Raw genomic sequence first — 57,671 nt, 5'->3', positions numbered from 1 at the left:
CCTTCAATCGCTTCAGCCAGTGCCATTTTGTCAAACCAGTTTTCCTGTGACTCATCCGCGATCTGATCCATAAGTGTAATAGGATCGCCATCGTTTTCAAAGACGGTCTCATGAATAGAGGTAGGCGGCTTGTTAGCCTCCTGAGCGAAGATGACATCCTCAGGGGTAATGCCTAACCGCTCAGCTACCTCTGAAATCGTTGGGAGTCTGCCCATTGTTTTTGATAGCTCGTCCTTCATCTTACGAACCTTATTAGCCGTCTCCTTTAAGGAACGACTTACTTTAATCGTACCGTCGTCGCGAAGGAAGCGTTGGATTTCACCGATAATCATTGGGACAGCATACGTAGAAAACTTCACGTCATAGCTTAAGTCAAATTTATCGACAGATTTAAGTAGCCCAATACAGCCTATTTGAAATAAATCTTCCGGCTCATAGCCTCGATTCATAAAGCGTTGCACAACTGACCATACGAGCCTGATGTTGGAATTGACCAAACGATCTCGCGCGCTCATATCACCTGCCTGCGACAATGCAATTAATCGCTTTACTTCGACATCATCCAAAAACGGCTGGGCTGATTGCTTGATATCTACATTCATGAGGTTCAACCCCTATGCTCTAATTATAGAGCGCTTTTTTTGATGCAATGCGCTTCATCATCGTTAGCTTTGTTCCACCACCAAGTGTACTGCTCATTTCGAAATGATCCATAAAGTTTTCCATAATGGTAAAGCCCATACCTGAGCGCTCTTCATCCGGCTTCGTTGTAAACAATGGCATGCGAGCAAGCTCTGTATCCTCTATGCCAGCACCTTCATCAATTATTTCAATGGTTAGCTTGCCGTTTTCTGCAATGCCGTTCAATTGTATCTCTTTTGTCGGATTATTGTCGTAGGCATGTATGATACAATTCGTTACCGCTTCGGATACCACTGTTTTTAGATCCTCCAGCTCCTCTAGTGTCGGGTCTAGATAAGAGACAAAGCTGGCAACAACCATCCTGGCAAATGCTTCGTTACAGGATTGGGCACTAAACGTTAAACTAAATTTATTCGGGACGCTCATGATACCACCTCCAGGCTTGAAAGCGCACTGTTTTCGTCGGCATGCAACTCAATGATTTTGAATAGACCGGACAATTCAAGCAGTCTGTTAACCGAACGGTTCGCATTACAAATCATCAGCTTACCGCCCTTTGCCTTAATCTGCTTGTAGCGACCAAGAATTACACCGATGCCGGAGCTATCCATAAAGGACAGCTGCGCTAGGTCCATGACCACATGCTTAATATTGTCCTTCATGATTGCTTCTTCGATCAGGCTGCGCACTCGATCAGCACTGTGGTGATCTAGCTCGCCATGCAGGCGGACAATAACTGCATTCTGATTGTGTTCAATATTCGCTACCACACTCACGTCTCGTTCAGCTCCTCATTGTTTGATTGATGTCAACACAATAGCTGTATTGTGATAGAGTAGGTTTCAACAGATGCACTTCCTTTTCCTGCCTGCTGACAAAACTAGAAGAAAAGCGTCAATAATCTACTAACAACTGTCTGAGAACTCAGAGAACAGCAAATTTTGCCGAATTTCCGTTCCACGCTAGGCTCGATTGTGAAGATGTACCAGCGTACGTCAAACAAACGGAACGAAGCAGAGGATGAAAAGGTGGTGAAAGATGCCACCTAACGAGTTTTCAGACATGCCTAATGAAACAAGCTTCGTGTCGAGCGTTTAAGAAGCTTCCACCAGCTGCTTCGCTCAATGGAGTAAGGTGCTAATAGCTCATACTCCTTAACGATTCGATCTTCTTGGTAGACGATAAGCTTTCCAATTGGCTGATCTTTAATAATTGGAGCTTTCATAGATTCGTCCATATCCAGCACATAGTGAATTTGATCGGTGTTGCTGCCACGACGAACTAGGATTGAGAAGTTCTGCGGTGCAACGAGATCTACTTTATTCTCCATCCCTTTTTCAATCTCAAGTGTGCCAATCGTATCACCTTTTTTAATAATTGGATAATTCATATATTGAGCAAAGGAATAATCCAGCATTTGAGATACCTCTGCATTACGGACCTTTGTTGAAGGAGATCCCATGACCACAGCAATGACTCGCATACCATCTCTGAGCGCTGATGCCGCTAAACAAAACTTAGCTTCACTTGTATAGCCCGTCTTGATTCCATCCGCGCCATCATAGAAACGAACAAGCTTGTTCGTATTAACGAGCCAGAACGGCTTATCTGAATCTTTTCTCAAATAATCCTGGTATTTTCCGGTAAACGACCTGATTAAATCATATTTCATCAGCTCTTTTGATAATATAGCGATATCGTAAGCACTTGAATAATGATTGTCTACAGGAAGACCGTTTGAGTTCATAAAATGCGTATTTTTCAATCCTAGCTGCTGTGCTCGCTCGTTCATCATTGCGACAAATTGCTCTTCGGTGCCTGCTAGTTTTTCAGCAAGTGCTACAGAAGCATCGTTGCCCGAAGCCATCGCAACACCTTTCAGCATTTCCTCAACCGTCATCTGCTCTCCGACCTCAAGGAATATTTGCGAGCCGCCCATTGATGCTGCTCTTTCGCTTGTTGAAACCATATCCGTAAGCTTTAGCTTACCTTGGTCAATCGCTTCCATGACGAGCAACATCGTCATAATTTTTGTAATACTTGCTGGTGGCAGCTTCTGATGACTATTTTTTTCAAAGATAACTGTTCCACTTTCCGCATCTATTACAATGGCTGATACAGCATTTTCAGCAAGCGCAGGCGCTGCAGCTGAATTGCTTTCGATTGAATCCTCCTGAAGATCGATCTTTGCTTCATTTGCATGTACTTGTGCAACAGTTAGATTCACGAGCAACATACTGATGACTAACATTGCTACAGTAATTTTCTTCAACGAATGTCCCTCCTAATGGTTGTGTCGAGATGCGTCAAATAATGAACCTCTCACTTACTTATTCATTATTAACGTATTGACTCTGTTTTATTCCATAGTTTGGACGCATTAGTCTAAATTAGGAAGCTTTTCTGCACTTCAGCTTGACACTCCGTTATTCCTTATTCACTTTAACCGTAGTAAGCCGATGGATGAAAATTTCTAAAGCTATAAGCAGGAAATATATAGAAAATAACGAATTATGATGACATCAAACATTAGTGGAGGAATGCTATGAATCCAATCTTGAATAAAATTGGTGGTGTCTTTATCCCAGTAAGCAGTATCGAAAAGGCACGCGTTTGGTATTGTGACATTTTAGGATTACCAACGGAAGGTGAAATATATTTTGGTCATATTTTTGTCATTCCGATGGAAGGACCTGATCTTGTATTAGATAGTCAAATCTATTCCCCAGATAAAGTTTACAAGGTTCCAGCATTTCAGCTACGAACTGCAGATATACATCAAGCGTATGAATTTATGCATGCAAAAAATGTAGAATTAGTAACGGGTATTGAGAACGGACATTGGTTTAACTTTAAAGATCCCGATGGTAACCTACTCATGGTGTGTAAATAAACAAAAAGCAAGTATCGGGAGAGCTTACTCACTCGATACTTGCTTAGCTTATCGTTGCTTTGCTTATTAGGCTTGCTATATCTTTATGATAATAAATGCTGTACTCCATGCTTCGTGACAATCGCCTGCAGTAATGGTCTAGCTTCAGACCGCTGCTCGGTAATGTGAAATGCAGCTTTAATGATGCGAACAGCTTCATGCTCCTCATTCGTTTCACTGTTGACATGCAGCGTAGCTAACACGTCACCTTTTTCCGCATATTCACCTACCTTTTTTCCGAGCACAATGCCAACCGCATGATCAATACGATCATCTTTGGTTTGACGTCCCGCTCCTAGCTTCATCGCTGCAAGGCCAAGCGCTTCAGCTTCAATCGCTGCAACGTAGCCTTGCTGCTCACTGACCACATGATAGGTCGAGCGAGCTTGTGGTAATCGATCCGGGTAATCAACAACAGTAGCATCGCCACCTTGTGCAGCAATTAGCTGCTTAAGCTTTTCTAACGCTTGTCCATTGTGAAGCACTGCTTCAACCAATTCACGCGCTTCCTTCTCATCCTGAGCCTTCTTACCTAAAAGAACAAGATGTGCAGCTAGCGTTAAGCTTAGCTCGGTTAAATCCGCAGGCCCCTTCCCTTTGAGGGTGTCAATTACCTCGGCAACCTCTAGTGCATTGCCAATCGCATAGCCTAACGGCTGATCCATATCGCTAATAATAGCTGCCGTGTCGCGACCGACCTCACTACCAATGGTAACCATTGCCTCAGCCAGCTTAATGCTGTCCTCAAGTGTCTTCATAAAGGCACCATTTCCCGTCTTCACATCAAGCACGATTGCATCTGCGCCAGCTGCAATCTTCTTGCTCATGATTGAGCTTGAAATGAGAGGAATCGATTCTACTGTAGCTGTCACATCACGTAATGCATACAGCTGCTTGTCCGCAGGAGCTAAATCCCCGCTTTGACCTATTAGGGAGACACCAATTGAATTCACTTGCTCGACAAATTGCTTCTGAGTCAGCTCAGTATGAAATCCTTGGATCGATTCAAGCTTATCAATCGTCCCTCCTGTATGTCCGAGTCCACGTCCCGACATCTTAGCTACAGGTACTCCAACCGCTGCTACGATTGGAGCGATAATAAGACTTGTTTTATCACCAACGCCACCAGTCGAGTGCTTATCTACTTTAATTCCTTCAATCGCAGATAAATCGACTTGATCTCCTGACTCTGCCATAGCCATCGTTAATGCTGCAACTTCAATGGCAGACATGCCATTAAAGTATACGGCCATTAGCCATGATGACATTTGATAATCAGGAATTTCACCTTTGCAATATTGTTCAATCCACTCTCGAATATGTTGAGCAGAATGTTCTTTCCCATCGCGCTTATGTTGAATGAAATCTACGGCTCTCATCGTTTCCTCCAGTTTGTGCTTAACAGTGATTAGGTGAAGGCATACAGCTTACAGCGCATACTCGAACAATTGAACCTTCTTCTTCATATACTGTGCCTTTAGCACATGCTCGTCCAGTAGCTGACTAATTGCAATGACGTCCTTGTGCAAAAGACTGCCTTTCTGCGCTGCTGTCATCTCCATCTGCTTACGTAACATCTCAATCTTCTTATTCAGTTGACTATCCATTTCCTTCCATAACCATCCTCACCTATCAAATTACAAACACACTAGATTGAGGACATTATACGACGAATTCGCATACGAAGGTTGTCACATTAAGGCACTTTAATTGTGAACATTCTGTGACAGATATCTTATATTTTGGCGATTAATGACGTTACAAGCTCTAAAAATTGAGATTTAACTCGATCTGTTGTCTCCATGACCTCTTCATGGGATAATGGCTGGTCCAATATACCTGCTGCCATATTGCTAATACATGATATTCCGACAACCTCCAGACCACTATGGCGAGCTGCAATAACCTCAGCTACTGTAGACATTCCTACGGCATCTGCTCCCAAAATACGCAGCATCCGAATTTCGGCTGGCGTTTCATAGGATGGTCCAAGCAAGCCAGCATATACACCTTCGACAAGCTCAATCTCCTTCTCGGATGCTACTTCCTTAGCGATCGATCTTAAACGTTTGCTGTAGGCTTCAGACATATCTGGAAAACGTACACCGAGCTCATTGTCGTTAGCACCAATTAAAGGGTTTTTACCCGTCATATTGAGATGATCGGAGATAAGCATTAAATTCCCCGCTGCAAACTGCTTATTTATTCCCCCTGCTGCGTTCGTAACAACGAGCGAATGGACACCAATCGCTTTCATGACGCGTACCGGAAAGGCTGTCAGCTCCGGTCCATACCCTTCATACATATGGAAGCGCCCACGCATTAATGCAACGATTCGACCAGACAGCTTGCCAATCATTAGCTCTCCAGCATGTCCTTCTACTGTCGATACTGGGAAATGAGGGATATGCTCGTATGGGATAACGACAGCTTCCTCGATGTGATCACCTAATACTCCTAAGCCTGATCCTAGAATTAGACCTATTTCTGGTTTGACGCTTAATTTTTGCTCGATAAATTGTGCTGCCTCTTTTATTTGCTTAGCTGTTGACATAGATCCGTAATCCTCCTTCTACATTAACCATAAGACTATGTACTATTGAATTAATTTACTTAAAAAGCTTGTTCCTGATGGAGGTGCAGCAACCCCAAAGTTATCTGCTATGGTTGCTCCTAAATCTGCAAATGCAGCTCGAGTATCCAGCCTTGATGGGGATGGGAAGCTGGGGCTATACGCTAGAATCGGTACGTATTCACGCGTATGATCCGTGCCGGTATGCGTTGGATCGTTGCCATGATCTGCTGTAATAATTAATAGATCCTTCTCCCCAATTGTTTCTAGCAATGCAGGGATCGCAGCATCAAATTCCTCTAAAGCTTTACCGTATCCGATTGGATCTCGCCTGTGACCGTATAGTGAATCAAAATCGACAAGATTAACGAAGAGCATCCCTTTGAAATTCGTTTTAAGTAGCTCCACCGTTGTATGTATACCGTCTGCATTGCTTTTTGTAGGATGCGATTGATTAATTCCCTCTCCATCAAATATATCATGAATTTTGCCGACAGCTATCGTGTCATAGCCCTTATCCTGCAAAGCATTCAGTACCGTTGGCTCTGGCGGCTTTACTGCATAATCATGACGATTCGGTGTTCGAGTAAAGCTTCCAGGTTGTCCAATATAAGGACGAGCGATGACTCTTCCAACAAAAAAACGCTCCTCCATCGTCAGCTCTCTAGCAATCTCACAAGCGTTGTACAGCTCCTCTAGAGGGATGACCTCCTCGTGTGCGGCAAGCTGGAATACACTATCCGCACTCGTGTATACAATCCAAGCGCCCGTCTTCATCTGTTCCTCGCCAAGCTCATCTAATATTACGGTACCGCTCGCTGGCTTGTTGCCGATAACCTTCCGTCCTGTGCGTGCTTCAAATTGTTGAATGAGCTCCTCAGGGAAACCTTCGGGAAAGGTTTGAAACGGCTTATCAATACGAAGGCCCATTAACTCCCAATGTCCTGTCATCGTGTCCTTACCTGCGGAAACCTCAGCCATCTTCCCGTAATATGCTTTAGGCTGACGATTTTCATCGGGATTCCAGTTATGAATTTGTTCAATTCGATCTAAGCCAAGCTCACGCAAATTCGGTAGCTTCATCTCATATTCTCTTGCAATATGTCCAAGCGTATGGCTGCCAGCGTCACCAAAGCTAGCTGCATCAGGCAGCTCCCCAATGCCGACACTGTCAAGCACGATGACTGCAATTCGATCAAATTTCATAATCAATTCTCCTCACATTAATATAGAACGTTACGCCCGCGGGTGAGCATGGCGATACACATCCTTGACTCCGTTTTTCGTTAGCGTTGTATATTTCATCGTCGATACGATATCAACATGGCCAAGCAGCTCCTGCACTGTATACACATCTGCTCCGTTCTGAAGTAGATGAGCAGCAACGGAATGACGAAGCGTATGAGGTGTAAGCTCCTCTTCGATGCCTGCTAGCTGTCCGTATTTCTTTAACAGCTTCCAAAAGCCTTGTCTAGTGATACGCGATCCAAGATGATTAAGGAACAGCATGTCATCGCTGGTCCGCTCTGTAGTAAGCTGCTCTCTCCCTGTATTCAGATAGCTCTCAAGGGCATCTCTTGCATAGCTGCCGAACGGCACGAAGCGTTCCTTGCCGCTCGGACTAATACACTGGATAAAACCTAGCGACAAATGAATATGCTCTACATTGAGCGCTACAAGCTCCGATACGCGTATGCCCGTTGCATATAGGAGCTCAAGCATCGCCTTATCACGCAGTCCGCTGGCAGTTGTGACATCTGGCGAATTAAGCAACGCCTTCGCAGTCTCCTGAGTAATCGTTTTAGGCTGCTGCTTCGATTGCTTCGGCGCCTCAATGTATATCGAAGGATCGAACGTAATATGATCCTCCAGCAGCAGGAAGTGAAATAACGCGCGTATCGATACAATGTGACGTGCAATCGTTGCTGACTTCAGCTCTGCATCCTTCAACATATTAATATATTTCATAACATGATGCTTATGGACGCGATTCCATTCCGTAACGCCTTGTTCCTCTAAATATCCAATAAATTTTTTAAGATCACGCTCATAGGATTGGTAGGAGTTAGGAGAAAGCTTGCGTTCATACTTAAGTACTTTTAGATATTGATGAAACTGCTCGTACATCCAATCCCTCCTTCCTACTTAGTGTATCATTTCCTAATTCCTATTCGCCATACCGGAAAAACAATAATAGACGATCAGGTATGGTATAGCTATCTAGATCCGTGTTCATCTGAAATACCTTTACCGCATCTGCTCCTGGATGCTCGTATGGCGATCCGATTAATAAGCTCTGCACCCAGTCATATGCCGCTGTGATGACAATTACGAGTAACACAAACAATAGAAAGAACATAAACCGGTGAAACATCTCTTTCATCATCATAATGGCGCCTCCTATATATGTATATTCACTAGACCATATGTAGGACGAACTTAAATTATGATGTACATGCTTTTATATTAAGAAAAAAGGCCTGCCATCCCTTAACGGATATTGCAGGACCTTTATATTGTTTGTTCGCTCATTGCACGACAGCTTTTACATATACCGTGAAAATCCAATCTGTGATCAACCGTTTCGAATTTATATTGCTCCTGTAGTCTTTCCTCAAGCGGCAGCAACCAATCATCCTTTATTTCGCTTACGTCTCCACACTGTACACAAATTAAGTGATGATGATGGTGACGATTACTATCTCCTCGTAAGTCATACCTAGCTACACCGTCACCAAAATTGAGCTTTTCTACAACATGAAGCTCAGTAAGTAATTCTAGTGTACGATAGACGGTTGCTAATCCGATCTCTGGTGCAATTTCTTTTACAAGCAGAAAAACATCCTCTGCACTTAAATGATCTTCCTCATTCTCAAGCAAGATACGTAGTGTCGCTTCACGCTGCGGAGTTAATTTGTAGCCCTGTGCTTGAAGCTGCTGTTTAATTTTATCTATCTGGGCCTGCATTACAGTCCTCCTGCCTACATCTCCTACTAAAATATGTTTTCATTATATTAGCTTTTTTATAAAGAAGTCAAACACATTCCATCATTGAGATTTATAGCAGCTCCGTATTGGATGAATACCACTCAAGCAGCTTCGGTGTCACAAAAACCTCAATGAGTGAGGCAGCAGCCAGTAGGAGAAGCATTGCCGTCGCAATAGTCGAAAAGCTTAACAGTTGACTAGATAATACACCTTGATGCTTTCTAATGCGATTGTTGAACAGAAAAGCAGCAAAAGAAATTGCTGAGGAGCTTAGAACAATAAGTGCTGGAATGACAACGATATTGTGCGGAGCTATCGTAAGTAAGCTCAGCCATATGCCTTCCGTTCCAAAGGCTTGAGTAAGCATGAAGATCGAGCTCCCAAGCAAAAAGCCCTTTAAAAAATTTAGAATAACGACAATAGGTACACCAATCATCGATATCCCCAGTAATATAAATGCCACTGCCCATTTCATATGCTTAAAAAAAGTATTCCAGAATAGGTCCGCGCGATCTAAGAAGGCAGCCTGCTGCAGCCATCCGACATAATGCACCATGCCTCGATTCAGCTCCTCCTGCTGAACAGCCGGCAGCGCCTGCAGCAATATGCTGCCACATATTGCACCTGCAAACATGACAACTCCGAGGTAAATCCACTTGTTCCATTGACCCTGCATCGTAATCGCTCCTTGTATTCTAGCTTCTATTCTATTCCTATGCTAGATTGATAGAGCTTATGACTGCTTGGCCAGGATAAGTAGCTACCTATTCTCTATTCGGCTGCTATAGCTTTCCAGTTGCGACTAACAGCTTCCATGCGTATACGGCGAGCAGCGTTTTAGCATCACTTATATCTCCGCTTGCAATATACGAATCTGCCTCTTCAAGCGTAATTTGCATAACGATGACATCCTCATCATCATCTAAATTTTGCTTGCCAGCTTCCAGTTGATCTGTGTAGTAGACGTATAGCTTCTCATCTGCAAAGCCTGGCGAAGTATAGAAGGCATGAAGGAGCTTAACCTCTTGAGCTATAAAACCTGTTTCCTCCTCCAGTTCTCGAATAGCAGCGATATGAGGTTCTTCATTAGGATCAAGCTTTCCTGCTGGAATTTCGATTTGTGTTTTCCCTAGTGCCTTACGATATTGCTCAACCACGATCATCTTTCCTTGATGAATGGCAACTACAGCTGCTGCTCCAGGATGGCGAACGATCTCTCTCGTTGCTGTACGACCGTCTGGAAGCTCAACGGTATCGACCTGAAGATCAATGACTTTACCTTTAAAGACTTGCTCTGTTGAGATGGTTGGCTCTGTCCAAATTTTTTTATCCATTACAATATTCCTCCTAAAGGAAGTAAAGCTGATGTCATATTGTCACTTCGATGCTCATAGGCTTGTACAAAATAGGTTGAGGAGTGAACCCTATGACAAAGCAAAGCATTACACCTAACTATATTCTGTTCTCTGGAAAAGCACGTGACATAAAAAACGAGTTAAATAAGCTGCTTATAAGCACAAACAGCAGAGAGACGGTATCTAAATTCACACATCGCTCTGCTGAAGTTAAACGCTAACTCTTTGATATGACTACGAAGCTTTACAAGTGGCTAAGCTTGATATTGTGCCGATTGCTTTAGCAGCTCAACGACAAGCTGTGAGGTTTTAACGAGATTATCGACTTTAATTTGTTCATCGGTCGTGTGAATATGCTCATAGCCTACAGCTAGATTAACCGTTGGTACACCTAAACCGTTAAATATATTAGCATCGCTGCCCCCACCAGAGTGGAAGGTGCGCGGCTTCAAGCCAAGTGCTTCAATTGCCTTGCTCGCAAGTTGCACTACCGCACTATCATCTGTATGACAGTACGCGGGATATACAATATTGCTATGGAATGCGGAGCGAGCCTGATAGGTAGCAGCAGTATGCTCAACGGCTTGCTTCATGCTCTCTACCTGAGCCTCTAGCTTTACACCTTGAATGCTGCGCGCCTCTGCAACAAGCTTCACATAATCACACACAATATTGGTTGGACCGCCACCTTCAAAGCTTCCGATATTTGCTGTCGTTTCATGATCAATGCGACCTAGCTTCATTGCACTAATCGCTTTCGCAGCTACTTGAATAGCACTAATTCCTTTTTCTGGACTAACGCCAGCATGAGCAGATTTACCAAATATCTCGATGACGATATGAGCTTGCGTTGGTGCAGCAACGGCGATATCACCAATATCACCATTGGAATCTAGCGCGTAGCCGTATGTAGCCTTTAACATCCCTGGGTCGATAGCACGTGCTCCTAGCAAGCCTGATTCCTCACCAACCGTTATAACCACTTGAACTTCTGCATGTGATAACCCTTGTTCCTTCACCACTTGAATCGCTTCGAATAAAGCAGCAATACCTGCTTTATCGTCACTACCCAGAATGGTTGTTCCATCTGAACGTATATAACCGTCCTCGTCGATACGCGGCTTGATCCCTTTACCTGGTGTTACTGTGTCCATATGACAAGTGAATAATATAACTGGCTGATCCTTCGCATCCTCCGTTGCTTCAAGCATGGCAAATAAATTGTTAGCCCCATGCCCAGTTACCTCTGCTGCGTTATCCTCTGATACGGATAAGCCAAGCTCCTGAAGCCGATGCTTCAGCACCTTGCTAATTTCTGCCTCGTTTCCAGATTCGCTATCTACTGTCACAAGATCGAAAAATTGTTGAACAAGACGTTTTTGTTCTATCATTTTGTTTCCTCCAGCCTACTTTTTCGTATACAATAGAGTTAATGCTGTAATTCATCGTTGCTTTTGAAAGGAGATATCTTCGATATGCGTCAACAAAAAATTATTAAAATTGTTGCTATTGTTGTAGCAGCTGCACTATTATTCACAACATTGTTCGCAGGTATCGGCTCCTTCTTCCTTTAGAATGGAGCCTTATACAAAGCCAAAATGCCGTTTAAATATTGGAGCAATCTGCGCCGCAGCTTCTTCAACTGTCATCTGATCTCCTGTGATATCATTAAATGAGGTCACTCCAAACTCCTGAATACCGCAAGGAACAATACCACTAAAGCCGTCTGATGCAATGCCTGACTTAATGTTTAGGGCAAAGCCATGACTCGTAATAAAGCCTCTTCGCTGACGTGATCGATTGAATTTCACACCGATTGCCGTGATCTTCTCGTCTCCAACCCATACTCCAGTATACTGTTGCTTTCTTGTTCCTTTTATACCATATTGCGAAAGCCATTCAATAATGACTTCCTCTACGTTACGTAAATATCCATGTAGATCAAGACCAGCCGCATCAAGATAGATAAGGGGGTAGCCTACAAGCTGTCCTGGACCATGATATGTAATATCACCGCCACGATCGATTTCATACAAGGCAATGCCTTGCTCTTGCAGCGCGGCGTCATTCAATAGCAAATGCTCTGGATGACGATCGGTACCAAGTGTATAGGTCGGTGGATGCTGAAGAAGGAGAAGCGTCTCACTGCGCTCCTCCTTGTCAATTTCCTTCACATATTGTTTTTGTAGATCCCACGCCTCTTTATAATCAAGCGTACCGATATAATGTGCATCCAGCTGTTTCTGACTGAGCTGTTGTTCAGGTTTCTGCATAGCTGACACTCCTTTAACAAGTGTTCAAAGGTTGCTCTCTATCCTACTTGAACACTGACACTAATTCAGTATTACGACGATTATATCAGTAGATTGAGCTTTCAAGATTGTAAGCCTCAAGATTCTCTTTCACACGCTGTAAGAACCTTCCACAGATGACGCCATCCAGTATGCGATGGTCAAGTGATAAGCATATATTCGCCATCGAACGAACAGCAATCATATCATCTATAACGACAGGTTTTTTTACAATTGATTCGAACGTAAGAATCGCTGCCTGTGGATAGTTAATAATTGGATAAGACAGAATTGAACCAAAGGAGCCTGTGTTATTAACCGTAAACGTTCCGCCCTGCATATCTGAAAGTGTAAGCTTTCCTTCACGTGTTTTATGTGCTAATTCCTCAATTTCCTTCGCGATGCCTGCGACATTTTTATGGTCAGCATTTTTAATGACCGGTGTCATGACGGAGTCCTCCGTACCAACGGCTAGCGATATGTTTATATCCCGCTTCACAATAATTTTGTCAACAGCCCATACGGAGTTCATAATCGGGAAATCTCGTATCGCGTTAACGACTGCTTTAATGAGAAAAGCAAGATAGGTCAAGTTCACGCCCTCGCGCTTCTTAAACTCATCTTTAAATTTATTGCGAATCATAACTAGATTTGTAACGTCTACCTCGATCATTGTCCACGCATGCGGAATTTCACTCACACTTTGTCTCATATTACGAGCAATCGTGTTGCGAATAGGTGTAACGTCAATATAGGTCTCGCCGCGACCTCCTGCATATGGATCATCGAGTTCTATTTTAGGTAGACGCGGAGACTCAGAAAGATGGATGCCTGTTGTGCGAACCTGTTGACTCGATTGCTCAATTGGCTTTTCTGGTTGTCGAACCTCACGTGCCCCGGAAGCAACATAGGCAAGCACGTCCTTGCGTGTAATTCTACCGCCTAAGCCCGTTCCCTGAACATGCTCCAATGATATACCGTGCTGACTTGCCAAGGTTTGAACAGCGGGTGAATAACGTCCACGCATGGAAGTATCGCTTCCTGTGGCTGTGGCATTGGTATGCACAGTGGTGGCGATGACAGCCTCATTGACTGGCGATGGCTCAGCAGCTTGCTCAGAGCCCTCACTTTCAATAATGCAAATTGCTGTACCCACTGGAACATCTTCACCAGTTCCTACTAATATCTTTGTCAGCTTACCTGCAACTGTGGACGGAATTTCTGCATTGACTTTATCCGTATTAATCTCACAGATTGGTTCGTATTCGTCCACCCAATCGCCTGGCTGCTTTAGCCAACGATCGATCGTAGCTGACACTTGTGATTCTGCAAGCTGTGGCAATGTAATTTCAGTTATAACACTCATTTATCGATCAACTCCTAACGTTTCAGACTAGCTAAAAATCAGCTAACTGCTTCATTGCGGCCTTCACCTTTTCCGTATTCAGTAAGAAGAACTTTTCACCTGGAGGGTTAATCGGCATGGCAGGTACGTCAGGGCCACATAAACGCATAATTGGTGCATCAAGCTCGAACAGAAGTTCCTCTGCAATAATTGCAGCTACTTCAGCTCCAACGCCGCCTGTTTTATTATCCTCATGCACAATTAGCACTTTACCAGTACGTCTTACCGCTTCCAGAATCGCTTCCTTGTCGAGCGGCTGAATGGTGCGAAGATCTAATATATGGGTGCTAATCCCTTCCTCAGCAAGCTCTTCTGCTGCCTGCTCAACAAACCGAAGCGGCAAGCTATAGCCAATAACGGTAATATCATCGCCCTCACGAAGTACATTCGCCTTACCAATCTCTACGACGTAATCTTCCTCTGGCACTTCACCACTAATGAGGCGGTAGCTCTTTTTATTCTCAAAGTATAATACTGGATCTTCATCACGAATGGCTGCTTTTAGCAAACCCTTTGCATCATATGGTCGATAAGGTGCAACAATTTTCAAGCCAGGCGTACCAAAGAATACAGACTCTGGACACTGGGAATGGTATAGTCCACCGAATACGCCGCCGCCAATCGGCGCACGTATTACGACAGGACAATTCCAGTCATTGTTTGACCGATATCGGATTTTAGCTGCTTCACTAATAATTTGGTTCGTAGCAGGAAACATAAAGTCGGAGTATTGCATTTCTGCAATCGGACGCATGCCGTACATCGCAGCTCCAATGGCTACTCCAGCAATCGCAGATTCCGACAACGGTGTATCGAGTGCTCTCATTTCACCAAATTGCTCATACAGCCCTTTCGTCGTAGTAAACACGCCACCCTTGACGCCTACGTCTTCACCTAACACGAACACGTTATCATCGCGTTCCATTTCTTCCGCCATCGCCGTGCGAATCGCATCTATATAACTCATTGTTGGCATTAGTGTTTCTCCTCCTTGCGCGTATCAGCATACACATGATCGAGTACCGATTCTGGCGTAGGGAAAGGAGCTTTATCGGCATAGCTGCTAGCTTCATCCAGCTGCTTTTTAATCTCCTCGCGAAGTGTGCGCTCTAGCTCGTCATTCCATAGGCCCAGCTCTTCAATGTACATTCTGAAGCGAGGTAATCCGTCAAGTGCACGATGGTGTTCGACTTCTTCCTTCGTTCGATAGGCAAGGTCATTATCTGACGTTGAATGTGGAGAAATACGATACATCATCGCTTCAATTAGCGTTGGACCTTCACCTTTAACGGCACGCTCTCTTGCTTCCTTCACAACACGGTAAACCTCAAGCGCATCATTTCCATCGACACGCTCTCCATGCATCCCATAGCCAAGCGCACGGTCAGAGATCTTCCCTGCTACTTGCTTGTGCACAGGTACAGAGATCGCATATTGGTTGTTTTCACACATTAATATAACGGGCAACTTATGGACGGCTGCAAAGTTGCTGCCTTCATGAAAGTCACCTTGATTGCTTGAGCCTTCCCCGAAGGTAACAAAGCTTACGAAGCTTTTATTTTTCATTTTTGCAGCCAGCGCTAAGCCTACTGCATGCGGCACCTGTGTCGTTACCGGACTAGAGCCTGTTACGATACGTAGACGCTTAGAGCCAAAATGCCCAGGCATTTGTCTACCACCACTATTCGGATCCTCTGCTTTAGCAAAAGCAGACAGGAATAAATCTCGAAGTGTCATACCAACTGAAAGCACGAAGCCATAATCACGGTAATAAGGAAGAAAATAATCATTGTCCCGGTCCAATGCATATGCAGCTGCAACCTGCGCGACCTCTTGGCCGATGCCAGATACGTGAAAATTGATTTTTCCTGCGCGCTGCATAAGCATCATTCGCTCATCAAACATTCTTGCTGTGAGCATATGCGTATACATCGCCACTAGCGTTTCATTACTCAATCCTAGTTGCTGATGCTTCGCTTGTTGACTTGTCGAAGACAATAGTGACATATTATCTTCCTCCTCTTTTAGTTAAATTAAAACCTGGTACTAATACCATGTCATAGTACTATTATACTCTTATCGTTCACAAAATAATATGTGACATTTATAATGAAATTGAACGTCCATCTACACCTAGCATCGCTTCTGCAATCGCTTCTGATAATGTTGGATGCGGATGAACCATCATACCAACCTCCCATGGCGCTGCATTAAGCCATCCAGAAAGCGCCGCCTCACTGATTAATTCTGTAGCATACTGACCAATGATATGCACCCCTAATATATCATCTGTCACCTTATCAGCAATGACCTTCACAAAGCCTTCAGAGTGACCAGATATAATGGCCTTGCCGATTGCAGCAAATGGCACCTTTGCTTTTTTCAGCTCAAAGCCAGCTGCTACAGCCGCAGCTTCAGTGTAGCCATATGATGCAACCTCAGGGTAGGAATAGATGCATCGAGGAATAAGATGGGAAGCAACAGGATGCACCGGCTGACCACAGATATGGTCTGCTGCAACAATTCCTTCATGAGAAGCTGCATGTGCTAGCTGAACACCGCCAATGGCATCTCCGATCGCATAAATATGAGGCTCTGACGTTTGACCTACCTCATTAACAGCTATAAAGCCATTCTTCACCTTAACATCGGTATTCTCCAGCCCAATATCTTCAACATTCGCAGCACGTCCAACAGAAACAAGCATCTGATTGCTTTCCAGCACGACATCCCCATCTGCTGTTTGCGCCCGAATAGTGAACCCTTCATTCTGCACAGTAAAGCTTTCTGTATCAAGCTGTACACCAGTCAACACACGAATGCCACGCTTTGTCAGCTGACGAGTCATCTCTAGTGAAATTTCTGTATCTTCACCTGGCAGTAATCTTGCGCCAACCTCTACGACGGTAACTTGTACACCAAAATCATGCAACAGCGTTGCCCATTCTACACCAATCACTCCACCGCCTACGACAAGCATGCTTACTGGCAGCTTGTCCAGCTCCAAAGCATGATCACTACTAAGTATGACCTTACCGTCCGGCTCAAGTCCTGGGAGACTGCGAGGCTTCGATCCAGTCGCGATAATAACATGTTGGCCAACCACTGACTCCATCTCACCATCTGCAAGTTCGACCGCTATTGCCCCACTGCGCGGAGAAAAAATTGATGGTCCGGTAACACGGCCTTTACCATGGATCATCTGAATACGATGGCGCTTCATAAGACCTTGCAGCCCTTTGAATAGCTGATCTACCTTGTCCAGCTTTGTTTGCTGCACATCATTAAAATCATATGTAACATGCTCACTATTTATCGCTATACCGTATTTAGAGGATTGTAATATCGTACGATATACTTCAGCGCTTCGTAGTAGTGACTTTGAAGGTATACACCCACGATGCAGGCAGGTCCCTCCGACTTTATCCATCTCAATAATTGCGACTGATTTGCCTTGCTGGGCAGCTCGTATGGCTGCCGTATAACCACCAGGACCTCCCCCTAAAATTGCAACATCCACTTGAATTGCCATGTATAAAACCTCCATTTATATAAGTTCAATTGTGAGTAAATTCATAAGCTATTTCCTTATTGTAACTCTTTTTAACACATCTCGCACCGTTCTTTCGAGCGGTATACCTTTATTTGGAGTTTTATGGTACGATATTCGATATGACTAACCGTCTACTGACTTTGATCATAGAAGGAGTTTACTGATGAGATTAACAATTCAGCGACTAATTGCAATCATTCTGCTAGTAGTGCCAGGAATTATTGCTTGCTTTGGTTTTTTGAAAATGAAGGATTCTCTCTTTGACTATTGGAGTGCATTCGGGAATGAAACCTTGCAGCCTAGCTTTGAGTGGGGTAAATTTATTCTTGGCTTCATTATGTTTGCCGCGGGTGCCGGCTTTATTGCTGGTTGGACGTTCTACCGTGATCGTAAACGAAACTATGTAGCCCCTCGTTTCAAGGAAAAACGAAACAAGCCGCCTAAGCCGACAAAAACTAATTTATAATTTACAAGCTGTTAATTTTCATTTAATGATCCATTAACAATTCACCTCTATACTGATCTCAGGAAGGTGGTGAAAGCTATGATCGTCTTCGACGTCATTGTTGATGGAGAAAAAATAGATACGTTAAGACCGATGACTTCGCGTTTGCGTGAATTACAAATGTTCATTGATCATCAGTTCCAACAGCTTGTTGAAAAATACGGTGCGAACGTATACCTTTCTAGACGCTTCGAATACTAATATCGAAGCGTCTATTTTATTTTAAATGATTTTTGCAACAATTCTCTGAGTACGCAAACTATTTGACGGAATCCAGAAGACTATTGATTGATTCATTTAGTTCATCTATGTTAGGATTCTCTACTTTACTATCATTAATTTTATATTTCCTTTTTAGTTGAATTATTTTTTCTACACTTTCATTTAGTCTTTGTTCTGAAATCTCCCCATCTTGAACAGCGACTTTTATAGAGGAGATAACCTTTACAACATTATTATAGTCATGCCCTACCAAAATAATATCGCTTCCGGCCTTTACAGATTCTACAGCTGCTTTGCCAATATCGAAATGTTCTGTGATAGCTCCCATGGTCATATCGTCTGTTATAATTACTCCTGTGAAGTTTAGTTGTTTTCTAAGAAGATCCGTCATGACAGCTTTTGACATGGACGACGGATTTTTTTTATCCAATTCAGGCAATAAGATATGGGCAACCATCACAACATCTGCGCCCTGTTCAATCGCACGTTCAAACGGAATTAATTCTAGTTTTTTTAGTTCCTTAAGGCTTTTATTTACAATTGGGAGTTCAAGATGAGAATCAACCGATGTATCGCCGTGACCAGGAAAATGCTTAATTGTTGGGATGACGTCTTGGGATTGAATCCCTTTCATTGTTTGGATTCCAAGTTCACTTACTATTTCCAAACTGTCGCCAAATGCTCGATCCCCGATAACAGGGTTCATTGGATTGCTGTTAATATCAAGAACAGGTGCAAAATTGAGATTTAGACCAAATTGTTTTAATTCATGACCTAACAGTGTTCCAACTTTATAAGAAAAATCAGGATCATTTACCTGTCCAATCTCTTTATTGGTAGGAAAGTTTATAAGACCACCCGGTAATCTCGTTACTTTTCCTCCTTCTTGGTCAACGCCTAAAAAAAGCGGTAGATTCAATCGATTTTCTGCATTCAACTGATTCACAAGTTGGACGGTTTGTTCAGGGTTTTCAAAATTTCTTTTGTAAAAAATAATTCCTCCAACATGTAATTCGCCTATTATTTTTTTATCGTTTTCATCCATTGTAGTCCCGGAAAGTCCAGCAAGAATCATCTGCCCGATTTTATCTTCTACACTCATGTTAGCTATAATGTCTGAAATGGTTTGATTTTCTTGTTGAACTGGAGCTTTGTCAATCTGTGTATAGAGTGAGATATGGTGCACTCTAGGATTTGGCTCCTGCTTAGTTGGTTTAGGCAAAACCCATAATAAATCCGTAGAGGACGTTGCATGATAGACAAGAATCATTTGGTCATAAGTCGAATCTTTATAGTATCGAATGGCATCGGGTTCTCCACCAGTTTCCTTAATTTCATCTAAAGATATTTTTTGTAGTTCAGGATCAAAGGATCGTATGTCATTTACAGTCTGATCGACATATCCGATTGTAGAATGATGACGTTCGTATTCCTCATACCTACCTTTAGCAGTGTCCGACATATCGTCCGATTTTCCCCACTCATTATTAACTTCTTTCCACTCTGTTTTACCTGAAACAAAGGATATGTTCGGAACTTTACCTTCCTTGGATAAGTAAAACGTTTCTTCTACTAAATTCTCAAGATTTGAATTCTGATCATTCTTCGAACCCACTATACTTTTATCAGAAGGTTTATTTATCATTGGACTTTCTTGAACTGGCGTCTGCTCGCTGCCATTTTCTTTGATTGCATAATAACCGCCAACCATTAAGGCTAAAATTACAAGTAGAATTGTAAAAATACGCAGCTTAGTTCGTTTATATCTTTTTCTTCTCATGTTCCATCACCCTCTCTGCTTTTTTAAAGCTAATTTAAGAGTTAATATTTACCGTTAATCTATTGTAACTGCAATTGGTTTTTAATATAAATGGTAAAAAGCGGCAAACCAAACCCGCAATGGGACTTCTCATTATAAACCCTTCTTCTTTCTCCCAAGTACTGACTGTTTCGTGAAAATAACTGTTATATGATAAGCATCATTGATTTGTAGTATAATTGAAGTAGATAACATGAAAGAGCTTGTGATATTATCATTCACTACATAATTAATGCTGAGGAGAGGGATGAAGATGATGACGAAATTATGTTATAGCGGCTTAAAATATAAAAATGATATGGAAATAAAAATATTGGTAGATATTCAGAATGATTGGGTTGAGATCACACATACCAAGGAAGTATCACAGGTTATGAATAAAACATCAGGTGAATATATTCAAGTAAAACGAAACACCTTGAAATGCGAGATAGTTTCATAGAACTGCAAACAATTTTATGCAACTAATAATATCGGTTGCATTTTTTATTTTAGCAATTTTAATGCTGGATAATGCAGACAGTCCAACTAGAGAGCAATTACCAATATTTGTTTAGACAATCTATTCCATTACGTTTAATATTAATTCATATAAGAATACTAGGAATTATGGAGGAGATAGGAAATGGCTTGGAAATCTAAATCAAAAACAATCGCTGCACTTACAGTTGCAGCATCCGTTGCATTACTGCCTCTTGCACAGCCAATTTTAGCTGCTGCACCTACTGCAAAGGAATATGGTACTTTTTTGAGTGCGAAATATGATATTACTGTTAATGAGCATGCGACAAAGGGGCAATTTATTCAATACGTTGCAGATCTTTTACCAGGTGAAGCAACAAAAACTGATTATCGCTTTAACGATGTAGAAAGCAGTAATGAACACTACGCAGCAGTAGCAGAGCTTTATGAAAAAGGACATCTAACAGGAACTACGATTCAGGCAGATCAACAGCTTCAGCCATGGATCGCTGCCATTATTGCTGTACGAGCAGCTGGCTTAAAGGAGCTTGCATCTACCTACACAACAGAGAAAATAGATGCTGCGCTTGCTAACATTAACTCAACATCATCTGATTGGTACAAGCATGTTGCACAGGAGCTAGCTGTTGCCATTGATAACGGCATCATTCCTGAGCAATATTATGATGAATTCGATTCTAATAAACCTGCAAGTGCAGAATTTGTTCAATACATACTCGGCGAAATTACTAGCTACAACGGTAACTATAAAAATTATATTGCTAATTCAACAGATGCTAACCTTATATCTGAGCTGATTGCTGCTTATAATACAGCTGACATCATTCAAGTAAGCGAGCTACAAGAAATTGTCGATGCCGCACTTGAGCAAAATATTATTACGGGCTATAACTTTAAGGATGCACGCTTCGAGGCTAATTTTGTAGATGAATATGCACTTACGTACGGACATTCAGATCTAACGCATGCAATTCAGCTAATCGGCTTACTGCGCAGTGAAGGATTAGAAGCTAAAGTTCAGCTTGAACCAAAAACATCTGCCTTCTTATATCTTAAAGAATGGGGTGAGCCTGAGCAGTCCGAATCGTTCCAAGTGAAGCAGATCGCTAACGGCAACTATGTCGCATATTCTAAGGAATATGACCTGAGCTTTGAATTCAACTCCATTGAAGATAAAGAAAAGTTCCAAAAAATTATTATTGACTATGCTAAAAAGGATGCCGATGATGAGCCAGGCTTAATTATTAATTCATGGTGGCAGCCACTCTATTACTCAAACACTGAACTTGATGAGTATGTAACGATCTCTAACAACAAGGTCACTCTAGGCAACTACTATGCTCAAACGTTCTCCTTGAATGAACAAGTAGAAAGCATTGCCGCTGGATTCAAAGAAGTTAATCCAGAGGTTGAAGTTGAAAGCTATGAGTTCTGGGCTAATATCGCGTTCTACAATTATCTAGGTGGTACGGATTATAAATAAGTTCGTAAAAAAACGGAGGAGACCTTCATAGGTCCCTCCGTTTTAATATCTATTATATTGCTTGGGTATAGGTTTCTGTACAAAATTGCTCAACCATCGCAAGCTCATCGTCCTCCATCTCGATGTCTATATACTTGCCAGCATCAGCGGTTTGAAACTCATACTTCACGATTTTACCATGACCATCGTTCACAGCATAGACAACTCGAAGTCTCACTCCTTCTTCGTGATGCAGTTCATCGTCCTCTTCTACTTCAACATCAATTATAAATTCATAGCGCTCCCCACTTAATATTCGGAATGGGTCAGCAACTGCCTCAACAGTATATTCATGTAAACTAAACATATCGATTCGTTTCTCCTTTTCAATCTCACTTCTACGTATTATACCATTGCTAATCCGCTTATGCTATGACCGGTGCTCTACATTATATGATGCGGACAATTCCACTTAAACTGCATTCTCTCTCTATACTTTTTAATAAAATGAGGAGTACAATAGAGTTTGTGTACTAGTAATCCTAGAAATCGTTAATTGCAAACAACAGAAAGGATATTCACATGAGGCAAATTTTTCAATACTTGAAGCCGCACTGGTTCGCCGCTATGCTAGCTCCAATTCTAATGGCCATCGAGGTGGCCATGGACCTGCTGCAGCCAATGCTTATGGCAAGTATCATTGATAATGGGATATTAAGTGGTGATCAGGCTCATATTGTAACGACTGGCTTGACGATGATTGGTGCAGCTATGATTGGTCTAATAGGTGGCGTTGGCTGTACAATTTTCGCTTCCATTGCGTCTATGCGGTTTGGTGCAGATTTGCGGAACGACGTTTTTAGCAAAGTCCAGACTTACTCATTCCGTAATATGGACAAGCTTGAGACCGGTTCAATCATTACTCGTCTAACTAATGATATTATGCAGCTGCAAAACGTTGTCCAAATGCTGCTGCGCGTATTGGTTCGCTCACCACTACTTATGATTGGAAGCTTAGTGATGGCGATTTACATCAGCATTCGGTTATCAATTATTGTAGCCATTGCAGTCCCGCTGCTTTTTATCGTGATGTATGCCATTATTAAAGCAACGCTCCCTTTATTCTCTGCAGTTCAGCATAAACTAGATCGTATCAATATTGTACTTCAGGAAAGCCTGTCAGGTATTCGAGCTGCTAAAGCATTTGTTAGACATGAATATGAAGGGCAACGCTTCAATAAAGCCAACGACAGCTTTACTGAACATAGCGTTAAGGCTCAAACCATTATTGCACTTAATGCTCCACTGCTATCGATGATACTTAATGTAAGCATCGTTGCTGTCCTACTGCTTGGCGGTAAGGATGTCATTGGCAATAATTTTGATATCGGTTTACTCGTTGCCTACATTAATTACGTCACGCAACTATTGTTTGCTATATCTGCTGTTGCCAATCACTTAGTACGACTAAGCGCTGCTAAAGTCAGTGTTGATCGCGTAACAGAGCTGCTATCGACAAGCTCTGAAATTAACGACAATGGTAAACAAACGCAAAAAATTGATGGGAAAGTGCAATTTCATCAGGTTTCATTCCGTTATGATGACAACCAGCCTGCCTACCAGCTTCAGGACATTAGCTTTACAGTTGAGGCAGGACAAAAGCTAGCGATTATCGGAGCGACTGGCTCTGGTAAATCGACATTGATCTCATTAATCTCACGTCTCTATGAAAAGAGCGGCGGGGAAATATATATTGATCAGCATCCGGTAGCAAGCTATTCTATTGCAGCTTTACGTTCCCAGATCGGCTTCGTATTGCAGGAAAGCATATTGTTCACTGGAACGATTGCACAAAATATTGCACTCGCCAAGCCTGATGCAGATAGAGCGGAGATTATTGCTGCTGCACAGGCTGCAGAAGCTCATGAATTTATCCAACGTTTGCCACAGGGCTACGATACCGAGCTTGGTCAACGTGGCGTTAATTTATCAGGCGGACAAAAACAGAGAATCGCAATTGCTAGAGCTTTGCTAATAAAGCCAAAAATTCTTATTTTAGATGACAGCACAAGTGCGATTGATATGCGTACGGAATCACGTATTCAGCAGCATATTGCAAAGCTGATGGCAGACAGTACGGTCATCATTGTCGCACAGAAAATAAGCTCCATCATCGATGCAGATCAGATCCTGCTGCTTGATCAAGGCAAAATTATTGCACAAGGAACTCATGAAGAGCTGCTGAAAAGCTCAAAGGATTACCTAGAAATCTATCGTTCGCAGCTTGGAAATGAGGAGGTCAGCTATGCGTAAACCAACAGCATCTATGCCAGAGTTCAGCATGAGAGGCGGCCACACTCCTAGTGGACAGCCTAAAGCTAAGCCATTAAACACGCAACAAACCTTGATCAGGCTATGGCAATATTTAAGTATATATAAGAGAAGTTTTATTGCGGTCATATGTTTTACAACGATTGCTACCTTGCTTAATCTCGCCGCACCCTATTTGTTAGGCAAGGCGATCGATACCTCCATTATGCAGAAGGACTGGGACGGACTTATAATCTATGCGGTCTTATTACTTATCATCTATTTATCGTCCGCTTGGTTTACGTGGCTGCATCAGAAAAAGATGGTATATGTCGCACAGCATGCGGTACGTCAGATGCGAATCCATATCGTTGAAGCGATGCAGCGACTTCCAATTCCTTTTTTCGATCGCAAAACACATGGAGAGTTGATGAGCCGAACAACCAATGATATTGAAAACGTCTCGGCCAGCCTACATCAAAGTACAACCGGCATCATTACCAGTGTTATTTCATTATTCGGATCAGTGATCATTATGTTATACATGAATGTTTGGTTGACCTTATTATGTATGGTTACGATTCCCCTTGTAATGCTCTTTACGAAATATGTGGCTTCGTTTACTAGAAAGCACTTCTCAGAGCAGCAAAAAAGCCTCGGCGAGCTGAACAGCTATATTGAAGAGACGGTTTCTGGACAGAAGGCCATTCAAGTTACGCAGCGTGAACAGCATTCAATTAAGCAGTTTAGAGCAATGAATACAAAACTTGCCGATGCTAGTGTTAGGGCACAAATTTTTTCAGGTCTAGTCGGACCTGTCATGAATGTACTGAACCATTCAAGCTTTACCATTATCGCGGCAGTTGGCGGCTGGATGGCATTTAATAGCTGGACGTCGGTTGGTGTTATTGTCGCATTTATGAACTATTCCAAGCAATTTCAACGTCCGATCAATGATTTGGCTAACCAGTTTAATATGATACAATCCGGAATTGCAGGCGCAGAGCGTGTATTTGAAATTATCGATACGAAGAATGAATATGAGGATGATACGAAAAAAGGCAGTGTAGCGCCGTTCAAAATTAAAGGCGATGTCAAATTCGACAAGGTTTGCTTTGGCTACCAGAATGACCGCTTGATCCTAAAGGATGTTGAACTGCATGCAGAGGCCGGTCAAACGATCGCCTTGGTCGGTCCTACAGGGGCAGGCAAAACGACGATTATCAATGTAATCTCTCGCTTTTATGAGATTCAGACCGGCACGATTTATATCGATAATATCCCGATCAATCAGATCGATAAGGATAGCTTGCGGTCACAGCTAGGTATCGTGCTACAGGAAGCACATTTATTTTCAGATACCATTTATGAAAATATTCGTTATGGGCGGCTAGATGCCACGAAGGAAGAAATTATTGAAGCAGCTAAAATCGCCAATGCGCATCGCTTTATTATGGAGCTGCCGCAGGGCTATAATACTGTGCTTTCTACGGAAGGCAGCAATTTAAGTCAGGGTCAGCGCCAGCTTCTTACGATAGCTCGAGCATTGCTTGCGAGTCCTGCGATTCTAATCTTAGATGAGGCTACAAGCAGCATTGATACTCGTACAGAAATGCATATTCAGCAAGCGATGAAAGTACTGCTTCAGGGCAGAACAAGCTTTGTGATCGCGCACCGACTCAGCACGATTCGAGAAGCTGATCAAATCCTCTTCATTGATCAAGGCCAAGTGATCGAGCGAGGTACACATGACGAGCTGCTCGCCTTAAAGGGCTGCTACTTCGAGCTGTATAATAGTCAATTTCGACGTGTGGCTGTTCAATAACAGCCGTTCTACTCATAAAGAACTAGCTTCATATAATAAGGGTGCTATGAAGGTCATTTTACTGATCTTCGTAGCACCCTATTTTTATTCAATATGAGCAGTATAAGCTGATAAATTCTTCATCGATCTAATTTATAAATACATTCTAGACTAGTCCTGCTCAATATGCAGCTTCAACGCCTCAATATAGGCTTCGGCCAGCGCGGATTGCGTAACATTGCGATGAGCGATCCAGCCAATCTCAAGATGATCATCAATATCCAGCGGTACGGGAATAATCTCATTACCGTTTAAGTCCTTGCTTAATACACCCGATGAAATCGTATATCCATTTACACCGATAAGCAGGTTAAACAGCGTCGCTCGATCCGTCACTTTTATGCTTTTCGGTCTCGATACTGTACTTTGTATTTCCTCAGAGAAATAGAAAGAATTATATTCTCCTTGCTCAAACGATAAGTACGGATAATGCTCTAGATCCTCCATCGTAACTGATTTACGCTTCGCCAGTGGGTTATATATGCTTATAAATACATGAGGCTGGGCGACAAAAAGACGGTGAAATTGCAGATTCGCATCACGCAGCAGCTTGGATATCACCTTACGGTTAAAATCATTCAAGAACAAAATGCCTATTTCACTGCGCATCGTCTTAACATCCTCAATAATTTCATAGGTTTTTGTTTCTCTTATTGCAAATTCGTACTGCTGCTGTCCGTGCTCCTTCACCAGCTGCACAAATGCATTTACTGCAAAGGCATAATGCTGAGTCGACACAGAGAAATGCTGAGGTGAAGGCGTCGCATTCATATACTTTTGCTCCAGTAGCTCTGCCTGCTCGACAACCTGTCTAGCATAGCTTAAAAACTCTACCCCCTCCTGCGTTAACGTAATTCCTTTATTAGTACGCTCGAAAATTGTAATCGAAAGCTCTTTTTCAAGCTCCTTTATCGCGTTAGACAAGCTCGGTTGCGATATAAATAAATGACGAGCTGCTTCATTCATAGAGCCGTGCTTATTCACTTCAAGCACATACTTGAGCTGCTGTAGCGTCATTACACTCCCCCCGTTTCATAGCTTCATTCTAGCCATAATTGCTTGAAATGACTAGTACTGTCCTCTTAGCATTCTCTAATCAAGGATTATTTTCAGTTTTACTGATGGAGCTCTCATTGTTCAATGCTGTGGCTACTGTACCTGCATAAAAAATCCTCCATGCAATAGGCAAAGAGGATTGTGGATATCTCTATTTTCATTTACATTACAGTGCTTCAAGCAGCTTCAGCATATTTTTAGACATCGCATTCGCCTGTGCAAGCAAACTGACGGACACCTGTGATAGCATATTCGCTCGAATGAAATTAGTCATCTCCAAAGCCATATCAGCATCCCGAATTCTTGACTCAGCTGCTGTTAAGTTTTCAGCATAAGCTAATACAAAATTATGTCGATGCTCAAGACGGTTCTGATAAGCACCAAGCTTAGCACGTTCATACGAAACATGATCAACCGTCTCCTTGAGCGTCTGTAGAGCGTCTTGAGCGCCGCTGCTAGTTGAAAGATCTAAGCCGCTTAATGATGCCAAATATGACGGCAGATTAGGCATGTCCATCTCCAGAACGTGATCAGCTTGCTCACCGACTTGCAGTGTCAATCCACGTTTATTGGACAATGGGTCGATCGTATACTGCCCATCCAACAGCTTAATACCGTTAAAATTCGTTCCAGCTGCAATACTTGTAATTTCCTCACGTAGCTGATTGAATTCCAGCTGAAGCTTAGAGCGATCACTATCACTGTAAGTACCATTCGCCGCCTGATTGGCTAGGACGTTCATCCGTTGAAGCATAGCATGGATTTCAATCATCGCTCCCTCGGCTGTTTGAATCAGTGATATGCCGTCCTGTATATTACGTGAGGCCTGCTTTAGTCCATTGATTTGGAATCTCATACGTTCTGATATAGCAAGGCCTGCCGGATCATCGGCAGCTCTATTAATACGATAGCCGGTAGAAAGTCTTTCCATCGCAGTAGATAGCTGTCGCTGATGTGATTGATAATTTCTTAATAAATTCATCGACATCATATTCGTTTGAATATACATGGAAGTCCTTCCTCCTTACCGCTTCGTATTTTTCCAACAACCTTGCTCGTATTATTATCATAAAAAATCCATTAGGAAATAACAATAGTATTTTGCAGACTTCTCCATAGAGAAGTGAAGACCGAACAACATATATAAAGGTTGGACAATGGTGTTAAGGAATACATGTAACCTAACTTCAATCTTCAACGTCTTGTATGTAGTTACAATTATTCACGCTAAGGAGGAGTCCAATGTCAAGCATTCTACGTTTCTTTGGCTGGAGCTCATTAATTATAGGCATCCTAGCTGGTCTAACCCAAGGATTTATTGCAGACAATCTTATTAGCTTTTGGGGGATTATCAACTTTATCCTTACTTTATTCGGTGGAATGGCAGTGGCAGCAATATTTTTTGCTCTTTCTTATATGTTAGAGTATCTCGAAACAGTGCATCAACTCTTAGCGGAGCATATTAAAAAGGATCAGCACCAACCAAAAACTGCATACCCAGAGAAAGGAAAGGCTGCTTCATCTAGTATATTCTCAGATACGACGTCCAAGTCTGAAGCCTCACCAGCAGGGCCAGCGATGCTAGATGCCCTCAAGCTGAAGTCACTTGACTAATGAAGCTCTCTTATAAAGGACGATCATATTGTACAAACATGCTGATTGTCTGATCGGTACATCAACCTGAAGTTAGTTTAATCATCCATTATGCATTTTCGCTCGATGAGCCCGAACTAGCAGAACTCGCGGATGATTCAACGGACGAAGAGCTATCGCTGCTGCTAGAGCTTTGTTCATACTCCATCTGAGCCGCTTGTGAGATTTCTACAGTATCTCCATCTTCATTTGTTTGTTGATCTTCATTTTTCTTTTCCTTAACTTCAACTTTGTTCATACTCACCATTAATTGCTTGACACGATCGCCCTCCATTTGCTCTTGTAAAGCTTGAAGCATCTGTCTCTTCTCAGCAGGTGATCGTCCACTTTCAGCGATTAGCATGACACGTTCAAGTGCGGACAGTGGCTTTTGCTTTGCGCTACCAGAGCTAAATAGTGAAATGGAATCCACGTTAACCCCTCCAAATTTTAGTAATTATCTTAGTATATTACTATATTTCGGTAAATCGACCTTTGAAATGAAGTTTTCGGAGTAAATTCTTTCTTATCATTTTCTTATCAACCGCAAAAAAATCCTATCCATTTAATCTACATCAAATGGATAGGATTTTTTATAGTGCTCATTCGTTATTGAGCTAAAATAAGCTTAGAGCATTTTATGATTTTGTTCATTACAGTTTAACTACATATTGATTCGCATGAGCTGCTGTTTTGCTCATTGCATCATAAAAAATAATTTCTGCAGGCACAGAGCCTTCTTCAATCGTAATATACAAGAAGCCTTCGTTTTTACCGCCCGGACGTAGCTCCGCAGGTTTGAATTCATCTTCTGGAGTAATACGTTGAGTCGTTAATGTTGATACTGATATTTCTTTACCATTCGCGTCATAGATGTTAAAGCTATACTCATGAATAGCCATATCGTGGGAATTCTCATCACCAACATTTTCAACGAGTGCATATAGTTTAAGATAGTCTACATCTTCTCTAAGCGAGTCATCAGCTGACTTTTCTTTTACTATCTCATAATCACTCAAAGTAATCTCAAGCTTAGTCGTGGATTTGTTCACTGCTCCCATTCCATGGTAAAGAAATTCCTCACCTAGCTCTACGTTATACACTTTTCCTTCGGTACTGTGAGTCGCTGGTTCCGTTGGATTGCCACTTGTTGAATTAGAGCTACAAGCAGACAATAATAGAATGACACCACAAAATAAAATAATCATCTTTCGTTTCAATCTGATCATCTCCTGAAGTTTTATCCGATTATTACTATAAGGATAATATCAAAGGTGTAATTTTACAGCCAGTTATTAATTAATGACATTTATATAAATAACTCCATTATGCCGACGTATTCACCAAGTGACATTCTGTCATTCAAAATCAGTCATAAAAAATACCGCCCTTTACCAGAGCTTTCACTCCAATAAATAGCGGTATTCGTTGATATGATATAAGTAATAGTTAGTTCAAAAGGTTTCCCATACCCAATTCATAAAATTGGTTGGCTTATGTAAAGCCGCATTCCCTACGGCTCATCCTTTCAAGACACCTTATGCTCAATTCTAAGCTTATCTGCCACCATCGCGATAAATTCGCTATTCGTTGGCTTGGATTTGCTTATGTTGACCGTATAGCCGAACAGGTGACTGATGCTGTCGATGTTGCCGCGCGTCCAAGCGACTTCGATCGCGTGACGAATCGCACGTTCTACACGTGAAGGTGTTGTTTTGAACTTTTCAGCGATTGCAGGATATAACGTCTTCGTAATCGCTCCAAGAATTTCAATATTGTTATACACCATCGTAATGGCTTCACGCAAATATTGATACCCCTTAATATGCGCAGGCACTCCAATTTCATGTATGATGCTAGTAATATTCGCATCAAGGTTTTTATGCTTGCCAATAGGCACTACATTCGATCTGCTCGTAGTTAGGCTCGAGCTGAATGAACTGGAGGTTGCAGTCGTTGAAGTAACTCCTACAAGCTGTCTAATGCGGTTAGAAAGCATATCCATATCAAATGGCTTAAGCATATAATAGGATGCCCCCAATTGAACGGCTCTTTGTGTAATGTTCTCTTGTCCAAAGGCTGTAAGCATAATCACTTTTGGCATTGGATTCAGATCCATCTCACGGATGCGTTCTAGAACTCCAAGTCCGTCAAGATGAGGCATGATGATATCTAGGACAAGTACGTCTGGCAGCTTTCTGGCATTCTCTAGGTGTCGTAATACTTCTTCTCCGTTGTAAGCTACACCGCATACATTCATATCACTTTGACTGGCGAAATACTCCGATAATAGGTTTGTGAATTCTCGGTTGTCATCTGCTAATAGTACGTCAATCTTCTGCAAGATGTTTTGCCTCCCTTTAATTAAATATGAATGTCGAGTTTACCTTCTACTCTATACAATTTCGACACAGCGCTAATTATTCCTTCTGTCGAAAAACTTTTTTCTTTATTTTTTTTCTACTTTTCGATATAATAAATAATTCGCAACAAAAACCACTCTCATTCGACAATTCCTATCACTATTCACCATAAACAAGAAAATGCTGTCTGCTTCAACGGAAACAGATAGCATTTTCTTGTTTATGAAGCTTGGTCCACGATTTGCTCGTTGTCCGAATGAAGCAACACACCAGCATCTTGAAGCATCCATTCAATGAAGCAGCCATAGCCTGATGTTGGATCATTTACAAACACATGGGTAACAGCTCCAATAAGCTTTCCATCCTGAATAATGGGGCTGCCGCTCATGCCTTGTACAATACCGCCTGTCTTACTCATCAACCGTTCATCAGTTACTTTAATGACCATCCCTTTTGTAGCTGGCGTTACTTGCTTCGCTACATGAACAACCTCGATATCAAAGCGTTCAACCTTCTGTCCATTGACTACAGTTAAAATTTGAGCTGGACCTTCTTTTACATCCTCTGCAAATGCAACAGGTATCGCACGTTCTTCGTAGCTGTGTGCCGGCATTTCATTCATCTTCCCAAAAATACCGAAAGGTGTATTGCGTTCTATATTGCCGAGCAGCTGTTTTTCCTTCACGAAGTGAGCTCTTTTTTCACCAGGATCACCATTTTGACTTTTATTAATCGATGTGACGCTTGCTTGAAGAATTTCTCCATCACCTACTACAATCGGTGTTCCAGTGTCCATATCTGTTATTACATGTCCTAAAGCACCATACACGCCCTGATCAGGGGCATAAAAGGTTAACGTTCCTACACCCGCTGCTGAATCGCGAATATATAATCCGATTCTCCACTCTTGTTCTCGAACATCATAAATAGGCTTTAGCTTAGTGGTCATCGACTTGCCATTACGCAAATAAGTAATTGTAAGCGGCTTTTTACTCGAGCTGTACTTCTCACATAGCTCTCCTAACTTTTTTACATTATTCACTTTGACTTTATTAATTGCTGTGATGAGGTCACCTAGCCTTAAGCCTGCTGCTTCACCCGGTGATTGCTTGTTACCGGCCTCATCTACGACCTGATGATGTCCGACGACAAGAGCACCTGCTGAATTAACTTTTACTCCGATCGTTTGTCCTCCTGGTACGACCTTAAGATCAGGGACAATGTCGACCTTTACAGTTTTGAACGGAATTTTTCCAAACAGCTTTACCTTCATTTCTGTTTGACCGATTTGATAAGAATGTAATGATAACGGTTCCTTCAAACTAACGGATAATGATGATTGTGCTTTACCATTCACTTGCAGTACTTCTGGATCAACCTCTAATTCAGCTTGTACAGGTACGCTATACTGTACATTTTTCAACTGACCTGTAAATAGTCTGAGCTCATTGGGAAATGCTACGATTTGTTGCATTGGTGTAGATACCCCGATTAGACCGACTAATACGACGAGAATTAATCCAAAAATACGTTTAGGTTGTTTTGGGTCCAATCTATTCACGCTCCTGTCATTCCATCGCTTAATCGCCAATGGCGTAACATTAAGTTACCCTGAGCAGAAAGATTTATGACCACAAAAACATCCCAAATTTCCTTGATTCAAGCACCTTTCAAGCCTATAGCCAGATCAAGCATCTCTTGCGCATGATGCTTAGTTTTTTCCGTAATTTCCACTCCGCCAAGCATGCGTGCAAGCTCATTGATTCTTAGCTCATCTGTAAGCTCTACGACAGAAGTGTATGTGCGCTCACCAACAAATTGCTTACGGATCTCATAATGATGATCAGCCATGCATGCAACCTGAGGCAAATGCGTAATGGAAAACACCTGACAATCCCTCGCCAGCTTTGACAGCTTTTCAGCAATGGCTTGTGCTGCACGACCGCTGACACCGGTATCGACTTCATCAAACACAAGCACCGGAATCTGATCAATGGCTGCAAATATCGTTTTGAGTGCGAGCATAATACGAGACATCTCACCGCCTGAAGCGACCTTATGAAGAGGTTTTAACGGTTCCCCTGGGTTCGTACTCATCATAAATACGGCATGATCAATGCCCGTTGCACTTAAACGGACGTAGCTTGTCTCATCCTTAGGCAGTGTCTGTAAATTAACTTCAAAATTAGCTGCTCCCATTTGCAATTGCGTAAGATGTTCTTTGATTTCGCCAGAAAGCTGCTGTGCGGCCTCCTGACGCAGCTCAGACAGCTTTTGCGCAACCTGGTAAGCATCAGCATAGATCTCTGCCTCTTGAGCTTTGAGCTGCTCCAGAAGCTCTTCCCGGTTCTCAAGCTTATCCCGTTCCTCTGTAATTTTTTCGAGATATGTTTGAATTTCCTCTATCGTCTCTCCATATTTACGCTTTAGACTGCGAATAAGATCAAGACGATCCTCTACATACTGCAGCTGCTGCGGATCTGATTCGATGCCATCTCGATAGCTCCGGAGCTGATACATCACATCCTCAGCGGTGTAAAAAGCAGACTGAAGCTGCTCGAGCATCGGTGAAAGTGCTGTTTCATCATAGCTGACAATATCGGTTAGTCGGCTAATTGCACGGCTTATCGCATCCAATCCTTGTCCATCATTGAGCAGACCATAGGCTTCATTGACAGACGACGAGCGCTTCTCAGCATACATTAACATTTTACGCTGCTCCAGCAGCTCTTCATCTTCCCCTGGTTTAAGCTTCGCTGCAGTAATCTCTTCAACTTGAAACGCATACAAATCCTGCATATGTACATTATGTCTAGATGTATTATCCAGCTCATGCAGCTGTGAACGAACGAGCAATAACCGTTCATACTGTTCTTGATATTGCCGTTTAACGGAAAGCAGCTCTGCTCCACCATACATATCGAGCCATTCTAAATGCTGCTCGCTTTTAAGCAATGATTGATGCTCATGCTGACCATGAATATTGACTAAGCTCTCACCAATCTCACGTAGCATCGTTATCGTTACGAGCTGGCCATTTACACGGCTGCTGCTCTTTCCAGATGCTGTAAGCTCTCTACGTACGATCAGCATTTCCGACGAATCATGTTGAATGCCAAGGGCTGATAGCCTTTGCCATACAGGATGGTCAGTTGGAAGATCGAATAATGCCTCAACCTCTGTCCGATCACATCCATAGCGCACCATATCCGAGGAGCCCCTACCACCTACAACAAGACTTAATGCATCAATCATGATTGATTTTCCGGCACCCGTCTCTCCTGTTAATACGTGAAATCCTTTATGAAATTGTACGTTTGCTTCCTCAATTACCGCCAAATTGCGAATCGACAGTTCATGTAGCATGAACAACCGCCTCCCTAAGCTTTTCCTTTTCAACTAAGCAGCTCTACCGTAGCATATCGAGAAATCGTTCCACTACGATTTTGCTCTGCTCCTTTGAACGACAAATCATTAATATCGTATCATCCCCTGAGATCGTTCCCATTATATCAGTGGTTTCCATACTATCTATAAGCGCAGCTACCGCATTTGCTGTACCTGGCAAGCATTTCATTACAACTAAATTATCTGTGTAGTCTATATGTGTAAAGTGATCCTGCAATGCTCGTTTCAGCTTATGAATGGGATTCGCTTTTTGCGTCTCACCAGGCATCGCATATTTGTAACCACCGGAGTTAGAAGGAATTTTGATGAGCATTAATTCTTTAATGTCTCGAGATACTGTCGCTTGCGTAACCTTCATCCCACTATCGCGAAGTGCATCGACTAGCTCCTCTTGCGTCTCAATATCGCGCTCGAGTATTATTTCTTTAATTTTAAATTGCCTTATCCCTTTCATGACTCTGTCCCCTATTCAATGTTCATCATTCTGCAATATGAAATGCAATTTTATGAATTTTTTGTTCTTTTGGCTTAATATATATGATTCCACTCATATCCGGCAACAGCAACGAGTACATAAGCAGATGCTTCTTCAGATCTGAGGCCTCCAGCTCGATTGGCTGTCGCTCACGCTCGTATTTCACAATATAGGATAGACCTTTTTTCTCTGCAATATAGTCAATAATAATGGTTGTTGAGCGGTTAAGAAAGTGTCCATCAACCTCTACAGCGAGTGGAATTTGATGTCTACCAGAAATTACGACATATCCATGCCGCTCAAGCAGCTCTACATTCGGGTCGTTATCTTTAAGCTTCCCACCGCGTCCAAGCTTAATTCTTGAGATGGTAGCGGGAGAGTGAAGCCAACGATAAAATGCTCGATACAGCAAAACCACAAGAAAAATAGCTGCAACAATCATGACAAAAATTTCAACAAGGTTATCCATAAGAGCTGAGCTCCTCTCAACATTTTACAATAGAGAACACTTGTTTGCATTAATAGTGTATCAAATGAATAACACCGCTGTAAAGACAAAAGATGCCTTACGATGATGTTATCGATTGGCATCTTTGCTGTACTCTTATTGAAATTGTATTACTTTGAAACCTTAAACGTTGCGTTAGCTTCAGCTACAACCTGCTCAATTGCAGAGGACGTATCTTCATCAACAAAACTAGGCTTGTTTTCCCACGTCCAATGAGCTAAAAACTCAATATTCCCTTCTCCACCTGTAATCGGAGAAAAAGTTAAATGCTTGAGCTCATATCCTATCTCAGCAGCCATTGTTAGCACTTGGTGTAAAACCTCTTTATGAACAGCAGGCTCTCGAACGACGCCGAGCTTACCAACCTTCTCGCGTCCAGCCTCGAACTGTGGCTTAATGAGTGCAACAACGGAGGATTGAACCGGCAATAAAGTCGATAAATTCGGTAATATGTGCTTTAACGAAATAAATGATACATCAATACTCGCAAAATTAGGAGTAGGACCTGTTAAATCATCAGACGTTAAATACCGAAAATTCGTTCGTTCCATTACATTAACCTGTTCGTGCTGTCTAAGCGACCAATCTAATTGATTATAGCCTACATCAATCGCGTACACATATGCAGCTCCATGCTGCAATGCACAATCGGTAAAGCCTCCAGTTGAAGAGCCGATATCAAGCATCGTTACATCGTTTAGGTCGAGCTCGAAGCTGCGAATCGCCTTCTCAAGCTTAAGACCACCTCTGCTAACATAAGGATGAAGTGCGCCCTTTACTTTAATCTCAACGCTGCGAGCAACCTTCATCCCCGGCTTGTCAATCGGGACATTATCGACAAGCACCAGACCTGCCATGAGTGCTTTTTTCGCCTTTTCACGACTATCAAAGTACCCGCCCTCTACGAGCAAAACATCAATTCGCTCTTTTGGTACTGTTGTCATTATATCCCTACCTATCAGTTTGGTTATAGCGCATTTCTTTTAAGCTTCGCCTTCATACTTTGCACAAGCTGCGACACAGCTGTAGCATTTAGACCAACTTCATTGCGCTGCTCGATAATGCTGCCATGCTCGACAAATAAATCCGGTATCCCTTTAATACGCACGACCATATCATCGATGCCCTGCAGAGAATAGAATTCACATATCGCACTACCTAAGCCGCCAAGCTCCGCACTTTCCTCAAGCACGACTAGCTTTTTATGCTGAGCTGCAAGTCGAAGCAGCATATCTTGATCGAGTGGCTTAATAAATCTTGCATTTATAATTTCTACATCAATGCCTTCTCGAATAAGCAGCTCTGACGCTTCCTTTGCAACCTTAAGCATAGGGCCGATTGCGAGCAATGCATATTCAGATTCGCCTTCCTTTAACACTTCCCAGCTGCCAATGGGAATGCTAGTTAGTTCTGGCAGCAGCTCCACGCCCTCTGCATTTATACGAGGATAACGAATCGCAATTGGACCATCATTATAATCCACTGCAGTTTTCATCATTTGACGAAGCTCATTTTCATCCTTAGGCATCATTAGTACAATATTCGGCACATGACGAAGGAAAGGTATATCATATACACCTTGATGAGTTTCGCCATCTGGGCCAACAAAGCCCGCACGATCGATTGCAAAGATGACATTAAGATTTTGTCGGCAAATATCATGCACAACTTGATCATATGCTCGCTGCAGGAAGGTAGAATACACAGCAAAAACCGGCTTCATGCCTTCAATAGCAAGCGCTGCGGACATCGTCGCAGCGTGCTGCTCCGCGATTCCAACATCGATCATTCTCGTTGGAAAACGATCTGCGAACTCCATTAAACCAGATCCGCCTGGCATTGCAGGTGTCACGGCTACGATACGCTCATCCTGTTCAGCTAGCTCGATTAACACATCGCCAAACACCTTCGTATACATCGGAGGACCGACTGCTTTTACCATTTTTCCTGACTCGATCTTATATGGAGATGCACCATGCCATGCATGAGAATCATTTTCTGCTGGCGTATAGCCCTTACCTTTTGTCGTAATGACATGAACAAGTACAGGTCCGTTAATTCGATCAGCTTGCTTCAATGTTTCAAGCAAAGCTTCTGTATCATGGCCATCGACCGGTCCAAGATAGGATAAACCAAACTGTTCAAACAAAATACCGCTCATTAGCAAATATTTAACACTGTCTTTAAAACGGCTAACCGTTTCTGCCAGCTTACCACCGATTGCTGGAATTTTGTTCAGCAGCTGATGTACATCCTCTTTCGCCTTTTGGTATTGTCTGCCTGTTCTAATTTTCCCTAAGTATTGATGAAGCGCTCCGACATTAGGTGCAATTGACATTTCATTATCGTTAAGGACAACGATCAGCTTGCGCTTTTCATGTCCGATATGATTCAACGCCTCTAATGCCATACCGCCTGTTAAGGCACCATCACCGATCACAGCTACAACACGGTTGCTGTCACCCTTGAAGTCACGCGCCATCGCCATTCCGATCGCTGCAGATAATGAGGTACTGCTATGCCCAGCCTCCCACACATCATGCTCGCTTTCGTTACGTTTAATAAAGCCGCACAGGCCCTTATATTTTCTTAATGTATCAAATTGATCTTTACGACCTGTAATAATTTTGTGTACATACGATTGATGACCAACATCAAAAATAAACTTGTCACTTGGACTATCGAACAAATAATGCATCGCCAAGGTAAGCTCAACAACTCCAAGATTAGGAGCAAGATGACCACCAGTAAGAGACAATTTCTCGATTAGAAATTGGCGAATTTCTTCTGCTAATTGATCGAGTTGCTCAACTGTTAGCTTTTTCAATTGTTTTGGGTCATCTATTTGATCTAAAAGCACATCGCTTTCCTCGCTTTCAACAAGAATGTAATCCCAATGATCAGACACTTAGCTGTATTATATCACAATATACGACATCCTACATAATAACAGTTTTAGCAGACGATTAGGATTCACGATTCACAAGATAATCAGCAAGCTCCAGTAATTGGTCTGGGAACGCTAAATCTGCAGCAAGAACCGCTGCTTTTGCCTCTTCTGTCAGCTTTACGACTAGCGCCTTGCTTTCTTCTAGTCCGAGTAAGAAAGGAAAGGTAACTTTTTCTCCCGCAACATCGCTTTGGACGCGTTTTCCGAGCTTTTGCTCATCACCTACAAGATCCAGCACATCATCCTGTATTTGGAATGCCATACCTATATTACGTCCGTACAGCTCGAGTTGTTGCAGCTGATGTGCATTGGCACCTGCAATTCTTGCACCTGCTAGGACGGAGAACACAACCAAGTCACTCGTTTTATGCTCGTGAATATATTCAAGCTGCTCAATCGAAGTAATTCCCTGCTCAGCTTCCATATCTGCAACCTGTCCACCTACCATACCTAAAGCCCCTGCATAACGCGATAAATCATCTATAATTTCAACCGCAACAAGTGGATCAAGCTTACCTTCTTTTGCAAGTGAGGTGATAATGCCGAATGCCCCTGTTAATAAAGCATCTCCGGCCAAGATTGCCATGGCTTCACCGAATACTTTATGATTCGTAGGCTTGCCGCGTCTTAGGTCATCATTATCCATCGCAGGAAGATCATCATGTATTAACGAGTACGTATGAATATATTCCACCGCACACGCTGGAGCGATAGCTTTCTCTACCGTTGTTTCATCCGCATGCACCGCATAAGCAGCAGCCATCACGAGATAGGGTCTAAGCCGCTTTCCACCAGCTGTTAATGAATATTCCATCGATTCGATCAATTTACTAGGTGCTCCATCATAAGAAGACAAAGAACGTTTCAGTTCTTCCGTAATTTCTGCAGCGACTTGCTGTACATGCTCGTTAATGGATAGGGAATGGTTCAATTTTCTACTCTCCTTTGTCCAATTGGGAGGCAGCAAAAGTCTTCGTCGCCAACCCCTGCTCCGTTTGTATTAGCATCTCAATCTTGCTTTCGACCTGCTGCAGTTTACCGTTACACAGGCTGGAAAGCTTCATACCCTCCTGATACAGCTCGATGGCTTGTTCAAGCGGCACATCGCCATTTTCTAGCTGAGCAACAATATTTTCCAGACGCTCTAAAGCCTGTTCAAAGCTTAGATTTTCAAGTTCAGTCATTCCTTTTCCTCCTCTATATCATTGACCGTACAGTACAAGCTGCCGTCCATTATTTTAACTTTGATCGAACTGCCTCGTTTCACTTGATTGACTTGCTTAAGCAGCTGCTCATCCTCCGTATAGGTTAGACTGTAACCACGAGCCATAACCTTAAGCGGACTCAGAGCATCAAGCTGTTTAATATAGGAAACCGTCTGTAGACGCTTTTGTTTAACAATTGAGTTCATCAGCTCACTCATACTATGCTGCAGATGGTTGACCTGTCGATTCAATAGCTTAATACGCTGCTCTGGGTGCAAACGAGCAAGCCTGCTTTGACTTTGTGATAGCTTTAAATGCCCGTGCTGCAACGCATGCTTTAAACTCTTGCTCAGCATTAGCTGTAAATAATCTACACGCTCTGCATGCTTTAAGAAGGTTCGCTTTGGCTGCGAAAATACAGAGCTTTGCTGTACACGCTTTAATCGCTCTTTGCGCCAGTCGAGCTGACGCTTTAGTGCATGCTCAAAACGCTGCTGATAACGTTCAATAACTGCTGTCATCTCCTGAACATGCGGTACTGCGAGCTCTGCTGCAGCTGTCGGAGTAGCAGCTCGAACATCGGCTACAAAGTCAGAAAGTGTAAAGTCCGTTTCATGTCCCACAGCGCTAATGACAGGCGTTTCAGATGAAGCAATCGCTCGAACAACAATTTCTTCATTAAAGGCCCACAGCTCTTCCATCGAGCCGCCACCCCGACCTACAATCAGCACATCACATGCTCCATGTGCATTCATCGCAGCGATGGCCTTGGCGATGGAAGGTGCAGCAAGCTCCCCCTGTACTTGCACGGGAGCAAGAAGGATGTGAGCAGCTGGAAATCTGCGCTTTATCGTTGTAATAATATCTCTTACAGCCGCACCAGTTGGTGATGTTACTACCCCTACCGTATGTGGAAAAAGAGGAAGAGCACGTTTGCGTGACTCAGCAAACAACCCCTCCTCTTCAAGCTTTGCTTTTAATTGCTCATAGGCAAGATATAAGCTGCCTAGGCCATCAGGCTGCATCGCATTGGCATAAAACTGGTAGGCACCATCTCGCTCATAAACTGAAATCGTACCCTGTGCTAGAACTTTCGCACCTTCCTTGGGTATAAATCTCAAGCGAGCATTATGGGAGGCAAACATCACACATTTTATACGACTGTCTTTATCCTTTAGCGTGAAATACATATGGCCGCTAGAGTGATGGGTGAAATTTGAGATTTCGCCACGCAGCCATACATCGGACAGCACATGATCACTATCCATTTTCATACGAATATATTTGTTGATATCTTTAATCGTATAAACATGCGGTTCGGATCTCACTGCCTACTCACATCCCATTAGCTTTTTTAGCCGCAGTAATTGTGTTTTTCATGAGCATAGTAATGGTCATCGGACCAACACCACCTGGCACTGGTGTAATATAACCAGCTGTATCAAGACAGCTTTCATAATCAACGTCACCAGCAAGCTTGCCGTTCTCTAGACGATTAATGCCGACGTCAATTACAACTGCGCCTGGTTTAATGTATGAAGCATCGATTGCATTCGCTCTGCCGATTGCAACAACGACAATATCTGCTTGCTTTACAACCTCTTGTAAATTTGCTGTCCGTGAATGACAGATCGTAACCGTTGCATTCTCACGTAGAAGCAGCATTGCAACAGGCTTACCTACAATGTTACTGCGACCGACAACGACCGCATGCTTACCAGCAATGTCCACGTTACTGCGCTTAATCAGCTCAATAACACCAGCTGGTGTACACGGCAGCAAGCTGTCATCGCCAATAACGAGATTACCTACGCTTTCAGGATGAAAGCCATCTACATCTTTATGTACATTAATCGCGTCGATAACAGACTTTTCGTTAATATGTTTAGGTAATGGTAATTGAACCAATATGCCATTGATGGATGCTTGATTGTTCAGTTTATCGATAAGTGCCAATAGCTCCTGCTCTGTTGTTTGCTCAGGCAGTCGATGCACTTCTGAGTACATGCCAAGCTGAATACAAGCTTTTTCCTTTGATCCAACATAAACCTTGCTTGCAGGATCCTCTCCGACTAAAACGACAGCTAGTCCTGGCGTAATTCCTTTTTCCTTTAAGGCAGCTACCTCAGCCTGCATTTCGCTTCGAATCGCTGCGGATATTTGTTTTCCATCAATAATGTGAGCTGACATTAAGAACCACTCCTATACCTGTATTAAAAATGAAAATAATCTATAGTATAATATCCAAACAAAAGATAAAGAAGCTTATCGCCATGATAAGCGACAAGCTTATGCTTTAGTAGAATCAAGGTTTTTCAGTAGTTTAGCGAGTACGCCATTGACAAACTTACCAGATTCATCTGTCCCATAATGCTTAGCGAGCTCAATCGCTTCGTTCACCGCTACCTTCGGAGGAGCGTCCTTGCTAAATACCATCTCAAAGCACGCCAAACGAAGGATTTGTCGATCTACACGTGACAGTCGATCAACTTGCCAGCCTGTTAAGCAATCCTTTAACAAATCGTCAATTGCCGCTCGGTTCTCCACAACGCCCATAAGCAGCTTACGCGCAAATTCGTTTGTCGTCTCGTCGCTGAACTTTTCACTTACCTCGTTATCGTTCATGACTTCATCAATAACGCCTTGCAATGCCTCGTAGGCCTGCACCTCGTTCAGCTCAATACTGTATAAGCTTGATATAACCATTTCTCTTGCTAATCTTCGTTTCATGTATCCTCCATGACTTATGCCTTATTGCTTATCAATTTCATATGATCTCATCCCTGCTGCGAATGTAGCTCCATTCATTTGGTTGGTTCAAGATTCGAGGCCGACTAAGCTTCAACACTATACATCGTAATCAACTTCGGATCTTTGAACCATCCTCTTCCAATAAAGGTTCAAAGGTTCGAGGTTCAGTACCAAGAAGATGGCACGATAGTAGAAAACGAGGAGCGCAACGTACGTCTTTGGTACGTGAGCACCTCAGCTTTCGCTAGCGTGACATATTCGCCGTCGGCTAAGCTTCAAACGCTATACATTTTAATCAACTTCGGATCTGAACCATCCTCTTCCAATAAAGGTTCAAAGGTTCGAGGTTCAGTACCAAGAAGATGGCACGATAGTAGAAAACGAGGAGCGCAACGTACGTTTTTGGTACGTGAGCACCGCAGCTTTCGCTAGCGTGACATATTCGCCGTCGACTAAGCATCAACGCTATACATCGTAATCAACTTCGGATCTTTGAACCATCCTATCCTCTAATTACGTAGCACGGAGGAGATCATATTAACGGTACGGCCTAAACAACTTTGTGATTGATTCCCATATGCGCCCCCACGGAAAAATCGAGCCATTGGCAAATTCCTTCTGCTTACCGTACCAATATCCCGCTCCGACAAGTAGGGCTATGAATAGCATATCCCAAAATCCAAATGCTAAATATATAATACCAAAAAACAAGCCAGTTCCTGCACCAACGATTCGCTTCCAATACTGACTCCAAATCTCTTTCCACATTGATAGACTCACCTCTACTCAACACGACTTTTTATCGTGTTGGTTTGAATGATATTGGCAATATACACGGAAACGTTCGTTACTGGTATACCTGTAATTTCCTCGACATAGCTTTTCACATTTTTTTGCACATCCTCAGTCAATTGAGGAATTGCAACCTCACCGTCAACGACAGTTCTAAGTACAATATTCATACCAGCGTCCGTTGCATGAACACGAGCACGTAGATCCTTTACTCCGCGCTGCTTCATTGCAGCCTTTAGAGCTAAGTTCTCCATTGTTTCGATGGAAATTCGAATATCACCATATTCAGTACGCTGATCAACGGATTGGGAAGAGATCGCACCTCGAGAGAGTGAGACAATAAAGAAACGAAGACTGATTAGAAACAGTACGATTCCTATTATAATAATTGTTAATTGAAGGCTACCATTACTATAGAGCTTATCTATTGCATCAATCGCCATTGCTCCAGTTATCCATTCAAATCCGATACAGACTGCAGCAACAGAGATGACAGCAATTATGATACTGTACAAAAACAATAATAATTTGTCCACAACTCTGATCAAGAACTTCATCCTCTCGTCTAACGTAATCAACCCCCTGCGCCGAGCGCAAGCTTAGGCTTCAAGGGGGTTAATATTACTTATCCTACTTTACACGTTGTGTCTGGTCATCGGAGTCTACTTTTTCTTCGGTCTTTAAATGCACGTCATGGACGTGAACATTAACTTCAACAACGGTTAAGCCAGTCATAATTTCAATAGAACGCTTAATGTTCTCTTGTACGTGATTAGCAACCTCTGGAATTTTAAAGCCGTATTGAACGATAACGGAAACATCAACTGCTGCCTCTTTTTGACCTACCTCTACCTTAACACCTTTGGCAACATTTTTCTTACCCAAAAGCTCGGCAATACCACCTGCAAGTCCACCGCTCATGCCAGCAATACCTTCCACTTCAATCGTGGCAAGGCCAGCAATCACTTCGATAACCTCAGGAGCAATTTGAATGGTGCCCATATCTGTTTTTTCGTATTCAGCGATCATATTCATGCTAGTTACACCTCCACATTATCAATACACGCATATGGTCATGCTTACCTTTGTTACTTATTTCTATACTATAGCATTGCGTAACATTTATGACAAACACTTGTACCGATTGTTTTAAGAAGCTCCGTTAATATCGTGATCCTCAAGAAATTTAATATCAAAATCACCACTAACGAATTTCTCGTGATCTAAAACCTTCAAATGGAAAGGTATCGTTGTTTTAATACCTTCAATTGCAAATTCATGCAGTGCTCGTTTCATGCGGGAAATTGCTTCCTCGCGTGTAGAACCCCACACAATTAATTTGGCAATCATGGAATCATAATGCGGCGAGATCGTATAGCCAGGATATACCGCACTATCAACACGGACACCATTACCACCAGGAGCTAGATAAAATGGAATATTCCCTGCAGACGGCATGAAATTACGCTCTGAATCCTCCGCATTAATTCTGCACTCAATGGACCAGCCATTGATTTGCAAGTCCTCTTGCGTGATGGAAAGCGGATTACCTTCAGCGACAGATATCATTTCTTTTATGAGATCTACATTTGTAATCATTTCAGTAACAGGATGTTCAACCTGTATACGTGTGTTCATTTCCATAAAGTAAAACTTATTGTCTGGGCCAAGCAAAAACTCTAAGGTTCCTGCACCTGCATAGTTAACTGCAAGCGCTGCACGGACTGCCGCTTGTCCCATTTCTTCACGAAGCTCAGGTGTAAGTGTTGCGCAAGGCGCTTCTTCAATAAGCTTTTGACGACGTCGTTGCACAGAGCAGTCACGCTCGAACAGGTGAACAGCGTTACCATGCTTATCGGCCATAATTTGAACCTCAACGTGCTTCATGCCTGTTAAAAACTTTTCAAGATAGACACCGCCATTACCAAATGCCTTCTGAGCTTCTTGTTGTGCAGTCGTAATTTGAGCGATAAGACTTGCTTCATCTTCAGCAATTCTAATCCCTTTACCACCGCCGCCAGCCGTTGCTTTAATGATTACTGGATAACCAATATCACGTGCTATCATAATCGCTTCATCAAGATCTTCAATTAGACCATCAGAGCCTGGAATAACAGGTACATTCGCATCCTTCATCGTTTGCTTCGCTACCGCCTTATCCCCCATCTTGCTAATCGCTTCTGGCGATGGGCCGATAAACGTAATATTGCATGACTCACAAATCTCTGCAAAGTCTGCATTTTCAGCTAAGAAGCCGTAGCCTGGATGAATGGCGTCACATTCAGTCAGTGTTGCCACACTCATAATATTCGTCAAATTCAAATAGCTGTCTTTAGATGCCACTGGTCCGATGCAATAAGCTTCATCCGCAAGCTTAACATGCAAAGAATCCCGGTCTGCCTCAGAGAATACCGCTACCGTTTGAATACCAAGCTCTCGACAAGCTCGTATGATTCGAACCGCGATCTCCCCACGATTCGCAATAAGAATTTTTTGGAATTTCACTTTAATGAGAACCCCTTTCAACCTTCTATTCACGACAGTGGCTAGTCCGCTTTCACAAGGAACAATGGCTGACCAAACTCAACCAACTGACCATTGGATACTAACACTTCTACGATTTCACCATTAACCTCTGCTTCTAGTTCATTCATAAGCTTCATCGCTTCTAGAATACAAACTACTGACTTCGTATTGACACGGTCGCCAACTTTTACAAATGGAGCCGCATCAGGTGATGGAGAGCTGTAGAACGTTCCAACCATAGGTGAAGTAATTTTATGATAATTGTTTGCCGCTGACTGCTCTGGAGCAGCTGTTTCTTCTTGAACTGCGGCAGTTGGTTGTGGAGCAGCCTGTACGGGTACCGCAGCTGGTTGTGTATATGTATGCATAACTGGAGCTGGCTGCACCGTAACGACTTCAGATTTACCTGGCTTACGAATATGGAGACGTGATCCCTCGTTTTCAATTTCGAGCTCTTCAACGGAAGTTTGATCAACTAATTTGATTAACTCTTTAATCTCGCTCAACTTAAACATGAACGTTATCACTCCTTTTTTCACATAACGTTAAACATTATAACACATTCTTACCATAACACGAATTATTTTTTAAGTAACGTAAAATAACTCCAATACAAGCGATATATTCGCTCATAGGGGAGTTATTTCCTTTGTCACTATCGAAAAAACTTTTTTACATCGTCATCAAAGTTTGGACGTAGTTCGGCTTTCAGGACCAAGAAGATGGAGCACTAGTAGAAAACGAGTAGCGCAGCGTACGGTTTAGGTACGTGAGCAACGAAGTTTTCGCTAGGGCTCCATATTCGCCGCCGAGTTCACTACAACGCGTTACATCGTCATCAAAGTCGGACGATTGAACCTACCCATTCAAATAGGGGTTCATAAGTTCGAAGTTCAGGACCGAGAAGCTTGGACGATACTAGAAGCCGAGGAGCACAGCGTACGTTTTTGGTACGTGAGCACCGTAGGATTCGGTAGCGTTCAAGATTCGATGCCGAATCCTCTACAGCGCATCACATCGTCATCAACTTCGGACGTTGAACCTACCTCTATCCAATGAGGGTTCAATGTTCGGCTTTCAGGACCAAGAAGATGGAGCACTAGTAGAAAACGAGTAGCGCAGCGTACGGTTTAGGTACGTGAGCAACGGAGTTTTCGCTAGGGCTCCATATTCGCCGCCGAGTTCACTACAACGCGTTACATCGTCATCAAAGTCGGACGATTGAACCTACCACTTTTAAGGGTTGGCTATGAATTGTACGGAGACCTGTTCCGGCCGCACCTCAAGCTCTTCAATCACCTGTGCGATAATTTCAGCTGCTTGCTTTTTCTCAAGCGTATCACTTGTAACGACAACCTTATATTTGTCATTCACCTCTTGAGAAATAATGGCGATATCATACGTATCCTTTAAGTCGCTTTCAAGCTGAGTAATTTTCTCCATCTTTTGCTCCAGCATTGCCATTTCTTCAAGTGCTTCTAGTGAGCGATCAGTATCAGCTGATACATCCGCAAGAACTGACATAATTTGATTGTCCTTTTCCTGAAGCTGGTTTTCACGCTTTGTCATCAGCTCGCTAATCTTGCTGTTGTTATTGAAGTAGCCTTCCGCTTCTAGCTGGCTAAGCACATCTTGATCTACATCACTAATTGTATAATTGCCGCTATCCTCTGTACCACTTGCTACCGTTGAGTTGATATCCAGTGGTGAATTCACCTTAGCTGTATTTTCCATATGTGTCGCATCCGTTAGCTTCTCATCACTGCCAATGTCTTGCGTGAATAAGTAATACGCCGATAAAATAACCATTAAGCTGAGCATGGAAACTAGCCAAATTGTTTGTCTTTTTGTGTTCATAGAGAACCCTCCATTAATTTAATTATTGTTTACTCGGCACTACGGAGATCCGAGTTGGAACAACATTCATTCCCTTTTCAACTGCTTGTATAATCAATTTCCGTACAGCAGCATCTTCAGCTCCTTCAGCTACAATGAGCACTCCGCGAATACGAGGATTAATGACTTTTGTTATGAGCGGCTGCTGACCATCACTTGCTTGATACAGCACGACCTGCCCATCAGAGGTGACAGTCGTAATATGTCGTTTCCCGCCATTGCGATCAGTTTCGTCGGTTGTATTTTCACTGCTGCTCATGTTGCGCTCCACAACCTTCTCTTCTGTTGATTCCACAGTGATCATGACATCAACTCTGCCGACACCGACCATTTTTTCAAGCATCTCCTTCAACCGTTCTTCTAGTGTTGTCTCGATGCTCTCAAATGGACTGCTGCTTGATGATTGTCCACTTTTGAAAACCTCCTCGCTGCTCAGTGCAGGATCAGGCAAGGTGTCCATCGTTTCAATGCGCTTGAAGGGGAGGTAGGATTGAATGAGCATGAAAAAAATCCCGACGGCCCCGACAATAATAAGCATCCGTACTACAGTGATACGCTTTTTCCCGCCAGGTCCTCCACCGATTATTTTTTCAAAACTGGAATACCAATTACTCACAATTTGCTCTCCTCCTCATTTATACTGTGCTGCTAGCTTGCTTGTACGAAAACATGATCCGCTTTTACATTCCATCCAGCTGTAATAATTTGTCGAATTTCATGTGCTTGTACGTTAAATAGCGCACTTAGCTGTTCATTATTCAGACCATCCTGCAATACTTGTTCGGATGAAGCTGCAGAATTGTGGTCTGCTTCTTGCTCATTCAGTTCTACACTAACAACTGGAATGGATACCTCGTTAATTGCATCTACAATGACTTCTTCTTTCTCTGAATCTCGTTGCTCTGCATGTTGCTGCTGATCTGCTGTCATCTTCAGCTTGACCGTAACAGAAGCGATATGCGGTACTTGTTGTCCGTCAAGCTTCTTATCCCAGCCAAACTCGAGATTAACCGCTTCTACCTTGGCTTCTGTCTTCGTCCTAATTTCCTGTAGAATGGCTTGCTCTAGACTTGAGCGTGTCATATCAACTGCAGCCTCTTGTCTTACTTCCTTTAGCTGTTCTGCTTGCTTTGTAATTTCGTCAATGGAGGGGATTGCTCGCTCCCTTGATGCCAGTGACTTTTCCCATAGAGAGAAGCTTGCCGTAAGCTTATCGTGAAAGTCACTTTGGAATATTTGTAAAATAGGATTAAGCATCGTCAGCATGAGAATGAGACCCACTACCAGTCTAGAGTAGCGCAGCATCTTACTATTAGGCAGGACAAGCTCTACAACAATTGCAAGCAAGACGACAACAACGATACTCGATAGCCATTCACCTAGCCAAGCTAACACATTCTCCTCACCTCCTTAACGAATCATGACTGTTGCATTTCCTGCTGTAATAATGATAGTAATAGCTAAGAAAAACATTAGACTTACTGCAGCTAAGGCAGCGAACACATATAGCATCGTTTTACCTATCGTTTGCAGACATGCCGCAATGGGCGAGTCTCCTAGCGGCTGCATGATGGCTCCAGATAAATGATAGATTAAGGCCAGCGCCACAATTTTTATCGCTGGAAAAGCACAGATGACGAGTAATATCGTTACGCCAGCTATACCCACCGCATTTTTTGCGACAAGTGATGCAGATATAATCGTATCTGCAGCATCAGAGAACATTTTTCCGACGACCGGAACAAAATTACCTGTCACGAATTTCGCCGTTCTGAGTGCGACGCCGTCTGTTATTGAGCTTGTTGCGCCTTGGACAGATATGACACCTAGAAATACCGTTAACAATATACCAAGCACGGTAACTGCGATATTTCTTAGCATATTCGCAAGCTGAGTAAGCTTAAATCGATCCGTTATAGCACTGACGATATGAAGCACCGCCGAAAAGAATAGCAAGGGAAACACGACGAGATAGATCAATGATCCGACCATGTGAATCATAAAGATGATGAGCGGATGCATAACGGACACTGTAACCACTCCACCCATCGAAGCGAGCAGCGTCAGTAGAAGCGGTACCATCGCAAGCATAAAGGTGATCATCTTCTCGATTGCTTCCTTCGCGAAATCCATTGCCACCATAAAGCTGTTAATGGCGATCGTTACGAGTACGATAAAAATGATCGAGTAGGCGATTTTACTAATCGACTTCTTCTCAAAGGCTGACTGCAGCGTCTCCAGCATCATACTGAATATGGAGAGCATGACGATAATGAGTAAAAGCTTACCGTTATAAATAATTTCCTCTAGAAAAAACCTGATAAAGCCTTTAATAATCCCCCAGCCACTGAAGGCACTCTGCTGATCGTCCGTAAACATCATGTCCGTAATAGACGGCAGCTCCTGTCCTGGAAAATACTGCGCATATTCTCTACCAAGGTCATTCCAATATTGCTCGATGGAGTCAGTTTCAAGCGCGTCTACCTGCTGTTGAATCCACTTGCTGCTCATATCCTGTGCCCCTTCCGCTTCGGGAGAGGAAGCTTCAGCAGCAACGGTTGGCCATTGCAGCAAAATAAACAATAGGAGGAGGCTTTTCCAGATCAACTGCTTCATTTACAACCTCCTAGCTGCTTCCGAGCGGCAGAAGCGAAAGCAAAGTTTCGATAATGACATTGATAATTGGAATAGCCAGCACGAGTATAAAAATTTTACCGGCGAATTCAATTTTGGAAGCGATGCTTTCCTGCCCAGCATCTCGCACCATTTGTGCGCCGAACTCTGCCACATAGGCAATACCGATGATTTTCAATATTGTTTTCAGATAAACATCAGGGATGCCTGATCGATTGGCGAGCTCATTAATGACTTCAATGACTGCACCGATCTTTCCGATGACGAGTAGAAATAAAAAGACACCAGTAAATAGTGTAATAAGAAATGCAAACTGCGGCTTTTGCTCTCTGACGATAATGACGAGCAGCGCAGCGATTATGCCTATGCCTACGATTTGGATGATTTCCACTGCATTCACCTACTGGAATAAAAAGATCGATTTTATCTCCTGAAAAAGCTGAGCAATGACATCTATGACCATAAATATTCCGATCACAAAGCCTAGTAACGTAATCCAATGAGCAATATCTTCCTTACCCATCTGCTTCAACACCGTATGCATGATCGCAATAATAATTCCAACGCCGGCAATTTGAAATATTGCTGTAATCTCCATATTTACCCTCCAACCCTCTATACCATCAAGATGACGATTAATATCGCGCCCAATGTACCAAGGCTTCGCCACATATTGGCGTAACGCTGCTGCTCCATCACTGCCTGCTCCTCTTCACTCTTCAATTGAAGCTGTGCAAGCTGTAGATGCTTCTGCTGATCCTCAGCATCGCTCATCCCAAGCACCGTCCCCATTCTAAGCAACACATCCTTTTCACGCTGCCTCAGAGCGGTATGCCCCCATACGTTTTCTATGGTTTGCTGCCAGGCTTCCTGCATCGATAGCTCCTTGGAGTCCTCGAGAAGCTGAGCGGTCTCCGTAAAAATTTTACTTAGCGGCTGTTCCATTCCTTCACTGCTTTTAATAAGGGCCGTCGGTAAAAAGGTTTGTCCATAATTAATTTCTGTTTCAAGCCTTTGCAGTGAGTAGATAAGTAGACGAAGCTGCTTGCTTCGATTTACATAGGATGCTGCTTGTACAAATCCTATCGCTGTACCTGCTAATATAATGAGTACAGCACCGAAAAGCTTAAGCATGACTGAGGTCTGTACGATCATTCGGCATGATACGCATGCAATTCACCTCGCTTTTCTAAGAGCCTGCTTTCTTCGTTAATGAGAAAAATCCATGGTTTTGCCGATTCTGCTCCAGCATTCGATCGACAGATATGATCCGGTGCATAAAGCCTTGTTCATTACGCTTTAGCTCGACAACGCTGCCAAATGCTCTTTCCTGGAGCAGCGTTCTAATTTCACTTCGACCAAACGCTTCTTGAATATTGTAGGCATGAGCTGTAGCGATAACCTTTACACCGCAATGTGCTGCCTCGCGAATGGCGACGGCATCCTCAACTCTCCCGATCTCATCCACAATGATTACCTCAGGAGACATGGAACGCAGGAGCATCATCATTCCTTCTGCTTTTGGACATGCATCCATCACGTCTGTTCTTGGACCGACGTCAAAGGAAGGAATCCCTCTGACGCAAGCTGCAATTTCTGAGCGTTCATCTACAATCGCCACCTTCATCGCATGCTTTCGATAATCTCCATAGCTTAACGCTCTGGTCAGATCTCGCAGAAGCGTCGTCTTCCCTTGCTGTGGAGGCGAAATAATAAGTGTGGATTGCAAGCTATCAGAGGGGCCTCCGAATAGCTTAGGTAGTAGCTGCTTAGATGCACCAAGAACCTCTCTCGCTATTCGTATATTAAAACCACCGATATCTCGGATGCCTCGAACATGCCCACCCTCCAAAATCGTTCGGCCTGCAATACCAATCCGATGACCTCCCGCAATGGTGATGTAGCCTCTTCGCAGCTCCTCCTCCATTGCGTATAGGGAGTAATTCGTAATTCTCTCAAGAAGCTTTCGGCATTGCTCTTGTGTTGGATGATAGGCTTGTCTAGAATCGAGTATCGTTTTTCCCTGCTCTGTAACGTAATGAAAGCTGCCGTGATGTGAAATTTCTAGTGGGCGATTCTCTCGAATTCTAATTTCCTCCAAGCTATTTTTAATATGCTGCGATAGCTGATTGACAATAGTCTTCAATTCATATGGCAAAATGTGAATGATATGGTCTAGCATAGCTCGGAGTCACTCCTTGAATTTTGCTGTTGACGATACAAGTCTATGCTTGTCTTTCCGAAAATATCCCAAAATTTTATTGAATGATAGCTTACTAGATGAAAATTACAGCTCTCGCAAAATGAGCACCTGCCTAGCTTTATTTGCATAACGTACTTAATGTATCCAAGAAAGAAGGTCTACGTATGCGAGTTCAGGTCATTTCGAATGCAAGCAACGTGCATCAAGCACAATTAATTGGAAAAACAGCAATTGTTATTGATGTGATGAGAACAGCGTCAACGATCATCGCTGCTATAGAGGCTGGTGCCAGGTGCGTACTGCCGGTAGAGACCATTATGGAGGCAAAAGCAATTGCGAAGAGTAGTGATCTATTAGGGGGAGAACGGTTCTGTAAGCGTATCTCCGGATTTGATCTTGGAAATTCACCAAACGAATATCGCAATTCAATTGTATGCGATAAACGTATTATTCTTACGACAACGGATGGAACACGAGCGATCATCCGCTCGATGCGTGCAGCAGAATTGTTTATTGCTAGCTTAACGAACGCAGATGCATGTATCGATGCTGCTATGCAAACGGAAAGAGATCTTGTTTTAATATGTGCAGGTAGTCAGGATCAATTTACTTTGGAGGATGGTTTTTGTGCGGGGGCATTAATTGCTAAGCTACAGAAGGATTATTCAAATAGCCCGCTTAGCATGAATGATTTTGGGTATGCCATGCTATCACTATATGAGCATACAAAGCATCAACAAACAACTACGCTGAGGAACGGTTTTTCTGGAAAGCATTTGCAAGCCATCGGTTTAGAAGCTGACATTAACGATTGTATCCAGATCAATCGAACAACGGTCGTTCCATATCTTCATAACGGTGTCATTGTTTCATATCCAGTTAACAGTTAAAAGTTAATTTCTAAAACAAAAAACCCGTCCTCTACTAGGAAAGCTCCCTAGGGAACTGACCCCCGTTTTTGAGACAGGGATCAAAACACCTTCTATGCAACCAGTTTCCGAAATTCAATCGGAGACTGGTTATTTAGTTTCGCTTGAATGCGAAAATGGTTATAATAATAAATATATTCTCTGACTGTCTGTTCAACGATTGCAGTCGTCGTACAGGTCAAATGGTCGAGATAGAATGTTTCGCACTTTAGAGAGGCGTGAAACGATTCAATGGGGGCATTATCAGCGGGTGTACCTTTACGGGACATGCTCATGGTAATGCCTTTTTGTTTTACCGCATCTTGGTAAGTATTCGATGTGTATACCGAACCTTGATCGCTATGTAATAAACAATCGGAGGGTAACTCTGGAAGCTGATTCAGTGTATCAAGTACACATTCTGTATCTTGTTTCGAACGGATGGTATAGGCAATGATTTCACCGTTATACAAGTCTTTAATACTCGAAAGATACAACATCTGCTGTCCAAATGGCAAGTAAGTAATATCCGTAACGAGTTTCTGAAGGGGACGTTCTGCCTTGAATTCACGTTTAAGTATATGTTCTGCCACGGTGGATGGTTGTCCAATTAGGTTGCGTTTCTTAGGCTTTACACGGCATTGTAAGCCATATTGCTGCATAATACGTTGTACAACTTTGTGATTCACATGAATGGTCCGATTGATCAACGCTGTAATTTTACGATAACCTAATCTAAATTTATGTGACATACAGTACTGACGAATAAGCATAACAAGTGTTTCATTTTGCTCGCTCTTCTGATGTTTCTTCCAACGATAATACGTCGCTCTTGATATGTTTAATATCTCACAAACTAGTTTAACAGGCAGCTCTACATGATGTTTGATAAAGCTAGTGGCTACCTCTCTATCCACGTCCTTTCCCACGCTTTGTACTTTTTTAGCACGTCTATTTGTTGCTTTAAGAACCGAATCTCTGCGTGTAATTTTTCCGTTTCAGAAGCAAACTCCGGACCTTTTCCATACGAATATTGTTTCCCTACAGGCTGATCTAAACGGTGAAGCTGACCCTCACGATACCATTTCATCCATATTTTTAGTTGACTTCTATTTCGGATGTTCAGTTCTTCCATCACTTGTTTAACAGGGAACCCCTGAAGTCTCATTTCTATTGCTTTCATTTTAACTTCAACAGGATAACTTACTCTTGTGCTCATAAAAAATACACCTCCAAGTTGTACTCATATCTTACGACATGATTTACATTTCTTGAAGGTGTTTTGATGTGTCTCACGTTATGGGGGCAGTTCCCTAGCATGGACGGGTCTTTGTATAATGAACAAATGATTACCGACGTTCAGAAGGACCGCCAACGAATACTTGCTCATTGGCATCAAGGCCATATGCTGAGTGTAATGCAACGACAACCTCGTTAAGTTTATCGGATGCGATCACACAAGATACTTTAATCTCAGATGTACTTACCATATTAATACTTACACCTAGTGAAGAAATAGTAGAGAACATCTTAGCCGCAACGCCAGGATTGCTGACCATACCTGCTCCAACAATGGATACTTTTACTAGATTACCCTCAGAGATTACTTCCTGATAAGGCACCTTATCTTTTAAGCCCTCAATGACAGTCAATGCATTTTCCTTCACATCTCCAGCTACTGTAAACGCAAAGTCAGCTTTACCGTTTTGCACACCGCTTTGTACAATAATATCAACATCAATGCCATTATCAGCAAGTGCACCAAACACGTTGGCAAGTACACCAGGAATATCTTCAACGCCAATGATTGTAATTCTTGCTACGTTTTTCTCAAAGGCTATGCCACGAACCGCTACGCCCTGTTCCATAACCGCTTCCTCCTTCACGCTAGTACCTACGTTGTTCGTAAAGCTTGAACGAACGACCAATTGAACATTATGATGCTTTGCATACTCTACTGCACGTGGATGCAGCACTGCCGCACCAAGATGGGCAAGCTCAAGCATTTCATCATAAGAGATCTCATTAAGCTTACGTGCATTTTTAACGACGCGTGGGTCAGTTGTATATACACCATCAACATCGGTATAAATTTCACACAGATCTGCACCAATAGCTGCAGCAAGAGCAACAGCCGTTGTATCAGAGCCACCACGACCTAAAGTAGTAATTTCTCCATCTTCACTAGCACCCTGAAAACCAGCTACAACAGCAACATGACCAGAATCTAACGCGCTAATTAAGCGATCAGGCTGTATATCGACAATCTTAGCTTTGCCGTGCACTGAATCTGTTTTCATACCTGCTTGCCAACCAGTGAAGGACATCGCCTTGCCACCAGCAGCTTGTATTGTCATAGACAATAACGCAATTGAAATTTGCTCACCCACTGTTAAAAGCATATCCATTTCACGAGCCGTTGGATTTGGATTTAACGTTTTTGATTGATCAATTAGATCATCTGTCGTATCTCCCATAGCAGATACAACTACAACAATTTTATTACCTTCCTGTTGTCTATCAATGATTCGTTGTGCAACACGTTGCATTCTCTCTGGAGTTCCTACAGAACTACCACCGAATTTCATCACGATCAAAGACAAAGCTGCTCACTCCCAACCTTGACATATGCATACGGTTATATATTATATCACCCATTGCTGCAAAAGAATACTGCTACATATAAAAAAGCCGCTTGAGTTGTTCAAGCAGCTTCTAGATCATTTAAGCACGTGAGATGTATTTACCTTCACGTGTATCGATCAGTAATACATCGTCTTCGTTAATGAACAATGGAACTTGAACGTTAAGACCTGTTTCTACCTTCGCGTTTTTCGTAGCACCCTGTGCAGTGTTACCTTTAACACCTGGTTCAGTCTCGATAACTTTCAACTCAACGTTGTTAGGCAGTTGGATACCAAGAATTTCACCTTGATAGCTTGTAATATTAACGTTCATATTTTCCTTCAAGAAGTTAAGCTCCCATTCAAGCTGTTCTTCCGATAGAGTAAACTGATCGTAAGTTTCGTTATCCATAAATGTATATTCATTACCAGCGCTGTACAAATATTGAACTTCACGATTTTCAATCATTGCGCGGCTCAATGTTTCACCAGCACGGAATGTTTTTTCCACTGTGTTACCGTTACGAAGATTTTTAAGTTTAGAGCGTACAAACGCTGCACCTTTACCAGGCTTTACGTGCTGAAACTCTAATACTGTAAAAATGTCTCCATCAAATTCAATTGTCAAACCCGTTTTAAAATCGTTTACTGAAATCATTAATGATTCCCTCCTGAGAATAAGTTCCAAATCACAGAAGAATAAGCTCTTTCGGCGATGAGGTTAATATTTGATTGCCGGTTTGAGTAATTACGATATCATCCTCGATTCTCACTCCACCAAAACCAGGGAGATAAATACCAGGCTCTACTGTAACCGTCATTCCGGGTGTTAACAATGTATCGCTCAAGCGAGATAGCCGCGGTGCTTCATGGATTTCCATCCCTATACCGTGACCTGTACTATGTCCAAATCGATCACCATAACCGTAGTTTGTAATGATGTCTCTGCAACATGCATCTGCTTCTAGCCCTGTCATGCCTGCCTTGATATGTTCAAGTGCATAAAGCTGTGCCTCAAGTACAATATTATAAATCTCGAGGTGCTTCTGCGTGGGTTGGCCTACGAAAACAGTTCTCGTAATATCAGAGCAATAGCCTTTATAATATGCGCCAAAATCAAGCTTTACGAATTCATTATTGCCAATTACACGTTCACTCGCAACACCGTGAGGTAAGGCCGAACGCTCTCCAGAGGCAACAATCGTATCAAATGACGTGCTTGTCGCACCATTAGCGCGCATAAACATTTCGATTTCAAGAGCAATATCCAGCTCTCTTACGCCCGGTTTTATGTAGTTTAAGATATGGGCGAAGGTTTGATCAGCAAGTGTAGCTGC

The 57,671-nt window shown here is 42.7% G+C and carries 65 protein-coding genes (2 of these 65 only partly in view); 11 read left to right on the top strand and 54 right to left on the bottom strand.

Features of this window, described 5'->3' with window-relative positions:
* The 4 genes from sigF to NSQ99_RS09035 form a co-directional block, all read right to left on the bottom strand.
* On the bottom strand, window positions 1-602 hold the 5' portion of the coding sequence (gene sigF / locus NSQ99_RS09050) for an RNA polymerase sporulation sigma factor SigF (RefSeq protein ID WP_251666641.1). 154 nt of this gene lie to the left of the window's left edge; 602 of the gene's 756 nt are visible here — the first part of the coding sequence; it begins with the start codon at window positions 600-602; its stop codon lies beyond the left edge, outside the window.
* A gap of 19 nt (window positions 603-621) precedes the next feature.
* The gene (gene spoIIAB / locus NSQ99_RS09045; protein WP_251666642.1) at window positions 622-1,068 is read right to left on the bottom strand and encodes an anti-sigma F factor; all 447 of its coding nucleotides are present in this window, start codon (window positions 1,066-1,068) and stop codon (window positions 622-624) included.
* Window positions 1,065-1,418, bottom strand: a complete 354-nt coding sequence (spoIIAA, locus tag NSQ99_RS09040) for an anti-sigma F factor antagonist (protein ID WP_251666643.1) — start codon at window positions 1,416-1,418, stop codon at window positions 1,065-1,067. Before spoIIAA ends, spoIIAB begins: the two co-directional genes overlap by 4 nt.
* A 290-nt stretch (window positions 1,419-1,708) precedes the next feature.
* Window positions 1,709-2,914, bottom strand: coding sequence for a D-alanyl-D-alanine carboxypeptidase family protein (locus NSQ99_RS09035; protein ID WP_251666644.1), 1,206 nt, complete (start codon window positions 2,912-2,914; stop codon window positions 1,709-1,711).
* A gap of 273 nt (window positions 2,915-3,187) precedes the next feature.
* On the opposite strand from NSQ99_RS09035, the gene NSQ99_RS09030 reads away from it, so the two are divergent.
* Window positions 3,188-3,535, top strand: coding sequence for a VOC family protein (locus tag NSQ99_RS09030; RefSeq protein ID WP_340836264.1), 348 nt, complete (start codon window positions 3,188-3,190; stop codon window positions 3,533-3,535).
* Between the two features lie 83 nt (window positions 3,536-3,618).
* Here NSQ99_RS09030 and NSQ99_RS09025 read toward each other — a convergent pair whose 3' ends face one another.
* The 9 genes from NSQ99_RS09025 to NSQ99_RS08985 all read right to left on the bottom strand — a co-directional run bounded on the left by NSQ99_RS09025 (window position 3,619) and on the right by NSQ99_RS08985 (window position 10,468).
* The gene (locus NSQ99_RS09025) at window positions 3,619-4,953 is read right to left on the bottom strand and encodes a pyrimidine-nucleoside phosphorylase (RefSeq protein ID WP_251666646.1); all 1,335 of its coding nucleotides are present in this window, start codon (window positions 4,951-4,953) and stop codon (window positions 3,619-3,621) included.
* A 48-nt stretch (window positions 4,954-5,001) separates the two neighbouring features.
* The gene (locus NSQ99_RS09020; protein WP_251666647.1) at window positions 5,002-5,181 is read right to left on the bottom strand and encodes an aspartyl-phosphate phosphatase Spo0E family protein; all 180 of its coding nucleotides are present in this window, start codon (window positions 5,179-5,181) and stop codon (window positions 5,002-5,004) included.
* Between the two features lie 128 nt (window positions 5,182-5,309).
* Window positions 5,310-6,128 carry a purine-nucleoside phosphorylase gene (locus NSQ99_RS09015; protein WP_340836261.1) on the bottom strand — a complete coding sequence of 273 codons (819 nt, stop codon included), beginning with the start codon at window positions 6,126-6,128 and terminating at the stop codon, window positions 5,310-5,312.
* A 42-nt stretch (window positions 6,129-6,170) separates the two neighbouring features.
* Window positions 6,171-7,352: a phosphopentomutase gene (gene deoB / locus NSQ99_RS09010; RefSeq protein WP_340836260.1), complete on the bottom strand. Its 1,182-nt coding sequence runs from the start codon at window positions 7,350-7,352 to the stop codon at window positions 6,171-6,173.
* 30 nt (window positions 7,353-7,382) lie between these two features.
* The gene (gene xerD / locus NSQ99_RS09005) at window positions 7,383-8,273 is read right to left on the bottom strand and encodes a site-specific tyrosine recombinase XerD (RefSeq protein ID WP_251666649.1); all 891 of its coding nucleotides are present in this window, start codon (window positions 8,271-8,273) and stop codon (window positions 7,383-7,385) included.
* A 40-nt stretch (window positions 8,274-8,313) separates the two neighbouring features.
* Window positions 8,314-8,535: a DUF4227 family protein gene (locus NSQ99_RS09000; RefSeq protein WP_340836259.1), complete on the bottom strand. Its 222-nt coding sequence runs from the start codon at window positions 8,533-8,535 to the stop codon at window positions 8,314-8,316.
* A 122-nt stretch (window positions 8,536-8,657) separates the two neighbouring features.
* Window positions 8,658-9,113, bottom strand: coding sequence for a ferric iron uptake transcriptional regulator (gene fur, locus NSQ99_RS08995; RefSeq protein WP_251666651.1), 456 nt, complete (start codon window positions 9,111-9,113; stop codon window positions 8,658-8,660).
* Between the two features lie 91 nt (window positions 9,114-9,204).
* Window positions 9,205-9,810, bottom strand: a complete 606-nt coding sequence (gene spoIIM, locus NSQ99_RS08990; RefSeq protein ID WP_340836258.1) for a stage II sporulation protein M — start codon at window positions 9,808-9,810, stop codon at window positions 9,205-9,207.
* Between the two features lie 106 nt (window positions 9,811-9,916).
* Window positions 9,917-10,468 (bottom strand): NUDIX domain-containing protein, encoded by a 552-nt coding sequence (locus tag NSQ99_RS08985; protein ID WP_251666653.1) that lies wholly within the window; start codon window positions 10,466-10,468, stop codon window positions 9,917-9,919.
* A gap of 92 nt (window positions 10,469-10,560) precedes the next feature.
* Here NSQ99_RS08985 and NSQ99_RS08980 point away from each other — a divergent pair, with 92 nt between their 5' ends.
* Window positions 10,561-10,710: a hypothetical protein gene (locus NSQ99_RS08980; RefSeq protein ID WP_340836257.1), complete on the top strand. Its 150-nt coding sequence runs from the start codon at window positions 10,561-10,563 to the stop codon at window positions 10,708-10,710.
* Between the two features lie 33 nt (window positions 10,711-10,743).
* Here the strand turns inward: NSQ99_RS08980 and NSQ99_RS08975 are convergent, their stop codons facing one another.
* Complete coding sequence (locus NSQ99_RS08975; protein ID WP_340836256.1) at window positions 10,744-11,880, bottom strand: M20/M25/M40 family metallo-hydrolase; 1,137 nt, start codon at window positions 11,878-11,880, stop codon at window positions 10,744-10,746.
* Window positions 11,881-11,964: 84 nt separating this feature from the next.
* On the opposite strand from NSQ99_RS08975, the gene prli42 reads away from it, so the two are divergent.
* Window positions 11,965-12,063, top strand: coding sequence for a stressosome-associated protein Prli42 (gene prli42, locus NSQ99_RS08970; protein ID WP_251666656.1), 99 nt, complete (start codon window positions 11,965-11,967; stop codon window positions 12,061-12,063).
* A 9-nt stretch (window positions 12,064-12,072) separates the two neighbouring features.
* On the opposite strand, the gene lipB is transcribed toward prli42, so the two are convergent.
* The 5 genes from lipB to lpdA form a co-directional block, all read right to left on the bottom strand.
* Window positions 12,073-12,762, bottom strand: a complete 690-nt coding sequence (gene lipB / locus NSQ99_RS08965; protein WP_340836255.1) for a lipoyl(octanoyl) transferase LipB — start codon at window positions 12,760-12,762, stop codon at window positions 12,073-12,075.
* Between the two features lie 85 nt (window positions 12,763-12,847).
* On the bottom strand, window positions 12,848-14,146 hold the full coding sequence (locus tag NSQ99_RS08960; protein ID WP_340836253.1) for a dihydrolipoamide acetyltransferase family protein: 1,299 nt from the start codon (window positions 14,144-14,146) through the stop codon (window positions 12,848-12,850).
* A 31-nt stretch (window positions 14,147-14,177) separates the two neighbouring features.
* Window positions 14,178-15,161, bottom strand: coding sequence for an alpha-ketoacid dehydrogenase subunit beta (locus tag NSQ99_RS08955; protein WP_251666659.1), 984 nt, complete (start codon window positions 15,159-15,161; stop codon window positions 14,178-14,180).
* Window positions 15,161-16,192, bottom strand: a complete 1,032-nt coding sequence (locus NSQ99_RS08950) for a thiamine pyrophosphate-dependent dehydrogenase E1 component subunit alpha (RefSeq protein ID WP_251666660.1) — start codon at window positions 16,190-16,192, stop codon at window positions 15,161-15,163. Before NSQ99_RS08950 ends, NSQ99_RS08955 begins: the two co-directional genes overlap by 1 nt.
* Before the next feature lie 97 nt (window positions 16,193-16,289).
* Window positions 16,290-17,717: a dihydrolipoyl dehydrogenase gene (gene lpdA, locus NSQ99_RS08945; protein ID WP_340836251.1), complete on the bottom strand. Its 1,428-nt coding sequence runs from the start codon at window positions 17,715-17,717 to the stop codon at window positions 16,290-16,292.
* A gap of 184 nt (window positions 17,718-17,901) precedes the next feature.
* Here lpdA and NSQ99_RS08940 point away from each other — a divergent pair, with 184 nt between their 5' ends.
* Both NSQ99_RS08940 and NSQ99_RS08935 read left to right on the top strand, forming a co-directional pair.
* Window positions 17,902-18,204 carry a DUF2627 domain-containing protein gene (locus tag NSQ99_RS08940; RefSeq protein ID WP_340836249.1) on the top strand — a complete coding sequence of 101 codons (303 nt, stop codon included), beginning with the start codon at window positions 17,902-17,904 and terminating at the stop codon, window positions 18,202-18,204.
* Between the two features lie 78 nt (window positions 18,205-18,282).
* Window positions 18,283-18,444, top strand: coding sequence for a mechanosensitive ion channel protein MscL (locus NSQ99_RS08935; RefSeq protein ID WP_251666663.1), 162 nt, complete (start codon window positions 18,283-18,285; stop codon window positions 18,442-18,444).
* A 58-nt stretch (window positions 18,445-18,502) separates the two neighbouring features.
* On the opposite strand, the gene nagZ is transcribed toward NSQ99_RS08935, so the two are convergent.
* Entirely contained in the window at window positions 18,503-20,245 is a 1,743-nt protein-coding gene (gene nagZ / locus NSQ99_RS08930) for a beta-N-acetylhexosaminidase (protein ID WP_340836246.1), read from the bottom strand.
* 295 nt (window positions 20,246-20,540) lie between these two features.
* Between nagZ and NSQ99_RS08925 the strand changes: the two genes are divergently transcribed.
* On the top strand, window positions 20,541-20,726 hold the full coding sequence (locus NSQ99_RS08925; RefSeq protein WP_340838766.1) for a hypothetical protein: 186 nt from the start codon (window positions 20,541-20,543) through the stop codon (window positions 20,724-20,726).
* 183 nt (window positions 20,727-20,909) lie between these two features.
* A complete protein-coding gene (locus tag NSQ99_RS08920) occupies window positions 20,910-22,250 on the top strand; it encodes a hypothetical protein (RefSeq protein WP_340836245.1) in 1,341 nt (446 codons plus the stop codon).
* Between the two features lie 52 nt (window positions 22,251-22,302).
* On the opposite strand, the gene NSQ99_RS08915 is transcribed toward NSQ99_RS08920, so the two are convergent.
* Window positions 22,303-22,596, bottom strand: a complete 294-nt coding sequence (locus tag NSQ99_RS08915; RefSeq protein WP_340836244.1) for a DUF6509 family protein — start codon at window positions 22,594-22,596, stop codon at window positions 22,303-22,305.
* A 215-nt stretch (window positions 22,597-22,811) separates the two neighbouring features.
* On the opposite strand from NSQ99_RS08915, the gene NSQ99_RS08910 reads away from it, so the two are divergent.
* The gene (locus NSQ99_RS08910; protein ID WP_340836243.1) at window positions 22,812-24,542 is read left to right on the top strand and encodes an ABC transporter ATP-binding protein; all 1,731 of its coding nucleotides are present in this window, start codon (window positions 22,812-22,814) and stop codon (window positions 24,540-24,542) included.
* Window positions 24,535-26,364: an ABC transporter ATP-binding protein gene (locus tag NSQ99_RS08905; protein WP_340836241.1), complete on the top strand. Its 1,830-nt coding sequence runs from the start codon at window positions 24,535-24,537 to the stop codon at window positions 26,362-26,364. The genes NSQ99_RS08910 and NSQ99_RS08905 overlap by 8 nt, the downstream gene beginning before the upstream one ends.
* 150 nt (window positions 26,365-26,514) lie before the next feature.
* Here NSQ99_RS08905 and NSQ99_RS08900 read toward each other — a convergent pair whose 3' ends face one another.
* Both NSQ99_RS08900 and NSQ99_RS08895 read right to left on the bottom strand, forming a co-directional pair.
* Window positions 26,515-27,420 carry a LysR family transcriptional regulator gene (locus NSQ99_RS08900; RefSeq protein WP_340836239.1) on the bottom strand — a complete coding sequence of 302 codons (906 nt, stop codon included), beginning with the start codon at window positions 27,418-27,420 and terminating at the stop codon, window positions 26,515-26,517.
* Between the two features lie 205 nt (window positions 27,421-27,625).
* Complete coding sequence (locus tag NSQ99_RS08895) at window positions 27,626-28,468, bottom strand: flagellin N-terminal helical domain-containing protein (RefSeq protein WP_251666670.1); 843 nt, start codon at window positions 28,466-28,468, stop codon at window positions 27,626-27,628.
* A 233-nt stretch (window positions 28,469-28,701) separates the two neighbouring features.
* Here NSQ99_RS08895 and NSQ99_RS08890 point away from each other — a divergent pair, with 233 nt between their 5' ends.
* Window positions 28,702-29,073: a hypothetical protein gene (locus tag NSQ99_RS08890; RefSeq protein WP_251666671.1), complete on the top strand. Its 372-nt coding sequence runs from the start codon at window positions 28,702-28,704 to the stop codon at window positions 29,071-29,073.
* An 88-nt stretch (window positions 29,074-29,161) separates the two neighbouring features.
* On the opposite strand, the gene NSQ99_RS08885 is transcribed toward NSQ99_RS08890, so the two are convergent.
* The 27 genes from NSQ99_RS08885 to spoIIIAA form a co-directional block, all read right to left on the bottom strand.
* Window positions 29,162-29,524 (bottom strand): hypothetical protein, encoded by a 363-nt coding sequence (locus NSQ99_RS08885; RefSeq protein ID WP_340836237.1) that lies wholly within the window; start codon window positions 29,522-29,524, stop codon window positions 29,162-29,164.
* A 220-nt stretch (window positions 29,525-29,744) separates the two neighbouring features.
* Window positions 29,745-30,311 carry a DUF4352 domain-containing protein gene (locus tag NSQ99_RS08880; protein ID WP_340836235.1) on the bottom strand — a complete coding sequence of 189 codons (567 nt, stop codon included), beginning with the start codon at window positions 30,309-30,311 and terminating at the stop codon, window positions 29,745-29,747.
* A 308-nt stretch (window positions 30,312-30,619) separates the two neighbouring features.
* The gene (spo0A, locus tag NSQ99_RS08875; RefSeq protein ID WP_251666674.1) at window positions 30,620-31,435 is read right to left on the bottom strand and encodes a sporulation transcription factor Spo0A; all 816 of its coding nucleotides are present in this window, start codon (window positions 31,433-31,435) and stop codon (window positions 30,620-30,622) included.
* Window positions 31,436-31,674: 239 nt separating this feature from the next.
* Complete coding sequence (spoIVB, locus tag NSQ99_RS08870) at window positions 31,675-33,006, bottom strand: SpoIVB peptidase (protein WP_251666675.1); 1,332 nt, start codon at window positions 33,004-33,006, stop codon at window positions 31,675-31,677.
* A gap of 107 nt (window positions 33,007-33,113) precedes the next feature.
* Complete coding sequence (gene recN / locus NSQ99_RS08865) at window positions 33,114-34,820, bottom strand: DNA repair protein RecN (RefSeq protein ID WP_340836233.1); 1,707 nt, start codon at window positions 34,818-34,820, stop codon at window positions 33,114-33,116.
* 43 nt (window positions 34,821-34,863) lie between these two features.
* On the bottom strand, window positions 34,864-35,316 hold the full coding sequence (gene ahrC, locus NSQ99_RS08860; protein WP_251666677.1) for a transcriptional regulator AhrC/ArgR: 453 nt from the start codon (window positions 35,314-35,316) through the stop codon (window positions 34,864-34,866).
* A gap of 25 nt (window positions 35,317-35,341) precedes the next feature.
* Complete coding sequence (locus NSQ99_RS08855; RefSeq protein ID WP_251666678.1) at window positions 35,342-35,806, bottom strand: hypothetical protein; 465 nt, start codon at window positions 35,804-35,806, stop codon at window positions 35,342-35,344.
* A 149-nt stretch (window positions 35,807-35,955) separates the two neighbouring features.
* Window positions 35,956-36,789 (bottom strand): TlyA family RNA methyltransferase, encoded by an 834-nt coding sequence (locus NSQ99_RS08850; RefSeq protein ID WP_251666679.1) that lies wholly within the window; start codon window positions 36,787-36,789, stop codon window positions 35,956-35,958.
* A gap of 23 nt (window positions 36,790-36,812) precedes the next feature.
* Entirely contained in the window at window positions 36,813-38,705 is a 1,893-nt protein-coding gene (gene dxs / locus NSQ99_RS08845) for a 1-deoxy-D-xylulose-5-phosphate synthase (RefSeq protein WP_251666797.1), read from the bottom strand.
* Between the two features lie 106 nt (window positions 38,706-38,811).
* Window positions 38,812-39,726, bottom strand: a complete 915-nt coding sequence (locus tag NSQ99_RS08840; RefSeq protein WP_340836231.1) for a polyprenyl synthetase family protein — start codon at window positions 39,724-39,726, stop codon at window positions 38,812-38,814.
* Window positions 39,727-39,730: 4 nt separating this feature from the next.
* Complete coding sequence (gene xseB / locus NSQ99_RS08835; RefSeq protein WP_340836230.1) at window positions 39,731-39,979, bottom strand: exodeoxyribonuclease VII small subunit; 249 nt, start codon at window positions 39,977-39,979, stop codon at window positions 39,731-39,733.
* Window positions 39,976-41,328, bottom strand: a complete 1,353-nt coding sequence (gene xseA, locus NSQ99_RS08830) for an exodeoxyribonuclease VII large subunit (RefSeq protein ID WP_340836228.1) — start codon at window positions 41,326-41,328, stop codon at window positions 39,976-39,978. Before xseA ends, xseB begins: the two co-directional genes overlap by 4 nt.
* Before the next feature lie 7 nt (window positions 41,329-41,335).
* Window positions 41,336-42,190, bottom strand: coding sequence for a bifunctional methylenetetrahydrofolate dehydrogenase/methenyltetrahydrofolate cyclohydrolase FolD (gene folD, locus NSQ99_RS08825; protein WP_340836227.1), 855 nt, complete (start codon window positions 42,188-42,190; stop codon window positions 41,336-41,338).
* A gap of 99 nt (window positions 42,191-42,289) precedes the next feature.
* Window positions 42,290-42,730, bottom strand: coding sequence for a transcription antitermination factor NusB (nusB, locus tag NSQ99_RS08820; protein WP_340836225.1), 441 nt, complete (start codon window positions 42,728-42,730; stop codon window positions 42,290-42,292).
* 558 nt (window positions 42,731-43,288) lie between these two features.
* On the bottom strand, window positions 43,289-43,519 hold the full coding sequence (locus NSQ99_RS08815; RefSeq protein WP_251666684.1) for a DUF2273 domain-containing protein: 231 nt from the start codon (window positions 43,517-43,519) through the stop codon (window positions 43,289-43,291).
* 14 nt (window positions 43,520-43,533) lie between these two features.
* Window positions 43,534-44,091 carry an alkaline shock response membrane anchor protein AmaP gene (gene amaP / locus NSQ99_RS08810; protein ID WP_251666685.1) on the bottom strand — a complete coding sequence of 186 codons (558 nt, stop codon included), beginning with the start codon at window positions 44,089-44,091 and terminating at the stop codon, window positions 43,534-43,536.
* An 82-nt stretch (window positions 44,092-44,173) separates the two neighbouring features.
* A complete protein-coding gene (locus NSQ99_RS08805; RefSeq protein WP_340836224.1) occupies window positions 44,174-44,578 on the bottom strand; it encodes an Asp23/Gls24 family envelope stress response protein in 405 nt (134 codons plus the stop codon).
* Between the two features lie 114 nt (window positions 44,579-44,692).
* Window positions 44,693-46,048, bottom strand: coding sequence for an acetyl-CoA carboxylase biotin carboxylase subunit (accC, locus tag NSQ99_RS08800; RefSeq protein WP_340836223.1), 1,356 nt, complete (start codon window positions 46,046-46,048; stop codon window positions 44,693-44,695).
* A gap of 41 nt (window positions 46,049-46,089) precedes the next feature.
* Entirely contained in the window at window positions 46,090-46,584 is a 495-nt protein-coding gene (gene accB, locus NSQ99_RS08795) for an acetyl-CoA carboxylase biotin carboxyl carrier protein (RefSeq protein WP_251666688.1), read from the bottom strand.
* A gap of 721 nt (window positions 46,585-47,305) precedes the next feature.
* On the bottom strand, window positions 47,306-47,926 hold the full coding sequence (locus NSQ99_RS08790) for a SpoIIIAH-like family protein (RefSeq protein ID WP_251666689.1): 621 nt from the start codon (window positions 47,924-47,926) through the stop codon (window positions 47,306-47,308).
* A 22-nt stretch (window positions 47,927-47,948) separates the two neighbouring features.
* Entirely contained in the window at window positions 47,949-48,581 is a 633-nt protein-coding gene (gene spoIIIAG, locus NSQ99_RS08785) for a stage III sporulation protein AG (protein WP_251666690.1), read from the bottom strand.
* Window positions 48,582-48,613: 32 nt separating this feature from the next.
* Entirely contained in the window at window positions 48,614-49,360 is a 747-nt protein-coding gene (gene spoIIIAF, locus NSQ99_RS08780) for a stage III sporulation protein AF (RefSeq protein ID WP_251666691.1), read from the bottom strand.
* A 15-nt stretch (window positions 49,361-49,375) separates the two neighbouring features.
* Window positions 49,376-50,581 carry a stage III sporulation protein AE gene (gene spoIIIAE, locus NSQ99_RS08775; protein WP_251666692.1) on the bottom strand — a complete coding sequence of 402 codons (1,206 nt, stop codon included), beginning with the start codon at window positions 50,579-50,581 and terminating at the stop codon, window positions 49,376-49,378.
* Window positions 50,582-50,591: 10 nt separating this feature from the next.
* Complete coding sequence (spoIIIAD, locus tag NSQ99_RS08770) at window positions 50,592-50,990, bottom strand: stage III sporulation protein AD (protein ID WP_251666693.1); 399 nt, start codon at window positions 50,988-50,990, stop codon at window positions 50,592-50,594.
* Between the two features lie 9 nt (window positions 50,991-50,999).
* Window positions 51,000-51,197: a stage III sporulation protein AC gene (gene spoIIIAC, locus NSQ99_RS08765; RefSeq protein ID WP_251666694.1), complete on the bottom strand. Its 198-nt coding sequence runs from the start codon at window positions 51,195-51,197 to the stop codon at window positions 51,000-51,002.
* Between the two features lie 17 nt (window positions 51,198-51,214).
* Window positions 51,215-51,754, bottom strand: a complete 540-nt coding sequence (gene spoIIIAB / locus NSQ99_RS08760; RefSeq protein WP_251666695.1) for a stage III sporulation protein SpoIIIAB — start codon at window positions 51,752-51,754, stop codon at window positions 51,215-51,217.
* 34 nt (window positions 51,755-51,788) lie between these two features.
* Window positions 51,789-52,781 carry a stage III sporulation protein AA gene (spoIIIAA, locus tag NSQ99_RS08755; protein ID WP_340836220.1) on the bottom strand — a complete coding sequence of 331 codons (993 nt, stop codon included), beginning with the start codon at window positions 52,779-52,781 and terminating at the stop codon, window positions 51,789-51,791.
* A gap of 185 nt (window positions 52,782-52,966) precedes the next feature.
* On the opposite strand from spoIIIAA, the gene NSQ99_RS08750 reads away from it, so the two are divergent.
* Entirely contained in the window at window positions 52,967-53,692 is a 726-nt protein-coding gene (locus tag NSQ99_RS08750) for a 2-phosphosulfolactate phosphatase (protein WP_340836219.1), read from the top strand.
* A 92-nt stretch (window positions 53,693-53,784) separates the two neighbouring features.
* Here the strand turns inward: NSQ99_RS08750 and NSQ99_RS08745 are convergent.
* From NSQ99_RS08745 to NSQ99_RS08730, 4 genes are all read right to left on the bottom strand, one after another.
* Window positions 53,785-54,929 (bottom strand): IS3 family transposase gene (locus NSQ99_RS08745; RefSeq protein WP_340836217.1). Its coding sequence is split into 2 segments (ribosomal slippage): window positions 53,785-54,656 and window positions 54,656-54,929, totalling 1,146 coding nucleotides; the frame shifts between segments, so codons are not numbered across the junction.
* Window positions 54,930-55,059: 130 nt separating this feature from the next.
* Complete coding sequence (locus tag NSQ99_RS08740) at window positions 55,060-56,313, bottom strand: aspartate kinase (protein ID WP_340836215.1); 1,254 nt, start codon at window positions 56,311-56,313, stop codon at window positions 55,060-55,062.
* 121 nt (window positions 56,314-56,434) lie between these two features.
* On the bottom strand, window positions 56,435-56,992 hold the full coding sequence (efp, locus tag NSQ99_RS08735; RefSeq protein WP_251666699.1) for an elongation factor P: 558 nt from the start codon (window positions 56,990-56,992) through the stop codon (window positions 56,435-56,437).
* 31 nt (window positions 56,993-57,023) lie between these two features.
* A protein-coding gene (locus tag NSQ99_RS08730) for a M24 family metallopeptidase (protein WP_285855650.1) crosses the window boundary here: on the bottom strand, window positions 57,024-57,671 show its 3' portion. Its footprint extends 423 nt past the window's final position; only the last 648 of its 1,071 coding nucleotides appear in the window; its start codon lies off the right edge, out of view; it ends in the stop codon at window positions 57,024-57,026.

Source organism: Paenibacillus sp. FSL W7-1287 (assembly GCF_038004245.1).
Classification (GTDB): Bacteria; Bacillota; Bacilli; order Paenibacillales; family Paenibacillaceae; genus Pristimantibacillus; species Pristimantibacillus camelliae.
This window is presented reverse-complemented; position numbering and strand designations above follow the sequence as displayed.

Coding starts and splice junctions, on each gene's coding strand:
- NSQ99_RS08815 (WP_251666684.1), bottom strand. CDS start 43,519: ATGTGGAAAGAGATTTGGAGTCAGTATTGGAAGCGAATCGTTGGTGCA.
- spoIIAB (WP_251666642.1), bottom strand. CDS start 1,068: ATGAGCGTCCCGAATAAATTTAGTTTAACGTTTAGTGCCCAATCCTGT.
- prli42 (WP_251666656.1), top strand. CDS start 11,965: ATGCGTCAACAAAAAATTATTAAAATTGTTGCTATTGTTGTAGCAGCT.
- NSQ99_RS08920 (WP_340836245.1), top strand. CDS start 20,910: ATGGCTTGGAAATCTAAATCAAAAACAATCGCTGCACTTACAGTTGCA.
- NSQ99_RS09015 (WP_340836261.1), bottom strand. CDS start 6,128: ATGTCAACAGCTAAGCAAATAAAAGAGGCAGCACAATTTATCGAGCAA.
- NSQ99_RS08850 (WP_251666679.1), bottom strand. CDS start 36,789: ATGACAACAGTACCAAAAGAGCGAATTGATGTTTTGCTCGTAGAGGGC.
- NSQ99_RS08855 (WP_251666678.1), bottom strand. CDS start 35,806: ATGGATAACCTTGTTGAAATTTTTGTCATGATTGTTGCAGCTATTTTT.
- xseB (WP_340836230.1), bottom strand. CDS start 39,979: ATGACTGAACTTGAAAATCTAAGCTTTGAACAGGCTTTAGAGCGTCTG.
- lpdA (WP_340836251.1), bottom strand. CDS start 17,717: ATGGCAATTCAAGTGGATGTTGCAATTTTAGGGGGAGGTCCTGGTGGT.
- NSQ99_RS08750 (WP_340836219.1), top strand. CDS start 52,967: ATGCGAGTTCAGGTCATTTCGAATGCAAGCAACGTGCATCAAGCACAA.
- lipB (WP_340836255.1), bottom strand. CDS start 12,762: ATGCAGAAACCTGAACAACAGCTCAGTCAGAAACAGCTGGATGCACAT.
- nusB (WP_340836225.1), bottom strand. CDS start 42,730: ATGAAACGAAGATTAGCAAGAGAAATGGTTATATCAAGCTTATACAGT.
- nagZ (WP_340836246.1), bottom strand. CDS start 20,245: ATGAGAAGAAAAAGATATAAACGAACTAAGCTGCGTATTTTTACAATT.
- NSQ99_RS08950 (WP_251666660.1), bottom strand. CDS start 16,192: ATGTCACTATTGTCTTCGACAAGTCAACAAGCGAAGCATCAGCAACTA.
- NSQ99_RS09020 (WP_251666647.1), bottom strand. CDS start 5,181: ATGGATAGTCAACTGAATAAGAAGATTGAGATGTTACGTAAGCAGATG.
- NSQ99_RS08915 (WP_340836244.1), bottom strand. CDS start 22,596: ATGTTTAGTTTACATGAATATACTGTTGAGGCAGTTGCTGACCCATTC.
- folD (WP_340836227.1), bottom strand. CDS start 42,190: ATGTCAGCTCACATTATTGATGGAAAACAAATATCCGCAGCGATTCGA.
- fur (WP_251666651.1), bottom strand. CDS start 9,113: ATGCAGGCCCAGATAGATAAAATTAAACAGCAGCTTCAAGCACAGGGC.
- recN (WP_340836233.1), bottom strand. CDS start 34,820: ATGCTACATGAACTGTCGATTCGCAATTTGGCGGTAATTGAGGAAGCA.
- NSQ99_RS08935 (WP_251666663.1), top strand. CDS start 18,283: ATGATCGTCTTCGACGTCATTGTTGATGGAGAAAAAATAGATACGTTA.
- spoIIIAC (WP_251666694.1), bottom strand. CDS start 51,197: ATGGAGATTACAGCAATATTTCAAATTGCCGGCGTTGGAATTATTATT.
- NSQ99_RS08895 (WP_251666670.1), bottom strand. CDS start 28,468: ATGTATATTCAAACGAATATGATGTCGATGAATTTATTAAGAAATTAT.
- NSQ99_RS08975 (WP_340836256.1), bottom strand. CDS start 11,880: ATGATAGAACAAAAACGTCTTGTTCAACAATTTTTCGATCTTGTGACA.
- NSQ99_RS08940 (WP_340836249.1), top strand. CDS start 17,902: ATGAGATTAACAATTCAGCGACTAATTGCAATCATTCTGCTAGTAGTG.
- spoIIM (WP_340836258.1), bottom strand. CDS start 9,810: ATGCAGGGTCAATGGAACAAGTGGATTTACCTCGGAGTTGTCATGTTT.
- NSQ99_RS09000 (WP_340836259.1), bottom strand. CDS start 8,535: ATGATGATGAAAGAGATGTTTCACCGGTTTATGTTCTTTCTATTGTTT.
- xerD (WP_251666649.1), bottom strand. CDS start 8,273: ATGTACGAGCAGTTTCATCAATATCTAAAAGTACTTAAGTATGAACGC.
- NSQ99_RS09025 (WP_251666646.1), bottom strand. CDS start 4,953: ATGAGAGCCGTAGATTTCATTCAACATAAGCGCGATGGGAAAGAACAT.
- NSQ99_RS08890 (WP_251666671.1), top strand. CDS start 28,702: ATGTCAAGCATTCTACGTTTCTTTGGCTGGAGCTCATTAATTATAGGC.
- NSQ99_RS08790 (WP_251666689.1), bottom strand. CDS start 47,926: ATGAACACAAAAAGACAAACAATTTGGCTAGTTTCCATGCTCAGCTTA.
- spoIIIAA (WP_340836220.1), bottom strand. CDS start 52,781: ATGCTAGACCATATCATTCACATTTTGCCATATGAATTGAAGACTATT.
- NSQ99_RS08900 (WP_340836239.1), bottom strand. CDS start 27,420: ATGACGCTACAGCAGCTCAAGTATGTGCTTGAAGTGAATAAGCACGGC.
- NSQ99_RS08985 (WP_251666653.1), bottom strand. CDS start 10,468: ATGGATAAAAAAATTTGGACAGAGCCAACCATCTCAACAGAGCAAGTC.
- deoB (WP_340836260.1), bottom strand. CDS start 7,352: ATGAAATTTGATCGAATTGCAGTCATCGTGCTTGACAGTGTCGGCATT.
- NSQ99_RS08960 (WP_340836253.1), bottom strand. CDS start 14,146: ATGAGTGTTATAACTGAAATTACATTGCCACAGCTTGCAGAATCACAA.
- ahrC (WP_251666677.1), bottom strand. CDS start 35,316: ATGAAAGGGATAAGGCAATTTAAAATTAAAGAAATAATACTCGAGCGC.
- efp (WP_251666699.1), bottom strand. CDS start 56,992: ATGATTTCAGTAAACGATTTTAAAACGGGTTTGACAATTGAATTTGAT.
- NSQ99_RS08955 (WP_251666659.1), bottom strand. CDS start 15,161: ATGCCAACAATGAGTTATATAGATGCGATTCGCACGGCGATGGCGGAA.
- accB (WP_251666688.1), bottom strand. CDS start 46,584: ATGTTTAAGTTGAGCGAGATTAAAGAGTTAATCAAATTAGTTGATCAA.
- NSQ99_RS08910 (WP_340836243.1), top strand. CDS start 22,812: ATGAGGCAAATTTTTCAATACTTGAAGCCGCACTGGTTCGCCGCTATG.
- NSQ99_RS08925 (WP_340838766.1), top strand. CDS start 20,541: ATGACGAAATTATGTTATAGCGGCTTAAAATATAAAAATGATATGGAA.
- NSQ99_RS08805 (WP_340836224.1), bottom strand. CDS start 44,578: ATGAATATGATCGCTGAATACGAAAAAACAGATATGGGCACCATTCAA.
- NSQ99_RS08980 (WP_340836257.1), top strand. CDS start 10,561: ATGACAAAGCAAAGCATTACACCTAACTATATTCTGTTCTCTGGAAAA.
- NSQ99_RS09030 (WP_340836264.1), top strand. CDS start 3,188: ATGAATCCAATCTTGAATAAAATTGGTGGTGTCTTTATCCCAGTAAGC.
- spoIIIAB (WP_251666695.1), bottom strand. CDS start 51,754: ATGATCGTACAGACCTCAGTCATGCTTAAGCTTTTCGGTGCTGTACTC.
- spoIIIAE (WP_251666692.1), bottom strand. CDS start 50,581: ATGAAGCAGTTGATCTGGAAAAGCCTCCTCCTATTGTTTATTTTGCTG.
- NSQ99_RS08905 (WP_340836241.1), top strand. CDS start 24,535: ATGCGTAAACCAACAGCATCTATGCCAGAGTTCAGCATGAGAGGCGGC.